This is a genomic window from Sulfuriflexus sp. (assembly GCF_032250955.1).
In the GTDB taxonomy this organism is placed as follows: Bacteria; Pseudomonadota; Gammaproteobacteria; order AKS1; family AKS1; genus Sulfuriflexus.
Window position 1 is genome coordinate 1 of record NZ_JAVVES010000014.1, and the last position, 50,800, is coordinate 50,800.

General features: G+C 54.5%; 58 protein-coding genes and 1 pseudogene. 25 read left to right on the forward strand and 34 right to left on the reverse strand.

Features of this window, described 5'->3' with window-relative positions:
• Nucleotides 1–51 precede the first annotated feature (51 nt).
• The gene (locus RQ738_RS03840) at nucleotides 52–375 is read right to left on the reverse strand and encodes a DUF4131 domain-containing protein (RefSeq protein ID WP_314162135.1); all 324 of its coding nucleotides are present in this window, start codon (nucleotides 373–375) and stop codon (nucleotides 52–54) included.
• Between the two features lie 102 nt (nucleotides 376–477).
• Here RQ738_RS03840 and RQ738_RS03845 point away from each other — a divergent pair, with 102 nt between their 5' ends.
• Nucleotides 478–984, forward strand: a complete 507-nt coding sequence (locus tag RQ738_RS03845) for a DUF2062 domain-containing protein (RefSeq protein WP_314162137.1) — start codon at nucleotides 478–480, stop codon at nucleotides 982–984.
• 2 nt (nucleotides 985–986) lie between these two features.
• Here the strand turns inward: RQ738_RS03845 and lolD are convergent, their stop codons facing one another.
• The gene (gene lolD / locus RQ738_RS03850) at nucleotides 987–1,664 is read right to left on the reverse strand and encodes a lipoprotein-releasing ABC transporter ATP-binding protein LolD (protein ID WP_314162138.1); all 678 of its coding nucleotides are present in this window, start codon (nucleotides 1,662–1,664) and stop codon (nucleotides 987–989) included.
• Complete coding sequence (locus tag RQ738_RS03855; protein ID WP_314162139.1) at nucleotides 1,657–2,907, reverse strand: lipoprotein-releasing ABC transporter permease subunit; 1,251 nt, start codon at nucleotides 2,905–2,907, stop codon at nucleotides 1,657–1,659. The genes lolD and RQ738_RS03855 overlap by 8 nt, the downstream gene beginning before the upstream one ends.
• A 220-nt stretch (nucleotides 2,908–3,127) precedes the next feature.
• Between RQ738_RS03855 and RQ738_RS03860 the strand changes: the two genes are divergently transcribed.
• From RQ738_RS03860 to RQ738_RS03875, 4 genes are all read left to right on the forward strand, one after another.
• Nucleotides 3,128–3,436, forward strand: coding sequence for a hypothetical protein (locus tag RQ738_RS03860; RefSeq protein WP_314162141.1), 309 nt, complete (start codon nucleotides 3,128–3,130; stop codon nucleotides 3,434–3,436).
• Nucleotides 3,437–3,448: 12 nt separating this feature from the next.
• Nucleotides 3,449–4,561: a 3-deoxy-7-phosphoheptulonate synthase gene (locus tag RQ738_RS03865; RefSeq protein ID WP_314162142.1), complete on the forward strand. Its 1,113-nt coding sequence runs from the start codon at nucleotides 3,449–3,451 to the stop codon at nucleotides 4,559–4,561.
• A 264-nt stretch (nucleotides 4,562–4,825) separates the two neighbouring features.
• Nucleotides 4,826–8,299 carry a transcription-repair coupling factor gene (gene mfd, locus RQ738_RS03870; RefSeq protein ID WP_314162143.1) on the forward strand — a complete coding sequence of 1,158 codons (3,474 nt, stop codon included), beginning with the start codon at nucleotides 4,826–4,828 and terminating at the stop codon, nucleotides 8,297–8,299.
• A gap of 7 nt (nucleotides 8,300–8,306) precedes the next feature.
• The gene (locus RQ738_RS03875) at nucleotides 8,307–9,074 is read left to right on the forward strand and encodes a CsiV family protein (protein ID WP_314162144.1); all 768 of its coding nucleotides are present in this window, start codon (nucleotides 8,307–8,309) and stop codon (nucleotides 9,072–9,074) included.
• 21 nt (nucleotides 9,075–9,095) lie between these two features.
• Here RQ738_RS03875 and RQ738_RS03880 read toward each other — a convergent pair whose 3' ends face one another.
• From RQ738_RS03880 to RQ738_RS03905, 6 genes are all read right to left on the reverse strand, one after another.
• Nucleotides 9,096–9,836, reverse strand: a complete 741-nt coding sequence (locus tag RQ738_RS03880) for an S-methyl-5'-thioinosine phosphorylase (protein ID WP_314162145.1) — start codon at nucleotides 9,834–9,836, stop codon at nucleotides 9,096–9,098.
• Nucleotides 9,837–9,841: 5 nt separating this feature from the next.
• Nucleotides 9,842–10,393 (reverse strand): hypoxanthine-guanine phosphoribosyltransferase, encoded by a 552-nt coding sequence (locus RQ738_RS03885; RefSeq protein ID WP_314162223.1) that lies wholly within the window; start codon nucleotides 10,391–10,393, stop codon nucleotides 9,842–9,844.
• A 12-nt stretch (nucleotides 10,394–10,405) separates the two neighbouring features.
• The gene (locus RQ738_RS03890; RefSeq protein WP_314162149.1) at nucleotides 10,406–10,672 is read right to left on the reverse strand and encodes a segregation and condensation protein A; all 267 of its coding nucleotides are present in this window, start codon (nucleotides 10,670–10,672) and stop codon (nucleotides 10,406–10,408) included.
• Between the two features lie 34 nt (nucleotides 10,673–10,706).
• Nucleotides 10,707–11,807, reverse strand: a complete 1,101-nt coding sequence (locus tag RQ738_RS03895; RefSeq protein WP_314162150.1) for a mechanosensitive ion channel family protein — start codon at nucleotides 11,805–11,807, stop codon at nucleotides 10,707–10,709.
• 51 nt (nucleotides 11,808–11,858) lie between these two features.
• Nucleotides 11,859–12,905, reverse strand: a complete 1,047-nt coding sequence (nagZ, locus tag RQ738_RS03900) for a beta-N-acetylhexosaminidase (protein WP_314162152.1) — start codon at nucleotides 12,903–12,905, stop codon at nucleotides 11,859–11,861.
• Nucleotides 12,906–13,020: 115 nt separating this feature from the next.
• Nucleotides 13,021–13,224: a hypothetical protein gene (locus RQ738_RS03905; protein ID WP_314162153.1), complete on the reverse strand. Its 204-nt coding sequence runs from the start codon at nucleotides 13,222–13,224 to the stop codon at nucleotides 13,021–13,023.
• A 266-nt stretch (nucleotides 13,225–13,490) separates the two neighbouring features.
• Between RQ738_RS03905 and RQ738_RS03910 the strand changes: the two genes are divergently transcribed.
• Nucleotides 13,491–13,667, forward strand: coding sequence for a PA3496 family putative envelope integrity protein (locus tag RQ738_RS03910; RefSeq protein WP_314162156.1), 177 nt, complete (start codon nucleotides 13,491–13,493; stop codon nucleotides 13,665–13,667).
• Here RQ738_RS03910 and RQ738_RS03915 read toward each other — a convergent pair.
• The 9 genes from RQ738_RS03915 to RQ738_RS03955 form a co-directional block, all read right to left on the reverse strand.
• Nucleotides 13,664–14,515, reverse strand: coding sequence for a LysR family transcriptional regulator (locus RQ738_RS03915; RefSeq protein WP_314162157.1), 852 nt, complete (start codon nucleotides 14,513–14,515; stop codon nucleotides 13,664–13,666). The genes RQ738_RS03910 and RQ738_RS03915 overlap by 4 nt on opposite strands.
• A gap of 103 nt (nucleotides 14,516–14,618) precedes the next feature.
• Nucleotides 14,619–15,668, reverse strand: a complete 1,050-nt coding sequence (locus tag RQ738_RS03920) for a succinylglutamate desuccinylase/aspartoacylase family protein (protein ID WP_314162158.1) — start codon at nucleotides 15,666–15,668, stop codon at nucleotides 14,619–14,621.
• Nucleotides 15,669–16,574: a 30S ribosomal protein S6--L-glutamate ligase gene (rimK, locus tag RQ738_RS03925; protein ID WP_314162160.1), complete on the reverse strand. Its 906-nt coding sequence runs from the start codon at nucleotides 16,572–16,574 to the stop codon at nucleotides 15,669–15,671.
• A gap of 68 nt (nucleotides 16,575–16,642) precedes the next feature.
• The gene (locus RQ738_RS03930; protein ID WP_314162161.1) at nucleotides 16,643–17,077 is read right to left on the reverse strand and encodes an ATP-dependent zinc protease; all 435 of its coding nucleotides are present in this window, start codon (nucleotides 17,075–17,077) and stop codon (nucleotides 16,643–16,645) included.
• 54 nt (nucleotides 17,078–17,131) lie between these two features.
• Nucleotides 17,132–17,929, reverse strand: a complete 798-nt coding sequence (locus tag RQ738_RS03935; RefSeq protein ID WP_314162163.1) for an ABC transporter permease — start codon at nucleotides 17,927–17,929, stop codon at nucleotides 17,132–17,134.
• Nucleotides 17,926–18,849, reverse strand: coding sequence for a nickel ABC transporter permease (gene nikB / locus RQ738_RS03940; RefSeq protein ID WP_314162165.1), 924 nt, complete (start codon nucleotides 18,847–18,849; stop codon nucleotides 17,926–17,928). The genes RQ738_RS03935 and nikB overlap by 4 nt, the downstream gene beginning before the upstream one ends.
• Nucleotides 18,849–19,346 (reverse strand): L,D-transpeptidase, encoded by a 498-nt coding sequence (locus RQ738_RS03945; protein WP_314162166.1) that lies wholly within the window; start codon nucleotides 19,344–19,346, stop codon nucleotides 18,849–18,851. The genes nikB and RQ738_RS03945 overlap by 1 nt, the downstream gene beginning before the upstream one ends.
• Nucleotides 19,343–20,875 (reverse strand): ABC transporter substrate-binding protein, encoded by a 1,533-nt coding sequence (locus RQ738_RS03950; RefSeq protein WP_314162167.1) that lies wholly within the window; start codon nucleotides 20,873–20,875, stop codon nucleotides 19,343–19,345. The genes RQ738_RS03945 and RQ738_RS03950 overlap by 4 nt, the downstream gene beginning before the upstream one ends.
• Nucleotides 20,820–21,287, reverse strand: coding sequence for a CYTH domain-containing protein (locus RQ738_RS03955; protein ID WP_314162168.1), 468 nt, complete (start codon nucleotides 21,285–21,287; stop codon nucleotides 20,820–20,822). Before RQ738_RS03955 ends, RQ738_RS03950 begins: the two co-directional genes overlap by 56 nt.
• 235 nt (nucleotides 21,288–21,522) lie before the next feature.
• On the opposite strand from RQ738_RS03955, the gene RQ738_RS03960 reads away from it, so the two are divergent.
• Complete coding sequence (locus RQ738_RS03960) at nucleotides 21,523–22,845, forward strand: TRZ/ATZ family hydrolase (RefSeq protein ID WP_314162171.1); 1,323 nt, start codon at nucleotides 21,523–21,525, stop codon at nucleotides 22,843–22,845.
• Here the strand turns inward: RQ738_RS03960 and RQ738_RS03965 are convergent.
• Entirely contained in the window at nucleotides 22,842–23,348 is a 507-nt protein-coding gene (locus RQ738_RS03965; RefSeq protein ID WP_314162173.1) for a DsrE family protein, read from the reverse strand. The two genes, RQ738_RS03960 and RQ738_RS03965, sit on opposite strands and share 4 nt — an antisense overlap.
• 116 nt (nucleotides 23,349–23,464) lie before the next feature.
• Here RQ738_RS03965 and RQ738_RS03970 point away from each other — a divergent pair, with 116 nt between their 5' ends.
• The 5 genes from RQ738_RS03970 (at nucleotide 23,465) to RQ738_RS03990 (ending at nucleotide 27,598) form a co-directional block, all read left to right on the forward strand.
• Nucleotides 23,465–23,743: a cupin domain-containing protein gene (locus RQ738_RS03970; protein ID WP_314162175.1), complete on the forward strand. Its 279-nt coding sequence runs from the start codon at nucleotides 23,465–23,467 to the stop codon at nucleotides 23,741–23,743.
• Between the two features lie 4 nt (nucleotides 23,744–23,747).
• Nucleotides 23,748–24,452 carry a bifunctional 2-polyprenyl-6-hydroxyphenol methylase/3-demethylubiquinol 3-O-methyltransferase UbiG gene (gene ubiG, locus RQ738_RS03975; protein WP_314162177.1) on the forward strand — a complete coding sequence of 235 codons (705 nt, stop codon included), beginning with the start codon at nucleotides 23,748–23,750 and terminating at the stop codon, nucleotides 24,450–24,452.
• A 12-nt stretch (nucleotides 24,453–24,464) separates the two neighbouring features.
• Nucleotides 24,465–25,160, forward strand: a complete 696-nt coding sequence (gene gph, locus RQ738_RS03980; RefSeq protein ID WP_314162179.1) for a phosphoglycolate phosphatase — start codon at nucleotides 24,465–24,467, stop codon at nucleotides 25,158–25,160.
• Nucleotides 25,161–25,232: 72 nt separating this feature from the next.
• Nucleotides 25,233–26,330, forward strand: a complete 1,098-nt coding sequence (locus RQ738_RS03985; RefSeq protein ID WP_314162181.1) for a HAMP domain-containing sensor histidine kinase — start codon at nucleotides 25,233–25,235, stop codon at nucleotides 26,328–26,330.
• A gap of 2 nt (nucleotides 26,331–26,332) precedes the next feature.
• Entirely contained in the window at nucleotides 26,333–27,598 is a 1,266-nt protein-coding gene (locus RQ738_RS03990; RefSeq protein ID WP_314162183.1) for a DNA recombination protein RmuC, read from the forward strand.
• 12 nt (nucleotides 27,599–27,610) lie between these two features.
• Here the strand turns inward: RQ738_RS03990 and RQ738_RS03995 are convergent, their stop codons facing one another.
• Nucleotides 27,611–27,811, reverse strand: a complete 201-nt coding sequence (locus RQ738_RS03995; protein WP_314162185.1) for a hypothetical protein — start codon at nucleotides 27,809–27,811, stop codon at nucleotides 27,611–27,613.
• Nucleotides 27,812–27,832: 21 nt separating this feature from the next.
• Here RQ738_RS03995 and hpnC point away from each other — a divergent pair, with 21 nt between their 5' ends.
• From hpnC to RQ738_RS04025, 6 genes are all read left to right on the forward strand, one after another.
• Nucleotides 27,833–28,732, forward strand: a complete 900-nt coding sequence (gene hpnC / locus RQ738_RS04000; protein WP_314162186.1) for a squalene synthase HpnC — start codon at nucleotides 27,833–27,835, stop codon at nucleotides 28,730–28,732.
• Between the two features lie 26 nt (nucleotides 28,733–28,758).
• Complete coding sequence (hpnD, locus tag RQ738_RS04005) at nucleotides 28,759–29,628, forward strand: presqualene diphosphate synthase HpnD (RefSeq protein WP_314162187.1); 870 nt, start codon at nucleotides 28,759–28,761, stop codon at nucleotides 29,626–29,628.
• 1 nt (nucleotide 29,629) lies between these two features.
• Complete coding sequence (hpnE, locus tag RQ738_RS04010) at nucleotides 29,630–30,958, forward strand: hydroxysqualene dehydroxylase HpnE (protein ID WP_314162189.1); 1,329 nt, start codon at nucleotides 29,630–29,632, stop codon at nucleotides 30,956–30,958.
• Nucleotides 30,955–31,734, forward strand: a complete 780-nt coding sequence (locus RQ738_RS04015) for a YciK family oxidoreductase (protein WP_314162190.1) — start codon at nucleotides 30,955–30,957, stop codon at nucleotides 31,732–31,734. The genes hpnE and RQ738_RS04015 overlap by 4 nt, the downstream gene beginning before the upstream one ends.
• A gap of 187 nt (nucleotides 31,735–31,921) precedes the next feature.
• Complete coding sequence (locus RQ738_RS04020; protein WP_314162192.1) at nucleotides 31,922–32,839, forward strand: GGDEF domain-containing protein; 918 nt, start codon at nucleotides 31,922–31,924, stop codon at nucleotides 32,837–32,839.
• Nucleotides 32,840–32,959: 120 nt separating this feature from the next.
• Nucleotides 32,960–33,424 (forward strand): hypothetical protein, encoded by a 465-nt coding sequence (locus RQ738_RS04025; protein ID WP_314162194.1) that lies wholly within the window; start codon nucleotides 32,960–32,962, stop codon nucleotides 33,422–33,424.
• 7 nt (nucleotides 33,425–33,431) lie between these two features.
• Here RQ738_RS04025 and RQ738_RS04030 read toward each other — a convergent pair whose 3' ends face one another.
• The 7 genes from RQ738_RS04030 to RQ738_RS04060 form a co-directional block, all read right to left on the reverse strand.
• Complete coding sequence (locus tag RQ738_RS04030; protein ID WP_314162196.1) at nucleotides 33,432–34,079, reverse strand: endonuclease; 648 nt, start codon at nucleotides 34,077–34,079, stop codon at nucleotides 33,432–33,434.
• A gap of 8 nt (nucleotides 34,080–34,087) precedes the next feature.
• Complete coding sequence (gene rluB, locus RQ738_RS04035) at nucleotides 34,088–34,900, reverse strand: 23S rRNA pseudouridine(2605) synthase RluB (RefSeq protein WP_314162198.1); 813 nt, start codon at nucleotides 34,898–34,900, stop codon at nucleotides 34,088–34,090.
• Between the two features lie 11 nt (nucleotides 34,901–34,911).
• On the reverse strand, nucleotides 34,912–35,616 hold the full coding sequence (gene scpB, locus RQ738_RS04040) for an SMC-Scp complex subunit ScpB (protein ID WP_314162200.1): 705 nt from the start codon (nucleotides 35,614–35,616) through the stop codon (nucleotides 34,912–34,914).
• A 1-nt stretch (nucleotide 35,617) separates the two neighbouring features.
• Nucleotides 35,618–36,538, reverse strand: coding sequence for a segregation and condensation protein A (locus RQ738_RS04045; protein WP_409929521.1), 921 nt, complete (start codon nucleotides 36,536–36,538; stop codon nucleotides 35,618–35,620).
• A gap of 11 nt (nucleotides 36,539–36,549) precedes the next feature.
• Entirely contained in the window at nucleotides 36,550–37,767 is a 1,218-nt protein-coding gene (locus RQ738_RS04050; protein ID WP_314162201.1) for a tryptophan--tRNA ligase, read from the reverse strand.
• 184 nt (nucleotides 37,768–37,951) lie between these two features.
• Entirely contained in the window at nucleotides 37,952–38,572 is a 621-nt protein-coding gene (locus RQ738_RS04055; protein ID WP_314162202.1) for an L-threonylcarbamoyladenylate synthase, read from the reverse strand.
• Nucleotides 38,569–39,423 carry a PHP domain-containing protein gene (locus RQ738_RS04060; protein WP_314162203.1) on the reverse strand — a complete coding sequence of 285 codons (855 nt, stop codon included), beginning with the start codon at nucleotides 39,421–39,423 and terminating at the stop codon, nucleotides 38,569–38,571. Before RQ738_RS04060 ends, RQ738_RS04055 begins: the two co-directional genes overlap by 4 nt.
• A 136-nt stretch (nucleotides 39,424–39,559) precedes the next feature.
• On the opposite strand from RQ738_RS04060, the gene RQ738_RS04065 reads away from it, so the two are divergent.
• The 5 genes from RQ738_RS04065 to RQ738_RS04085 are packed head-to-tail and all read left to right on the forward strand — an operon-like array spanning nucleotide 39,560 to nucleotide 41,896.
• Nucleotides 39,560–40,129 (forward strand): septation protein A, encoded by a 570-nt coding sequence (locus tag RQ738_RS04065; RefSeq protein ID WP_314162205.1) that lies wholly within the window; start codon nucleotides 39,560–39,562, stop codon nucleotides 40,127–40,129.
• Nucleotides 40,130–40,131: 2 nt separating this feature from the next.
• Nucleotides 40,132–40,431, forward strand: a complete 300-nt coding sequence (locus RQ738_RS04070) for a YciI family protein (RefSeq protein ID WP_314162229.1) — start codon at nucleotides 40,132–40,134, stop codon at nucleotides 40,429–40,431.
• On the forward strand, nucleotides 40,431–40,706 hold the full coding sequence (locus RQ738_RS04075; RefSeq protein ID WP_314162207.1) for a BolA family protein: 276 nt from the start codon (nucleotides 40,431–40,433) through the stop codon (nucleotides 40,704–40,706). Before RQ738_RS04070 ends, RQ738_RS04075 begins: the two co-directional genes overlap by 1 nt.
• Nucleotides 40,707–40,736: 30 nt before the next feature.
• The gene (locus RQ738_RS04080) at nucleotides 40,737–41,660 is read left to right on the forward strand and encodes a peptidylprolyl isomerase (RefSeq protein ID WP_314162209.1); all 924 of its coding nucleotides are present in this window, start codon (nucleotides 40,737–40,739) and stop codon (nucleotides 41,658–41,660) included.
• A 29-nt stretch (nucleotides 41,661–41,689) separates the two neighbouring features.
• Nucleotides 41,690–41,896: a hypothetical protein gene (locus RQ738_RS04085; protein ID WP_314162210.1), complete on the forward strand. Its 207-nt coding sequence runs from the start codon at nucleotides 41,690–41,692 to the stop codon at nucleotides 41,894–41,896.
• A 28-nt stretch (nucleotides 41,897–41,924) separates the two neighbouring features.
• On the opposite strand, the gene RQ738_RS04090 is transcribed toward RQ738_RS04085, so the two are convergent.
• The 3 genes from RQ738_RS04090 to RQ738_RS04100 form a co-directional block, all read right to left on the reverse strand.
• Nucleotides 41,925–43,520 carry an AAA family ATPase gene (locus RQ738_RS04090; protein WP_314162212.1) on the reverse strand — a complete coding sequence of 532 codons (1,596 nt, stop codon included), beginning with the start codon at nucleotides 43,518–43,520 and terminating at the stop codon, nucleotides 41,925–41,927.
• A 207-nt stretch (nucleotides 43,521–43,727) separates the two neighbouring features.
• Nucleotides 43,728–44,471 (reverse strand): slipin family protein, encoded by a 744-nt coding sequence (locus RQ738_RS04095; protein WP_314162232.1) that lies wholly within the window; start codon nucleotides 44,469–44,471, stop codon nucleotides 43,728–43,730.
• Between the two features lie 11 nt (nucleotides 44,472–44,482).
• Nucleotides 44,483–45,868 carry a nodulation protein NfeD gene (locus RQ738_RS04100; protein WP_314162213.1) on the reverse strand — a complete coding sequence of 462 codons (1,386 nt, stop codon included), beginning with the start codon at nucleotides 45,866–45,868 and terminating at the stop codon, nucleotides 44,483–44,485.
• 254 nt (nucleotides 45,869–46,122) lie between these two features.
• Here RQ738_RS04100 and RQ738_RS04105 point away from each other — a divergent pair, with 254 nt between their 5' ends.
• Both RQ738_RS04105 and RQ738_RS04110 read left to right on the forward strand, forming a co-directional pair.
• Entirely contained in the window at nucleotides 46,123–46,434 is a 312-nt protein-coding gene (locus RQ738_RS04105) for a hypothetical protein (RefSeq protein WP_314162215.1), read from the forward strand.
• A 16-nt stretch (nucleotides 46,435–46,450) separates the two neighbouring features.
• Nucleotides 46,451–46,798, forward strand: coding sequence for a hypothetical protein (locus RQ738_RS04110; protein WP_314162217.1), 348 nt, complete (start codon nucleotides 46,451–46,453; stop codon nucleotides 46,796–46,798).
• Nucleotides 46,799–46,945: 147 nt separating this feature from the next.
• Here RQ738_RS04110 and RQ738_RS04115 read toward each other — a convergent pair whose 3' ends face one another.
• From RQ738_RS04115 to RQ738_RS04125, 4 genes and pseudogenes are all read right to left on the reverse strand, one after another.
• Nucleotides 46,946–48,844, reverse strand: a complete 1,899-nt coding sequence (locus RQ738_RS04115; RefSeq protein ID WP_314162219.1) for an ATP-binding protein — start codon at nucleotides 48,842–48,844, stop codon at nucleotides 46,946–46,948.
• 153 nt (nucleotides 48,845–48,997) lie between these two features.
• Nucleotides 48,998–49,348: pseudogene (locus RQ738_RS13720) on the reverse strand (Lon-like protease helical domain-containing protein); the annotation flags it as partial.
• Nucleotides 49,349–49,449: 101 nt separating this feature from the next.
• Complete coding sequence (locus RQ738_RS04120) at nucleotides 49,450–49,908, reverse strand: CBS domain-containing protein (protein ID WP_314162220.1); 459 nt, start codon at nucleotides 49,906–49,908, stop codon at nucleotides 49,450–49,452.
• Nucleotides 49,909–49,968: 60 nt separating this feature from the next.
• Entirely contained in the window at nucleotides 49,969–50,538 is a 570-nt protein-coding gene (locus tag RQ738_RS04125) for an HPF/RaiA family ribosome-associated protein (RefSeq protein WP_314162221.1), read from the reverse strand.
• Nucleotides 50,539–50,800: the final 262 nt, after the last annotated feature.

Sequence of the window (50,800 nt, forward strand, 5' to 3'; positions counted from 1 at the left end):
ACCCTCCAATTTCCAGAAAACTATCTCTATTGCTCCAAATTCGCTATATTTTTACCCACTAATTTTTCCGAAGAGCCCAAAATCAAAACGCTGACTGCGCTCGCGTATCTGCGGCAACGAGGACACGCTGCCTTCGAGCAGCAAGTCACTGCCTTCAAGGCCAGGCGCAAGTCTGTGGTCAAGTAACTGGCCGGCGAACAGGATCGCCCACAGAAAACCTGCGCCGGCGATGAATGGCAGATGCCAGTAAGGTGGGGCGAAATAGGCCAGACCAAGGCAAAATGGCAATAAGGCAAGCCAGCCTGTTGGTGGCAGGCTGGTTAATTGTTGCGCGGCAAGGATGCCGAGCAGAAATGCGATCGTCCCTAAACGCATTGCTATCCTGAGCCAGTGAGGGCAAAATTAAGTAATTCACTTCCTTGTAATGTAAGCTTAACACCCACAGCCCTGATGCCAAAGAAGTTCATTAAGCGTTATATGCCGGATCATAAGGTGGTTCGTGAACATAGACATTTGCGCATCTTTGGCCGCCTGCTGCACGATCCCAACCTTTTTCACCTGAATCGTCGTTCTGTTGCCGGTGGCTTTGCCGTGGGTTTGTTTTTTGCGTGGGTGCCGGTGCCGTTTCAAATGGTGCTCGCGGCAGCACTGGCCATTCCGTTACGGGTTAACTTGCCGATCTCCATGGCGCTGGTCTGGATTTCCAACCCGCTCACCATGCCGCCAATGTTCTACTTCGCCTATGTGCTTGGCACCTGGATCATCGGTGTCCGCGAGAAGACATTCCACTTTGAGCTGACATTTGAATGGCTGGGGAGTGGCCTGCACGTAATCTGGCAGCCCTTCCTGCTGGGCTGTTTCGTCATGGGGGTGGCCAGTTCCTTATTCGGTTACGTGGCTATACGCATGCTCTGGCGGCTGAGCATTGTCAGGCGATTGAAAAGGAAGACCCTGCTGCGACGTTCCAAACCACCGCTACCCTGAGGCTATTCCTGTAACTGGCCGTCGCAGAGCGTCAGCACCCGGTCCATTCTTGCTGCCAGGGACTCATCATGCGTGACCGTCACAAAGCTCGTACCGATTTCCCGGTTCAGCTCCAGCATCAGTTCATGCACCTGTTCGGCATTGCGGGTATCGAGGTTACCGGTCGGTTCATCGGCGAGCACGCAGGCCGGGCGCGTCACCAGGGCACGCGCGACCGCGGCACGCTGACGTTCACCCCCTGACATTTCACCGGGTTTGTGTTGCAGGCGATGTTCGATGCCGACACGCGTCAGCATGACCTGCGCCTGCTGCATGGCCCTGGCGGTCGCCTCCCCCCTGATCAGCAATGGCATGGCGACATTTTCAATGGCCGTGAACTCCGGCAACAGGTGATGAAACTGGTAGACAAACCCCAGACACTGGTTACGTAACCTGCCACGCTGGGCGGCGTTAAGTCTGGCCATATCCTGGCCATTGATGATGACCTCACCGGCGCTCGGCATATCGAGTCCGCCGAGCAAGTGCAGCAGGGTACTCTTGCCGGCACCGGAACGACCGACAATCGCAACGCGCTCGCCATGACCGATATGCAGACTGGCGTCACGCAACACCTCAACATGCAACCGGCCTTCAGTGAAGCTCTTGGTCAGTCCACTGCACTCGATGATGTAATCACTCATAACGCAGTGCCTCCGCAGGCTGCACGCGGGCGGCCCGCCAGGCCGGGTAAATCGTTGCCAGCAAGGTAATCACGAAGGCCGCTGCTGAAATCAGGCTGACATCGCCCCACTGCAGTTCAGAAGGCAGGTCGCTGATAAGATACACATCCGGTGACAGGAACTTGGTGCCAAGCAGGGATTCGATCGCCGGCACAATGGTATCGATATTCTGCGCCACGCTCACCCCGCCAACGATACCGAGCAAGGCACCGAACATACCAATGACGGTGCCCTGGATAATGAAGATCCGCATGATGCGTGCCGGCGAGGCGCCCAGGGTACGCAGGATGGCGATATCACTTTGCTTTTCAGTGACTGTCATCACCATCATGGAGACAATATTAAACGCGGCGATGAGCAGGATGCAGGTCAGGATGATTGACATCATGCGTTTTTCAATCTGTACGGCACGGAAGAAATTGGCATGTACCCTGGTCCAGTCACTGACCCGGTATGCGCCCGGCAGACTGGCTACCAGTTCCTCGCCCACAAAGGGCGCGGCAAAGATATCATCGAGCTTGATGCGCACGCCGGTAACATTATCGCCGAGACGCAGCAGACGCGCGGCATCCTGCATATGGATCACGGCCAGGCCACTGTCATACTGGTTGTGGCCGGTCTCGAAGATGCCGGCCACGGTGAAGCGTTTCAGGCGCGGCAGGATCCCCGCCGGGGTCACCGCTGCCTGTGGCGTCACCATGGTGACCTTGTCACCGGCATAAACGCCGAGGGTACGCGCCAGGTATTTACCGATATACATATTAAAGGAACCCGGCGTCAGTTCGGCGAAGTCGCCGACGATCAGGCCCTTGTGCAGGTCAGAGACCTGTGGTTCCAGCGCCGGGTCGATGCCGCGCACAAAAGCAGCACTGACATACTGGCCATTGGTAAGCATACCCTCGGTACGCACAAAGGGCGCCGTGCCGATGACCTTCGGGTGGTTAGCCGCCGTCGACATGACCGCCCGCCAGTCATCCAGACCGCTACCTTCAGTCGCATTAATGGTGATATGTGAGGCCGCCCCCAGGATGCGTTCCCGCACCTCGGTCTGGAAACCGTTCATTACTGACAGGACCGTGATCATGACCAGCACGCCGAGCGCGATCCCCAGGATCGAAAACAGGGCAATAAAGGAAATAAAATGATTGCGTCGGCGTGCCCGCGTATAGCGCAGGCCAATACAGGCTTCTAGAGGTCTAAACATGGCTCGACATTAAACCACAAGCGACCGGGTCTGTCCCCCATTTAGGTACATAGTTTAGGCATAATGTGGCACAGGTCGCAGACAGACAGCGGCCGGGCCGCTTTGATAGGCAAGTGCACCTGCGGGGTTGCTTTTACCTCGTCGGGGGCGGTGCTATAGTGGCCAGGAGCATATAGCCGGGTCATGTCATCAAGTACAAGTAAGAGACAAGGAGACAGAAATGTTTAACTACAAAAAAAACCTGAGCGTGCCGGTCATGCTATCCGCCCTGTTCGGCTTGCCGGCGCTGGCCACGGCCGATACCCTGAGTATTATTAATCAACCGGACAATACTGTCGAAGGCGTACAGCGCCCGGAGCGCGGGATGACGCAACAACAGGTGGAAAGCTTTTTCGGTAGCCCGCTGGAAAAAATGTCACCTGTCGGCGAGCCGCCTATCACGCGCTGGGTCTATGATAAATATACCGTGTATTTTGAATACGACCGGGTTATCCACTCTGCCGTTCATCACCCGTCCCAAAACCGGTAACCGCATAACGCCATGATTCTGATACTGCATCCCAATACCGACAAGCAGGGCGATGATTATCAGCAGTTGCTGCAACATCTTGAAGCCCTGCCCGATATCCAGGTGCGCGTACACGATGAACAGGGTATCGAGCAAACCCTGACCGAGCTCTACCTGGTGGGCAATACCAAGGCCCTGTCAGTTGCTGACATGAACAGCCTCCCCTGCGTGGAGCGGGTGGTCCGCATCTCGGAAGAATATCGCATTCTTGGTCGCCATGCCGATGAGAAGCGTTCTACCTCCTTTGAATATAACGGCGTGAAATTCGGTCAGGATAACCTGAATGTATTTGCTGGCTTGTGTGCCGTGGATACGCCTGAACATGTGGAGTTGATGCTGCGGGCACTGCAGGAAAACGGCCAGGTGTGCACGCGTATGGGCGCCTACAAACCCCGCACCAACCCCTATTCCTTTCAGGGTCATGGCAAAGCGTGCCTGCCGTGGGTGTTTGAACTCGCCGGCGAATATGGCATTCGCGTCGTCGCCATGGAGGTTACCCATGAAAGCCATGTCGACGAGATTAACGATGCCCTGGAAAAAACCGGCCATCCGACCGGCGTCATGTTGCAGATCGGCACACGTAACACCCAGAATTTCGAACTCCTGAAGATCGTTGGCCGGCAGAAGGTCCATCCCGTGCTGTTAAAACGCGGCTTTGGCATTACCCTCGAGGAGTCGCTGAACGCGGCTGAGTACCTGGCTAGCGAAGGCAACCACAAGGTGATCTTCGGCCTGCGTGGCATGAAGACCAACATGGGAGATCCGCACCGCAACTTTATCGACTTTGCCCATGTGCCGGTGGTAAAACGCCTGACCCGAATGCCTGTCTGTATCGACCCGTCACACTCGGTCGGCTCCCGGGATCGTGCCCCTGATGGCCTGCTTGATGTCATGCACGCGACCGCGCAGGGCGTGGTTGCCGGGGCCAACATGATCCTCGCCGACTTCCATCCCGCCCCGGAAAAGGCCCTGGTCGATGGTCCGCAGGCCCTGCTGATGAGTGAGCTGAAGCTATTCCTTGATGATATAGCGATTGCCCGCGAGGCCTATGAGAAACGTTGCTCACGCGTGGCACAAGAAAACTGATACGGCTGGCAATCATACTCTCCTGCAACAAGCAGCAATCAGTATCCTCCTGCATCTCAGTCGTGACCAGAACACCGGTTTATTGGCAAGTAGTGGTACAATACCTCTTTTGTCAGTCCCCCATTATTGTCGAGGACGCGTACCCGGGTCTGTTTGGCCATGCTTTAACAGACTGAACGCCAGGCTTATTATTAGCGCAACTAATCCGGAATGATTTTCAATTTAATCATAGTTTTATAGTACTTTCCTAGAATTGTTATAAGCATGAAAACCTTCGAATACACGAGTTTGCTCAAGCTCAGCCCGCCCCGTAACGCGCCTGAAAAGCAACATTGGGGCAGACTCTATGGCAGTAGCGCCGGGCTGGCCCTGGCGCTGGCGGCACAACGTCATGCCGGGCCTGTTATCGCCATCGCCATGGATACCCCTGCCGCCACCCGTCTGGAGCAGGCCGTCAAGGTCTTTCTCGACGAGGCCCAGGCTATTCCGGTCATGCATTTCCCGGATTGGGAAACCCTGCCGTATGATGTGTTTTCCCCCCACCAGGACATCATCTCGCAACGGCTGGAGACCCTGAATCGCCTGCCAAATCTTGACCGCGGCATCGTTATCCTGCCGGTTGCCACGCTCATGCACCGTTTGCCGCCGCGCGGTTATGTCGAGCAACATAGCCTCATCTTCGATGTCGGTGACAAGATCGACATCGCGGCCCTGCGCAGTCGTCTTGAACAGTCTGGTTACCTGTGTGTCCCACAAGTCCTCGATCATGGCGACTTTGCCGTGCGTGGCAGCCTCATCGACCTGTTCCCGATGGGCAGCAAGGCCCCCTACCGTATCGATCTGTTTGATGATGAAATCGAGTCTATCCGTCACTTCGACACCGAGACACAACGCTCACTCGACAAGGTAGAAGCTATTCACCTGCTGCCGGCACGCGAGTACCCTCTCGATGAAGAAGGCATCAAACGCTTCCGCCAGGGCTTCCGGCAGCGGTTCGATATCAACCCGAACAGCGTTCCCCTCTACCGCGACATCAGCCAGGGGATTGCCGCAGCAGGTATCGAGTATTACCTGCCATTGTTCTTTGATGAAATGGCCAGCCTGTTCGACTACCTGCCGGAACAAAGCCTGCTCTGTTGTGTTGATGACGTTTCTGCCGCCGCCACACAATTCCGTGACGAAGCCGAGGGCCGTTACGAATCGGCATGCTATGACGTGGAGCGGCCTATCATCGATCCCGAGCAGCTGTTTCTGTCAGCTGAAACACTACTCGAGGATATTGCTCATTTCCCGTCGGCAGGACTGCATCACCTCGAGATCGAACCTGCCGGGCAGCAAATCAATTTCGCGACCTCTGCCAGTGTTTCCCTGACCCTGAATGCCCGTGCCAGTGACCCGGCCGCCGCGCTGCGCAGCTTTATCGAAAAGTTTCATGGCCGCATCCTGTTTGCCGCCGAATCCGCCGGGCGCCGGGAAATGATCCTCGAAACCCTCGGTCATTACGCTATACGCCCCCGGCAGGTCGACAACTGGCAAGCCTTCCTCGATAGCGATGTTCCGCTGGCGATCACGGTCGCCCCGCTTGAACAGGGCCTGCTGCTGGAGTCACCGCAGATCGCCGTGATCTGTGAATCACAGCTGTTCGGCGAACAGGTTCGTCAAACTCGTCGCCGGCGCAAGGCCAAACAGGACAGCGACGCGGTCATCAGGAACCTCACCGAGCTGAACGAAGGTTCGCCGGTCGTGCATGAAGAACACGGTGTGGGTCGTTACCTTGGCCTGCAGACCCTTGACATGGGCGGCATCGAGCAAGAGTTTTTGACCCTCGAGTATGCCGGCCAGGACAAGCTCTATGTGCCGGTATCATCCCTGCACCTGATCAGCCGCTACATGGGCAGTGCGCCGGACCAGGCACCGCTGCATAAACTCGGCACCGAGGTCTGGTCAAAGGCCAAACGTCGCGCCAGTGAACGCGCCCGTGACGTCGCCGCCGAACTGCTCGACATCTATGCGCGCCGCGCCGCGCGCAAGGGCCATACCTACCCGGCGCCGGACGAACAATACACCGCCTTTGCCGCCAGCTTCCCCTTCGAGGAGACCGTTGACCAGGAAAATGCCATTCTTGATGTCATTCATGACATGACCCGCGAACAGCCCATGGACCGACTCGTGTGTGGTGACGTCGGCTTTGGCAAGACCGAAGTGGCGATGCGTGCCGCCTTCCTGGCCACCCAGGGCAACAAACAGGTCGCGGTGCTGGTGCCGACAACGCTATTGGCCCAGCAGCACTATGAAAATTTCCGCGATCGCTTTGCCGACTGGCCCGTCCGCATCGAGGTACTATCGCGTTTCCGTTCCGGTAAACAGTTAGATCAATCCGTAGCCGCGCTCGCCGACGGCCAGGTTGATATCATTATCGGTACGCACAAGCTGTTGCAGAGCGATATCAAGTTCAAAAACCTCGGCCTGGTGATCATCGATGAAGAGCATCGATTCGGTGTCCGCCAGAAAGACAAGTTCAAGGCCCTGCGTGCCGAGGTCGATGTCCTGACGCTGACCGCAACACCGATACCCAGAACGCTGAACATGGCCCTGTCACAAATCCGCGACCTGTCCGTGATCGCCACGCCGCCGACCAATCGCCTCTCGATCAAGACCTTTATTCGCGAATGGGATGACGGCCTGTTGCGGGAGGCCTGCCTGCGCGAGATAAAACGTGGCGGCCAGATATATTTTCTGCACAACGAGGTCAAGAGCATCGACAAGCTCCAGCAACGACTGGCCGAACTTGTACCCGAGGCCTCGGTCCGCGTCGCGCACGGGCAGATGCGCGAACGCGAACTGGAACAGGTCATGCTCGATTTCTATCATCAGCGCTTTAACGTTCTGCTTTGCACCACCATCATCGAAACCGGTATCGACATCCCGAGTGCCAACACGATCATCATTAACCGTGCTGACAAATTCGGCCTGGCCCAGCTTTACCAGTTACGCGGCCGCGTTGGCCGTTCGCATCACCGCGCCTATGCCTATTTAATCCGTCCCGAGCGGCGTGCGATGACCGCCGATGCGATGAAACGCCTCGAGGCACTCGAGTCCATGGAAGAACTCGGTACCGGCTTCATGCTGGCCACGCATGACCTTGAAATCCGTGGTGCCGGCGAACTTCTTGGTGATGAACAAAGTGGCCAGATCCATGAGATCGGTTTTTCCATGTATACCGAGTTGCTGGAACGCGCTGTCGAGGCGCTGCGCTCCGGCAAGCAACCCGAGCTCGACAGGCCGCTGCATGCCGGCACCGAAATCAGCCTGCGCCTGGCGGCGCTGATCCCGGATGAATACCTGCCTGATGTGCATTTGCGTCTGATTATGTATAAACGCATCGCCAACGCCAGCGACAAGGAAGAATTACGCGAGCTACAGGTCGAAATGATTGATCGTTTCGGTTTGCTGCCACAACCCGTGAAAAACCTGTTCCGTGTCACCGAGTTGAAACTGCTGGCCACCCCGCTGGGGATCAAGAAGATTGATGCCGGCCCGAACGGTGCACGTATCATCTTTGAGGATGAACCGAATATCGACCCGATGAAGCTGATTACGTTGATCCAGACCCGGAGCAAGATCTACCGCTTTGATGGCAAACAGACCCTGCGCATGAATCGTGAAAACGGCGATGAAGAGCGTGCCGATATGATCGAGGCGCTTATGGATACCCTCGCCGAGAAGGATGCGGCATAATAGGCCCATGATTACAAAACATCTCAAAACCCTGTTTTTTGCGGCTCTGCTCTGTCTTGCCGGACCTGCTACGGCACAGGAGGCCGGCAGCGAGCAGTCCCGCTGGTACCAGGTGGAATTGATTTTCTTCGAGACACTCGAACCCGCCGCAGCCGGTGAACACTGGCCGCTTCTTACGAGCGAAGCAACGACCGGCGGCCCGGCCATCGAGCTGGCCGCACCATTGCAGCCCGTTGTAGTCCGCGACAATCCCGGCATCAACCCGCGCGCCTTCCAGCTCCTGAACCCGGAAAATTTTGCACTGACCGACATCAGTCGGCAACTACTGGCGAGCAGGCAATATCGCATTCTCAATCATATCGCCTGGCGTCAACCTACTGTTGACAAGTCGCAGGCGCGTGCCGTGCATGTACACGACAAACTTATGCGGGAAAAAGACCGCGTGCCTTCCCCGCTACGGAATGAACCGCTGCTACTGAATAACCTGCCCGATCCACTTGAGCAGGCGGATGGTTCGGTTGAGAAAAAACGTTTTGACGGTACGGTAACCGTCAGCGTCTCGCGTTACCTGCACCTGAAAGCCGACATCACCTATTACAATCCGGACGTTTACCTTGGTGAGCAGATCGCCCGGCAGAATATTGATACGCCAAATATCGAGCACTTCAAACTGGTAGAATCACGTCGTATGCGCAGCAAGGAAGTCCACTATCTCGACCACCCCTACTTCGGCATTATTGCCTTGATCACTCCCTACGAACGTGGAGCAGAGTAACCCCGACTATGGCTGATTTACTCATACTGTTGGCATGGCTTCTTCGAGTAGCCGACCCACCTTGCCCATACCTTTAACCAGGTTCTGCTCGATCTCTTCGAGGGTGATTTTTCCATCGCCGCGGCCCGCGGCCATGTTAGCCACAACGGCACAGGCCGCATAACAAAGCTCGAGTTCGCGGGCCAGTGCGGCTTCAGGCATGCCAGTCATGCCAACGATGTCACAACCATCACGTTCGAGACGATCAATCTCTGCCGCCGTTTCCAGGCGCGGGCCTTGTGTGGCGGCGTAGGTTGCCTTGCCTGCGGCATCGAGGTTGACCCTGGCTGCTGCCTGGATCAATTGCTGACGCAGTTCATCACAATACGGCCAGGTAAAATCGATATGGGTAACGCCGTCACTGCCATCCTCAAAAAACGTATTATAACGAGACCAGGTATAATCAATGATCTGATCCGGAAAGACCAGGCGACCTGGTATCAGGTCTGCCCGGATACCGCCGACTGCGGCGATGGCGATCACCTTCTCAACACCAATACTCTTTAGGGCCCACAGATTAGCGCGATAATTAACCTGATGCGGCGGAATCGTATGCCCGTAGCCGTGGCGGGCCAGAAACACCACTTCGCGATTACACAATATGCCGTGCGTCAGTGGTCCGGAAGGTTCACCATAGGGGGTCTGCACCATCTCCCGGCGGACTATTTCCAGGCTGGCCAGTGACGTCAGACCAGTGCCGCCGATGATTGCGATTTCAGACATAATGCTTAGCTCTCTTTAACGGCGTAAATGCCACTGGCGTTGCGTAAATAGCCCTTGTAGTCCATACCGTAACCGAATATATAACGGTCCTCAACATATAGCCCGGAGAAGTCTACCTTGATATCACAGCGCTTGGCGCATTTCTTTTCCACCAGTACCGCGGTATACACTTCCGCCGCACCGGCCTGTCGGCAGTCCTCGATCAGTGCCTTCAGGGTCAGCCCCTCATCAAAGATATCATCAATAAGCAGCACCTCGCGCCCGGCAACAACCTCGGTCGGCCGTGCAATCCACTGCAGCTCGGCACCCCTGGTTTTGCCGCGGTAGCGCGTGGCGTGAATGTAATCTGTCGTCAACGGGAAATGCAGACGGGTCAGCAGCTTGCCCGTCGTCACCACGCCACCGATCATGGTGCACAGCAAGAGGGGATTTTTATCTGCGAGACGCGCTGTGATCCCCGCCGCCATGCGATCCAGTGCGGCTTCTACCTCGGCTTCGGTATACAACATTTCGGCTTGTGCAAGCACGGCCTGCACATCCACTACTGCTTCCGGCAACACTGATCGTCCTCAGTCTTTTTCAGGGGTCTTGAGCGAGACGACGACGCTGTCTTCGGGTTCATCAATGAACCTGGGACGGTGCTTACCGGCATCACCGGTCAATTCCTGTTCCCTTGCCGTGATCAGGCCCAGGCACTGGCGGATATCTTCTATGGTTCCGTCCGCCAAGGGGTGTTTTTGCCCCGGCTGCGAAGTCGTGTCCTTGATGACATTCAACAAGGTCGTTTTCATGGCGCGCATCACGCGCAGTTCAATATTCTCTTTTTCGTCAGTCATAATGTCTCCAGTCTGAAATGTGGTGAGAGATAGCTCAGGCAGATGACTGCATATTTACCTGCTCGGGAATATGCAACGTCGATGTCGGGAAGGCCATTTCTGCTTCATGAGCGGCTACGATCTCGTTAATCTTTAACAACACGTCCTGTTTGATTTCATGGTATTCAGTCCATACCGTGGTATGGGTAAAGGTATAGACAAAAAAATTGATTGATGAACTCGCGCAGGCGTCGAAGTTTACCATCAAAGTCTGTGATTCATCGATATCCGGATGCTGCAGCAACATCTCCTTGACTGCGACAGTGATGGTTTTCATCTTGTCGATATCGGCATAGCGAATACCAAAGGTCTCGTAAATACGACGGTGTGACATGCGCGAGGGATTCTCCAGCGCGATGGTCATAAAGGTTGAGTTCGGCACGTATAAAGGCCGTTTGTCGAAGGTTTTGATGCGGGTCAGGCGCCAGCCGATCTCTTCTACGGTGCCCTCTATTTCCTTATCCGGCGAACGGATCCAGTCACCCACGGAAAATGGGCGGTCGAGAAAGATCATGAGCCCGCCGAAGAAATTCGCCAGCAGGTCCTTGGCGGCAAAGCCGACGGCGATACCACCTATGCCGCCGAAGGCCAGTACCCCGGAGATGCTGAAGCCCAGGGTCTGCAGGATCACGAGGGTCGCCGTAATGTAGACCGAGATGCGCAGCAGGCGACTGATCGCATCTGTTGTCGTGCGATCGACGATTCGCCCGGTATGCTTGCCGGCCGCATGGATATTCTCTTCCGCCGACTTTATGAAGCGGATCAGAAACCAGCTAATAGCGACGATAACCCCGACATCACGCAAGGGATCGAGCAGATCGAAAATCTCGGCATCGGAGGCGCGTTGTGTGATCTTGCCGGCAACCCATAGACCCGCAATCCAGAACAGCAAACGCAGCGGCTTGCGCAAGGCCATGATAAACGCGTCATCCCAGGGGGTTTTGGTACGCTCAAAACGCTTTTGCATGCGTTGCAAAAGTCGCATCATGACGAAATTGAGCAGAAGTATCGTGAAAATGACGATAAATACCTGGTATACCCAGGCATTTTCTCCCCCTATTTGGGGGATGTATTGTAGAAGACGTTCCGGATCCATGCCCTAACCTCTGGCTGACAAGGTTTAATCAGGCAAATTGTACCATAAGCGTTACATATCCAGCTCGAGGGACTCTTTTAAAGTATAACTTTCCACGGCGCGGGCTGCCGCATGCCATTTAGCCTCGCGGCGTAGCACCTCACCGGCCAGCCCCTTTCTGCCCTGTAACGCCAGTAGCCTCGCATTCGAGGCCGGCTTGACGTCGACTTTCAGTTCATCAAGGACCTGGATGGCCGCCGGCCGGTCATTGCAGATCAGCACCATGTCGCAGCCGGCCTCCAATGAGGCGCGCGCCCGATCCACGACGTTACCGATCAACGCAGCCCCTTTCATTGACAGGTCGTCACTGAAGATCGCGCCCTTGAATTCCAGTTCTCCGCGCAACACATCCTGTAACCAGAAAGGCGAGAATCCGGCGGCCCGTTCATCACAGGCTGGATAAACAATGTGTGCAATCATCACTGCCGGCAGGCCATAGTGGATCATGCGTTCAAACGGCAGCATGTCATCCGCACGGATATCGGCATAACGACGTTTGTCGATACTGATCACCTCATGTGAATCCGCCTCTATCGCCCCGTGTCCCGGAAAATGCTTGCCGACGGCGGCCATACCGGCTTCGTGCATGCCCTGCATGTAGGCATGGGCGAGTTCAGCGACGATTTGCGGATCGCGATGGAAGGCGCGATCACCGATAATCCCGCTGACGCCATAGTCCAGATCCAGTACCGGTGCAAAAGCCAGGTCAGCACCGACACTGCGTAGCTCGGCCGCATTCAGCCAGCCGGTTTCTCTGGCCAGTTCACAGGCATGTCGGGGTGCCCTGTCATAACAGGCACCAAGGTCCGCGACCGGCGGCAAACGACTGAAGCCATCGCGGAAGCGCTGCACTCGCCCACCCTCCTGGTCTACGGCCACCAACAGCGGCGTTTCCCGCAAGGCATGGATTTCTGTAATCAGTTCAGTGACCTGTTCGCACGAGACATAGTTGCGCGCAAACAGGATCACGCCACCGACCAGCGGGTGTTGTAACAGCTCCCGATCCTGTGCCTCCAGCACGGGGCCGGCAATATCTATCATAAGGGGGCCAAGCGACATGTATTCATCTCCATACTTTTTTGCATGAAAACATATATTGGAGGTATTTAACAGGTTCTATACAGGGGGAAACTGACCGCTGCCGCAGGATGCGGCAGCAGCACAGGGGGTATTCTCAGGCGTCGCCATCCTTCTTGGCGGCACTCTCCATGCATTCGGACATAAAGTTTTGCATCTCTTCACCCTGCAAACCATTGTCTTCTACCATTTGTGTGCAAGCCGCCAACTGCTCGGCATTCTTGCTTTCCGCTTGTTCCTCTGCGGCAACCTGTCCTGTCAAGGCCAGCATAGCCGCCAATAAAGCCACTTGTATTTTCATTCTTTAACTCCTCTGCAGACCCCTCTTGGGGCCGGTAAATAGTGACGGCCAGTTGCCGCGCAAATGAACTTAGGGGATCAGGCATACAATGTATAACGAAAAATTTTACTCGTAACCATTATCGTTACCCATATTTCCTGATATGAAAAACTGTCCTTATAGATAGAAAATTTCGATTGTTTTCATTGTTTTTTCGACTTGCGCTTCCGGCCGTATAGACGACAATGCCGGTAGTTTAAATCAGCAATTGAAATGGAGTGCAAGCCATGGCCAAGGTCGATGACTTCGAGGCGGATGACCTGGTAACCGACAGTGACATTGATGACGATATCAATGCAGCGCAGCTAACCGGTAATAGTAGCCTGGAAATACGCAGAAAAATCGAAGACATGCTCGAGGAAAAACGTCTACGCAAAGAGCTCGAGGATTTTTATGACCTCTAGTCGGGTGCGGCAAAAGCGGCTAACAGCTGCATGACCAGTGCCTGTTTTCCCGCGTCCTCGGGGAAACAGGCAAAGGCCGGCCTCTCAATCACCGGTGCATCCGGCACCTGGTACAGGTGCCCTTTCTGAATGTGTTTCTGCACCATCGGTTCGGCCAGGTAGGCCGTGCCACCGCAGGCAAGGATAAATTCGAGCGCCAGACGGCCCAGACCGGTGCGCAATACCGGCGTCGACATTTCGGTAAAGTGTCGCGCATGGCTGCCAGCAAAAGTAGTACCCCAGTCGACCATTACATAATCTTGCCTGACTGCCGAGTTTGCCTCCAGGCCGGCCCGGTTCGATACCATCACCAGCGGAATGGACATGATCTCTATACTGGTTATGCCGCTTATTTGTACCGGCTCGAAGGTGAAAGCGATATCGAGGGTGCCCTCCATCAGGCGCCGGTTCGCGGCTTCGTTGCTGATTGTCTCGGTAGTCAGGGCCAGGGCCGGAAACCCGGCATAAATCTTATGCAGCCAGCGCTGCAGGACAATGTCCCAGAGACTCGGCATACCGGCGATAATAAAGGGGATCTTGTCTTCGTCCTCAATCGCTATCTGCTGGCGCGCCTGGTTCCAGATGGTGAGCATGCTTTCAGCATGACCAATCAGGCGTTGGCCGGCCAGCGTTAGCTGGATATCGTTCCGGGCCCGGGTAAACAGGGCCGCCCCTACAGCTTCTTCGAGTAGCTTGATACGGGAACTGACCGTTGACTGGGTGACAAACAGATTCTCCGATGCCTTGCCGAAATGGCGGGTTCGGTTCACTTCCAGGAAGGTCTTTAATAAGTCAGTATCAATGTTCAAGTTTGCCTGCGCCTGTAGCGGTTGTTCATAAAGGCTGACTATTTACGCCTATCCGGAAATCCTGGCAAGTAAAATTTATCCCTGTTGCAGGAACCGGCAAGGACTAGATAATGGGACTATCCAGATCCGTGCTGTCGATGTGCTCGGTCTGAAAACCATCCTGAAAATCACCGATGTTTTCGGCGACTCTCTCGGCCTTCCTGAAACGCGCGATATGGAACAGGGCATCCCCCTCATTCACCAGCGGCAGGCTGTTCCTGCCAATGACGATGCCTTCAAAGCTGGCATGCACTTCCCATTCATTTTCACCAAACGGATCTGAAATTACTCCCAGAACGGTTTCTTCCGTGACATGTGCGCCCAGCGGAATCACTGCCCGGAACATGCCGCTGACCTGTGCCCTGGCCCAGCTACTGGAGCGCGCAATGACAGACTTGATGGGCGTCTTCTTGGACTTGCTCGGTGGCAACATGGCTAATTCGCGCATCACATTACGGATACCCTTGACCCCTGCACGGATCGAAAACTCGTCAAACCGCAAGGCCTCACCACCTTCGTATAGCAGAATCGGCGTGCCTGAATCGGCGCTGGTCTCGCGCAGGGAGCCATCGCGCAGGTTGGCGTTAAGAATAACCGGCACACCAAAGGCACTGGCCAGGCGGGCGGTTTCCTTATCATCAAGATTGGCCCGAATCTGGGGAAGATTGCTGCGATGAATGGCGGCTGTGTGCAGGTCGATACCATAATTGCACTGGCTGACGATTTGTTCCATGAAAATATGTGCCATGCGTGCGGCCAGCGAACCACTGTTACTGCCGGGGAAACTGCGGTTCAGATCACGGCGATCCGGCAGGTAGCGGGAATGGTGTAACAAGCCATGCACATTCACCACCGGGATGGCAATCAGGATCCCCCTCATGCGCTTCAGGGAAGAGGATTTCAACAACCGGCGAATTATTTCAACACCGTTCAACTCGTCACCATGAATAGCCGCACTGATGAACAGCCTGGGGCCGGGCTTCTTGCCACAGATGACATGTATCGGCATCGCCAATGGCGTATGCGTATACAGGGTTCCCAGTGGCAAATTCATGGTTTGCCGCTGCCCCGGCAGCACGGTTATATCGTTAATGGTAATCCTGTGGTCGCTCATTTATCCCTTGCCGCGCGTCTTGGTCTTGAATGGTTTGCCCTGTTTCTCAATGAACTTGATAATCATCCCCGCAATATCCTTACCCGTGGCCTCTTCGATGCCGCGTAAGCCGGGTGAGGAATTCACTTCCATCACGACGGGGCCATGATTGGAGCGTAATATATCCACACCGGCAACATTCAATCCCATTATCCTGGCCGAACGAACTGCTGCCGAACGTTCCTCCGGGGTTAACTTGATCACTTCGGCAGTGCCGCCACGATGCAGGTTGGAACGAAATTCGCCTTCCTGGGCCTGCCGCTTCATGGCTGCCACGACCTTGTCACCTATAACCAGACAACGGATATCGGCACCACCTGCCTCCTTGATGTATTCCTGCACCATGATGTTGGCCTTCAGTCCCATAAAGGCCTCGATGACACTCTCCGCGGCCTTCTTGGTCTCGGCCAGTACCACACCGATACCCTGCGTGCCCTCAAGCAGCTTTATCACCAGTGGTGCACCACCAACCTGCTTAATCAGGTCCTGGATATTATCCGGTGAATGACAGAAGCCCGTCACCGGCAGGCCGATGCCCTTGCGTGACAACAGCTGCAGGGAACGCAATTTGTCACGGGAACGCGATATCGCCACCGACTCGTTTAGCGGATAGACCCCCATCATTTCAAACTGGCGCAATACCGCCGTACCGTAAAAGGTAATCGATGCGCCGATCCTCGGTATCACCGCATCAACGGGATCCAGCTTTTCCCCTTTGTACTGAACCGAAGGCTTGTTCGAGGTAATATCCATATAACAATGCAGGGTATCAATGACCCTGGCCTCGTGTCCGAGGTTCTCTGCCGCCTCGACCAGTCGAGAGGTCGAATAGAGCTTCTTGTTTCTGGATAGAATTGCAATTTTCATATTTTAAAGCCTTGCCAGATATTTCATGGATGTGTCACGAATTTACGGGGAACAGGGTCAGGTGTTATTTACTTTTTGCCCTCAAGATACGAGGCCGCCGGGTCAACAAGGTAACAATTTATCATCGCGGTACGACCAAGCAACATCCTGAAGCCCATTGTATCACGATTGGTCAGGGTTATTTCCGCCGGCCAGCTTCGCTCACCGAGACAGATCGTGCTTTCTATGACGTAACGGAGTTCATTATGTCCACCTGAATCCGTTACCGCGCGCTCATCTTTTACCCTTGCCGTACAGACCTGTTCGATAGCCATGCTCTTCTGCTTCGGGTGTATTCCGAATTTGACCATCAATACACCTTCCTCATGGTAGGTCTCAACAAAGTAGGCATGCAAGGTAGAGGTCCTGGCCCCGGTATCGACTTTGGCCTTAACCCTGGCCACACCCAGGTCGGGCAACGATACCCACTCACGCCAACCGATTATTTTTTTTGCTGTCGTCATGTCGCACTCACCCGCCGAAATCAAAAAAGCGGTTATTTTTCTCTCATTTGGATTCTAGGCCTTTACATCCAGACGGTCACGCAATTGATCGCCGAGCAGATTGACGGCCAGAACGATACTCATCAGGGCCAGACCCGGGATCACCACCAGGTGCGGGGCAACCAGAAGATAACGGGCACCATCACAAAGCATGCTCCCCCAGGAAGATGCCGGTGGCTGCACACCCAGGCCAAGAAATGACAAACCCGCTTCCGCAACAATTAATCCGGAAACGGCAAAGGTGGCTTCGACGATGAGAGGTGCCGCGATCAGCGGTAAAACATGCTGCCATAGACAACGCCACTGGCTGCTGCCCAGCGCACGCGCCGCCTGGAGATGCTCCCGTTCACGCACGACCAGCACCTGCGCCCGTGCCAGCCGGGCAAAGCCCACCCAGCCAACCACGCTTAGCGCGATGACAACATTCAGAATGCCCGGGCCGAGCAGGCCGGCCAGGGCAAGCGCCAGCAAGATGCCAGGGAAGGCCAGAAAAATATCCGTGATCCGCATCAGCAGCTGGTCAGCATACCCACCCCACCATGCGCTGAGTACCCCCACCACCGTGCCAACAACCAGACTTATTAACATCACTGCAAAGGCGACGGCCAATGACGTTCTTGCCCCGAGTAACAAGCGATCCAGAACCGGGCGGCCAAGGTCATCGTAACCGAGACCATTGGCCAGCGTCGGCGACTGCAGAATGTGCTCGAGCGCGATATGCTCAGGGCTAAGCGGCAGCCATAATGAGGCCACCGCCAGCACGACCCATATAAGCAACAGGCTGCCCGGCAGATATGCCAGGTACTGTTTCAAGTGCTCACCCGGATACGCGGATCGATGAAGCGGTATGTCATATCCGTAAGCAGATTAATCAGCACGTAAACCAGGCTGATGAATAAGACACAACCCTGCAGTAAGGGATAGTCACGGCGCTGAATGGCCTCTATGGTGAGCCGCCCTATGCCCGGCCAGTCAAAAACCGTTTCCGTTATCACCGCCCCCGCCAGCAGGCCGCCGAGTTGCAGGCCAAGCAGCGTGATCAGCGGCAGCATGGCGTTGTTCAGGGCATGGCGGAACAACACACGGAGCGGATGCAAACCGCGGGCACGCGCACTGCGGACAAAGTCCTCCCCCAGCACCTCCAGCAGGCTGCTGCGTAACATCCGTGACAGGATCGCCGCCATCGCCGTGCCCAGTGTCAGCGCCGGCAGGACAATCGACAATCCCTGTTCACGTCCACTGACCGGCAACCAGCCGAGCCAGATAGAAAAAAGCAAGATAAGCAGTGGCCCGAAAACGAAGTTTGGAATAGCGATCCCCAGCAGCGAAAAGCCGCTGCTCAGCCAATCCCAGCCGCTGCCACGCTGCGTGGCGGCAATGAGCCCCAGCGGCAAAGCCAGCATAACGGCAATCAAGAGTGACAGCAGCGCCAGCTCGGCGCTGGCAGGCAAGCGTTCGATAAGCAGCTCACTAACCGGCCGATGCATATATAAGGAATGCCCGAGATCGGCATGCAACAGGCCCCGCATATACTCCCACCATTGTACGGCCATCGGTTTGTCCAGGCCCAGGGCGAGACGCAGGCTTTCCCGATCGGCTGCCTGCGCCTGCTCCCCAAGGATGACCTCGACCGGGTCGCCCGGCACCAGGTGGATGAGCAGAAACACCAACAGGCTCACGCCGAACAGGACAAACAGGGTTCCCAGCAGGCGGTTGAGAATGATACGCGCCATTAGTCTTCGCTGATGAAAACGGGGGTGCCAGGGTCAACCAGGTCGAACAGCGCGATCACGTCGGCATTACGCATCCTGATGCAACCGTGTGAACCGGGGCTCCCCACCGACTCTTCATCCGGGCAACCATGAATATAGATATAGCGGCGCATGGTGTCGACCTTGCCGAGACGGTTGCGACCAGGCTCGGTACCGCTCAGCCAGAGGATGCGGCTCAGGATCCAGTCCCGCTGCGGGTGTTCGGCCCGCAAGGCAGGTGAATAGATTTCACCGCTTGGCCGACGCGCGATGAACACCGTATTGGCCACACAACCCGCGCCAATTTTGGCCCGGATAATGTGGCCCCCACGCGGTGTGCATTCACTGCCAAACTGTTCACCCGGGCCATTCGTGGCTGTGGCAACCTGGCTGGTGAAGACACAATCTTCGCCCTGCCAGAGTTGCAGGCGCTGCCTGGCGATACTGATCTTGATAAGCTTGTCCTGGGAATCGTTCACTGTGTTACTCGCTCGACCATGTTTAAGCCATCATAATTGCCATCTGCGCCCAGTCGGTATCCTGCCACATCTTCACGCGAGGCGAATACCTGATCCTCATACCATAACGGCACATAGGGCAAGTCATCAAGCAACTGCACTTGCAGCGCCTGCCATAGGCTGGTCATGGTCGCTACATCTGTCTCGCCAATCGCTGCCTCGATCAGGCCATCCGCGCGCTGGCTCCGGTAACGACCACGGTTGGCGCCGGCCGGCGGAATGGAGCGGCTATGGAAAATATATTCAAAAATATCCGGTGCCCGCACGCCGACCCAGCTCAGGCTGTACATCTGGAAATTACCGGTCTTGATGTCGGCGAAGAATGTCCCCCAGTCGTAACTGCGAATCTCGACGTCGATGCCGACCTCGGCCAGCTGCTGACGAATAACCGTCGCGATACGCAGACGCAGCGGGTCTGTCGAGGTCTTGTAAATAACCTTGACGGGTTTGTCAGGCGTGTAACCCAGCCCTGCAAGTAAACGCCGTGCCGCGGCCGGATCAAACCCCTGCTCCCGGCCCGCGGCCAGGCCGGCCCAGTGCTCCGGTGTCAGAATCGAGGCCGCCTGGCGCGCTCGCGCAGCGAACAGATGCCGAATAAGCGCCCCGCGATCAATAGCCAGTGCAATGGCCCGCCGCAGTTCAACCCGCCCGGTCACGGCATCGTCAAGATTAAAACCCAGGTAGGTAAAATTGGTGCCGTGCCTTGTCAGCAGACGCAGGTTTTCCTGCCCGGCGAGGTACTTGACCAATTCGGGCGAGAGGTCATTTTGCAACATGTCGATCTCGCCACGTAACAGCTTCAATACCCTCACGGTCGGGTCCGCAATATGCAGAAAACGAAACAATTGGCCGTCACGCCGGCGTTGCAACCAGACGTCATGCAGTGGCCCGGCCTGATGAAGGCGAAACGCCCCGCTGCCAAGCAGTCCGCCCCGTTTATCCTCGGCCACAATGCCAATGGCAAGGCGCGCCGGAAACAGGCTGTCCGGCCGGGCCAGGTGGAAATCCAGGCGGTCCTTATCGAGCACCTCAATACGCGTAATGTGGGCCAGGTTACCCCGGTGCGGCGAGGCGTTGGCAGGATCGAGGATGAAATCATACGTCGCTTTCACATGTCGGGCCTGGAGCCGGCGCCCGTCTGTCAGGCGTCGTTTGCCATCGGCCATGCTGAAGCGATAATGCTGAGGTGTTAACTGCCGCCATGTGGCCAGGCCGGGGACAGGCCGACGGGCCTCGTCAAATTCGACCAGGCCACGGTAGAGTAAATGATTAATCCGTTCCGAGGTCGCGTCCGTTGCCAGGCGCGGATCAAGGCTTAATGGCGCAGCGGTCACGGCAAAGCGAAAGGCCTGCTGCTCTTCGCCTGAAAGCGACCCGCGGTCACAGGCCAGCATACTGGCACAGCAACACACGACCAGGAGTCGTTGCCAGAGATTACCAGTCACAATAGGGATGCGTAACAAGGCTGACATTGTAATAACGCGGATCATGCGAGACATCGTCGCCCAGCCATGCCGGTTTCTCAAAAACGGCATCTTCACTGGGTAATTCGATTTCAGCCACCACCAGCCCGGCATTCTCGCCGGCAAAGACATCCACTTCCCAGTCAGTGCCGGCATGCCTGACGCGGAAACGGGTTTTCTCCACGAGTGGTTTTTCGCACAGGCTGTCGAGCATCTCCTCGGCCTCGGCCAGCGGCACCGGGTATTCAAATTCCAGCCGGCGGATACCGAGTTCGGCACTCTTTATATTAAGGTTGGCCGACTCGCCCTCAACACGCACCCGGATGGAGGCGCGCCGTGGCCCGGCGAAGTAACCCTGGCGCATACGCGTGCCGTTATCCGCTTCGGCTCGCCAGTCATCATTGCGGAGCAAAAATTTGCGTTCAATCTCTATAGCCATGGGGTTTCCCTGCCTGTTTACTGACATGCCGCGGGCATCTTACCTGTCACTTAATGAATATTAGCCGGAATCAGGCTATTTATTATCACTATGACTTTCAATGCAAACGGCTTTTCGGGGATTCTGGCACAGAAACCACCTGTTTGTCAGACACGCCGGCAGTGCCTGATGTAGCCGCCACACAAAATCCCGTTATACTGCGCAGACTGACGAAAAAACGACCTATAAAAACCACATGAATAATATCGACCTTTTACTGCACGCCCGCTGGCTTGTTACCGTTGACGCCGACGACCGTGTCCTCGACAACCATTGCCTGGCCATTCAAGCCGGGGAGATCATCGATATCCTCCCCACCGCCGAGGCAGCCACGCGCTACGTGGCCAGGCAGCAACAATACTTTGAGCAGCATGTGCTGATGCCGGGAATGATAAACACGCATACCCATGCGGCGATGAACCTGATGCGCGGCATTGCCGATGACCTGCCACTCATGGAATGGCTGGAACAGCATATCTGGCCGACCGAGGCCAGGTGGGTGAGTAGTGAGTTTGTGCGCGACGGCACCCGCCTGGCCATTGCCGAAATGCTGCGCGGCGGCACCACCTGTTTTAATGATATGTATTTTTTCCCGGATGAGGTTGCCCGTGTTGCCAGCGAGGCCGGCATCCGCGCGAGCATCGGCTTGATTGTGATCGACTTTCCAACGGTTTGGGCCAACGATGCCGGGGAATACATCAGCAAGGGCCTGCAGGTTCATGACCAGGTCCGTGACAATGCCCTGATTACCACGGCCTTCGCCCCGCATGCCCCCTACACCGTATCGGATGCGCCCTTACAAAAACTCAATATGCTCGCTGAAGAACTCGACATTCCGGTACACATGCACGTACATGAAACCAGTAATGAAGTGAATACCGCCCTCAAAAATAACGGCCAGCGTCCGCTTGACCGCCTGCACGAGCTCGGTCTGCTATCGCCACGCCTGCTGGCCGTGCACATGACCCAGCTCTCGGCCGCGGACATTCAGCTTGTCGCCGCAACGGGGACGCATATCCTGCATTGCCCGGCGTCCAACCTGAAACTGGCCAGCGGGTTTTGTCCTGTTCAGGATCTGCTCGATGCCGGGGTCAATGTTTGCCTGGGAACAGACGGCGCCGCGAGCAATAACGGCCTGGATATGTTCGGGGAAATACGCCTCGCCGCATTGCTTGCCAAGGGGGTGTCCGCTAACCCTTGCAGTGTTGATGCCTTCACCGCGCTGCGCATGGCAACCATTAACGGTGCCCGGGCTCTCGGCATTGACGACATCACCGGCTCACTCGAAACGGGCAAGGCCGCCGATGTCATTGCCATTGATCTGGCGCATATCGAAACGCAACCAACGTTTGAACCTGTCTCGCAAATTGTTTATGCCACCGGCCGCCAGCATGTCAGTGATGTCTGGATTGCCGGCAGGCAACTGCTTCGTGATGGCGTCCTCACCACGATGGATGAAAAGGCCTTGCTGGACACAGCCCGGGCCTGGACTGAACGGATTCTGCAGGAGGCGGACTAGAGCACCACGTAGTCGCGCTGACGCAGTTTTTCCAGCTCTGCCGGTGCATAGGGCACGAGCTCAATAAACCCGGGCACATCATGGTTTTTCAGGCCTCGTTTGCGCATGACGCTCTGGCACATCTTGATTTCGATAACATTGTAGGCATCAAGCTTGGCTGCCAGGTCAACAATTTCCCGGTATTTAGGGTAATTATTGATGGCAAAGATATCGATCTCCGGGCCGTGCAGAACCATGGCAATATTCGCTTGTTCACTGGCCGGTCGCGGGGCCTTGGCCAGCTTTTCGGCACGGCGCAACAAGGCGTGAATTTCTTCCGGTTTGTGCAGGACAATATCGTAGGCAAAACGCTGCTCACCTGATGGTGACCAGGGGGCCTTATCGGGAACCTCGCTCGTCGGGCCAGCATTGTCGTCGGCCACGACTGCCTCAGGCCAAAGGCTGTCGTGGGTCATCCAACCGCTGACGGCGAGGAAAATAAGCAGGTAAGCGCTTTTTCGCATAGGCAGACTATCCCTGATCTTTGCCATGATGACAAGCCGCCGCCATCGGCGGGCCAGATCGTATATAATGGCGACTATCGAGTATTTATCCGAATACAGCAATACGGAGTAACACAGTGACAGCAGAGATCACGATAGAACACAACCCCTCCCCGGCAAAGCTCGAGGTCATCGGCGTCTACGACTGGCCTATCTGGACCAAGGAAATCTCCACCTTTGCCTGGAATTATGATCAGCAGGAAAAATGTTACCTGCTGGCCGGCGATGTCATCGTTACCCCGGATGGTGGTGAGCCGGTCCATCTTCAGGAGGGTGACCTGGTGACCTTCCCCGCCGGCTTGTCCTGCACCTGGGACGTCCGCGAAGAAGTGGAAAAACACTACGATTTTGGTTAATAACATGAATCAAGCCAATGTAGACACGGCCGAAATCGCCAAATTTGAGGAACTCGCGCACCGCTGGTGGGACCCGAACAGCGAATTCAAACCGCTGCACGAGATCAACCCCTTACGCCTCGACTATATCGACACTCATTGTGGCGGCCTGGCGGGCAAGACGGTGCTCGACGTCGGTTGTGGCGGCGGCATTCTCTCCGAAAGCATGGCCTTGCGCGGTGCCACGGTCACGGGTATTGATATGGGTGAGGCGCCACTCTCGGTCGCCAGGCTGCACATGCTCGAATCGGGCGCCTCACTGGACTACCGCCAGCTCACAGCCGAGGCGCTGGCCGCGGAGAAACCCGGCAGTTTTGATGTCGTCACCTGCATGGAAATGCTGGAACATGTTCCTGAGCCGGCTTCGGTCATCCAGGCCTGCGCGACGCTGGTCAAGCCCGATGGCCACGTATTTTTTTCCACCATCAACCGCAACATGAAGGCCTACCTGCTGGCGATTGTCGGCGCTGAATACATTTTGCAGATGTTGCCCAAGGGCACGCATGATTACGCCAAATTTATCCGTCCTTCAGAACTCGAGGCCTGGATACGCTCCGCAGGCCTGGAATTACAGGCCCTCACCGGGATGAGCTACAACCCTTTGAACCGGCAATACAGCCTGGGCAAGGACATCAGCGTTAATTACCTGACGCACTGCACCCCAGCCTGAGTACACAAGGTCATGGCAGTAAGCACACTCCGAACCGTCCTCTTTGATCTGGATGGTACCCTGCTGGATACCGCGCCCGACCTGGCCGCGGCACTAAACCAGCTGCTGGTCGAAAACCAGCGTGACACCCTGCCCTTTGAGACCATTCGGCCATGGGTTTCCCATGGTGGCGCGGCACTGATCCATTACGGCTTTCAGCTCGAAGCGGAACACGCCGCCTTCGCTCCCCTGCGCCAGCGATTGCTCGATATCTACCGGGATAACATCGCCAACCTGACCCGCTTGTTCCCGGGCATGGCCGAGGTCTTGAACACCCTTGAAGAGCGTCAATTAAAATGGGGCGTGGTCACCAACAAGCCCGGCTGGCTTACCGAACCACTCCTCGAGCAACTCGGCCTGCAACCACGCTGTGCCTGTATCGTCAGCGGTGACACTCTCAAGGAGCGTAAGCCTCACCCCGCACCCTTGCTGCATGCCTGTGCCCTGACCGGCAGCCGTGCCGATGAATGTCTGTATATTGGTGACACCCGGCGAGATATCGAGGCGGGTAGAAATGCGCAAATGAAAACCCTCGTCGCCCTGTTTGGATACCTCGGCGTGGATGACAGGCCAGAGGAATGGCTAGCGGACGGCATGCTCGAGCAGCCCGCGGACATCCTCAAGTGGCTGGCGGCAGACGCAGGAAAGCAAGTCGGGGGCCTGAATTGAAATCCGGCATATTTGCCCGCAAAATAACACCTCTACCACCAGTCAGTCCGGCATGACTAGCCAGAGGCACGCATGACAGGCAAGGCAGAAACGATCCCTGCACGCATCGCCGCCCTCAAGGACACTTACGTCCGTCAGCTTCCACAGCAGGCGGATGAACTGGGTAACCTCTGGCAAGCCATCAGGCAACACGGCTGGATCGGGAACGACGCTAACCGCTTCCGGGTTCTGGTACACCGCCTGGCCGGCACTGCGGGCACCTTCGGGCTCTTGTCACTATCGGATTATGCACAGGGTCTGGACAAGCTGCTCGACACCATCGCCTTCACCAGGACGAGGCCCGCTGCTGAAGACGTCAAAAGGATTGGTCAACTGCTCCATACATTGCTAACAGAATTCAATATGATTAATGCTTCGTTCCAGGACTCCGGCGAACGCGATCCCAGACTTGAGACAGCGTCCGCCATAGCCGATCTTATCGCCAACATGAGTCATGAACTCCGTAGTCCGCTCAATTCCATTCTGGGTTTCTCCCAGTTACTGGAAATGGACACGGAAAAAAATCTGACGGCACAGCAAAAAGACAGTCTCAAACCCATTCTCAATGCCGGCTGGCACTTGCTCGACCTGCTCAATGAGGTTATCGATCTGGCAGAGATTGAGGCCGGCAAAGCACCGCTGGCCATGGCCGGTATTGATATCCAGACCGTTATCCGCCAGGCGATCTCACTTACCGGGCAGGCCGCAAGAGACCGGCATATCACTGTTCATAACCAGCTCGACAACAATGCTACAATGGTTCTGGCTGATGCGGGGCGACTGCGCCAGGTACTGGTTAACCTCCTCTCGAACGCCATTAAGTACAGTCTTGAACAGACCGATATTGCTATCAATGGCCACCGGGATCAGGATGCCACTGTGGTGTTATCAATAAACTACACGGGGGCTGGTCTTCCCGAGAAGGATAGTCGGGATTTATTTACAAGCTTTAACCGCCCTCCAGGCAGTGAAGGCCCCGATCTCGGGCTGGTTATTTGCCAGCAACTCATAAAGCGGATGCATGGCGAGATCGGTGCATATAATAGTTCCGACGGCGGCAGTACCTTCTGGCTTAAACTGCTGGCCGCGGCGGACGACACAAACGACAAAGAGCAACCTGTAGCGGATTAAACATGGATATCTCCCAACTTATTATTACCCTGAGCATCGGTGCTGCCACTGCTGTCGCTGGTTACCTTTTCGGGCATATTCGCGCCCACAAGAACATTTCCGAACTGCGTGAAAAAAACACCGAGCTTAAAACCACGCTGGAGATGGAGCGCATCAGCCATACTGAAAAACTCGCGCACATCACCGAGGCGCGCGAACAACTCAGCGAGGCATTTTCATCACTTGCCGGCAAGGCCTTGTCACAAAACAACGACGAGTTCCTGAAACTCGCCCGGGAAAACCTGAAACAGTTCCAGATCAATGCGCACAATGAACTTGAGAAGAAAGAAAAGTCCATCTCCGACCTGGTCAGCCCGATACGTGAGGCGCTGAACAAGACCGAAAAACAAATCCGTGACATGGAGAATGAACGTAAACAGGCCTATGGTTCGCTCAAGCAACACCTGGAAACGATGGCCATCTCGCAAACCCAGTTACAAAAGGAGACGCGCAACCTTGTTACCGCCCTGCGCCGCCCGGAGGTTCGTGGGCAATGGGGTGAAATGACCCTGAAGCGCCTTGCTGAACTGGCCGGCATGGTTGAGCACTGTGACTTCTACGAGCAGGAGCATGTCGATACCGAAGAAGGCAGGCTGCGCCCGGATATGATTATTCGCATGCCGGATCGACGTGAGATCGTCGTTGATGTCAAAACCCCGCTGGATGCCTACCTCAATGCGGTAGAAAGCAATGATGACATCGTCCGCGAAGAACAACTCAAGCACCACACCCGCAAGGTGCGCGAACGCATCCGTGAGCTATCGGCGAAGGCCTACTGGAACCAGTTCGAACGTGCGCCCGATTTTGTTGTGTTATTTATCCCCGGCGATCAATTCCTCAGTGCCGCCCTGGAACGGGACCCGGCCATCCTTGAGGACGCCATGAGCAAGCAGATCATCCTGGCCACGCCGAGCAGCCTGGTTGCGCTGCTCCGCGCCATTGCCTTTGGCTGGCGCCAGGAGGCACTGGCTGAAAATGCGGATCGCATTCGCGACCTTGGCGAGTCCCTGTATGAACGTCTGGCCGGCTTTAGCACCCACCTGTTCAAGCTCGGCAACTCACTCGGCAGCAGTGTTGAAAATTTCAATAAAGTGGTGGGCTCATTTGACAGTCGTATCCTGCCCAGTGCGCGTCGCTTCAAGGAGATGGGGATTAGCGAGAAAAAGGTCATCAAGGAACCTCAGCAGATTGACAAGATAACCCGCCATGTCACCGAACCAACCGAATAGGCAAGCCGCTTGTCAGTGATTCAATTCCTTATCAATGGCCTTGCGAGTGTCATCATAAAGTTCACTGGCCTTGTCGCCGATTTTATCGCCCAGCCCCGGCTCGACAAACGGGTTACTGAAAATATCGACCTCGCGGCCAATATTGACACCAAACCAGAGTCCTAAAGCCATGCCGGCAAGCAGCCCGATAACAATTCCATTGAGAGTTTTCATATAAGAAGTAAGATCCCGATAATGTCAGAAGCCAGCAGCATACCAAGTCCCGAAACCACGTCAAGTCAGCAGGCCTACGCTTATTGTCGTGATCTCGCACGTTCCCACTACGAAAACTTTCCGGTCGCCTCGCGCCTGTTACCCGCACAGCTCCGCGAACCGATCAGCGCCATTTATGCCTTTGCCCGCATCGCCGATGATATTGCCGATGAAGGCATGCTTGATCCGCAACAGCGGCTTGATGGCCTCAAGGAACATGGTCGCCAACTGGAACGGGCACTCGCGGGTAACACAGACGTGGCGCCGGTGTTTATCGCCGCTGCCGACACGATTGTCCGTCACCAGCTCGACAAGCAACTCTTTCATGACCTGCTTACGGCCTTCAGCATGGACATTACCACACGCCGCTACAGCTGCTTTAATGAACTACTCAGCTACTGCCATTACTCTGCCAACCCTGTCGGACGCCTGTTGATCCAGCTGGCCGGCAAGGACAGTCCCGTTAACCAGCAATATAGCGATGCAATCTGTACTGCCCTGCAGCTCATCAATTTCCAGCAGGATATTGAGCAGGACCTGCTGGAAAATGACCGTATCTACCTGGCGCAGGATGAGATGCAGGCAGCAGGCATCAGTGAACAACAACTGCACGAACGCGAGAACAGCCCGGCCCTGCTGGCATTCATGCGCCAGCAGTACCGACGGGCTGATAAGATGCTGCTCTCCGGTTATCCGCTGGTCAATATCCTCGGCGGTAGACTCGGTCTGGAACTCAGGGTAACCGTGCTGGCCGCCCATCGGGTCGCCGCTAAGCTTATGCAGCAAAAAGACATCTATGCCCGGCCCCGCCTCGGCAAGCGCGACTGGTTCCTGCTCGGGCTCCAGGCACTGTTTGCCAGGCAACCGCTTATTGATGCCTGATTGCCAATCCGCTAGAGTCCTTGTCCATGAAGCCCGATGAATACTGCCAGGAACGAGCCGCCGCCAGCGGCTCAAGCTTTTATTACAGTTTCCTGTTCCTGCCAGCAGAGAAACGTCAGGCCATAACCGCACTCTATGCCTTCTGTCGCGAGGTCGATGATTGTGTCGATGAGTGTTCTGACCCGGTCATTGCCAGGCAGAAACTGGACTGGTGGCGTAGCGAAATTGCGCGTGTCTTCCATGATCAGCCCCAACACCCCGTAGGTATCGCCCTGCATACCAGCCTCGGGCATTTCCAGCTGAACGAGGCATACTTTCATGCCATTATTGACGGTATGCTCATGGATATAACGCAACATCACTATGCGACGTTCGAAGATCTGTCCCTGTACTGCTATCGCGCGGCCGGCGTCGTTGGCCTGCTGGCCGCCGAGATCTTCGGCTACCAGAATGCACAGACCCTCGACTATGCACGCCACCTGGGTACAGCCTTCCAGCTAACCAACATCATTCGTGACGTCCGCGAAGATGCCCAACGTGCACGTGTCTACCTGCCGGCGGAAAATCTGCAACAATTTGATCTCAGCCGCGAAGACATTCTGAATGCCAGGCAATCCGTCAATATGTGGAAGATGCTGCAATTTCAGTTACAGCGTGCAGAAGGTTATTACGAACAGGCCTTTGCCTGTTTGCCAGAAGAAGACCGTTATACCCAACGCAGTGGCATTATCATGGCCGCTATCTACCGCCGTTTACTGGAGCAAATCAAGGCCCGGCCGCTGACGGTCTTGCAACAACGCGCCTCACTGAGTCCGCTACGAAAATTCTGGGTCGCCTGGAAGACCGATCGCAACGAGAAACGTCGCCGGCAGCAATTTGTTCGGCATAACCCCTGATATGACAAGCCCGGCATCTGAACCTGTCATTATCATCGGCGGTGGCTGGGCCGGCCTGTCGGCCGCCGTGCGACTTGCCGACAACGGCCAGCAGGTCAACCTCTTTGAATCCGCCAAACAACTCGGGGGGCGCGCCCGTTGCGTGCCGTTCTCGGACCACACTGTCGACAATGGCCAGCACCTGTTACTGGGGGCCTATAGCGAAACCCTCAACACCATGCGCACCTGTAACACCAGGATCGACGAGGTATTACTGCGCCGTCCTCTGCACTGGAAAATGCATAATCGACACGGACTGGATGTAAACCTGCAGACGCCCAGGCTACCGGCCCCCCTTAATTTTCTGTTTGCCATCCTGCGTACGCAGGGTTACACGCTGACAGAACGACTCCAGACCTTGCGCTTCATGTATGCACTGCACCGCCAGGGCTTTGCCATTGATAAGGACATGAGTGTCGCCGTCTTGTTAGCGAAGCAACCGGCACGCGTCATTAGCACGCTGTGGGAGCCCATGTGTCTCGCCGCCATGAATACACCCATTGAGATGGCTTCGGCACGCATCTTTTTGAATGTTATGCGCGATAGTTTCACGCGACGCGCGAGTGATGCCGATACGCTTTATACCATCCGTGACATGGGCCGGCTTTTTGTCAAACCGGCCATCGACTTTATTGAATCCCGGGGTGGACAGGTCCGACTGGCGCAACGCGTCGACAGCCTGAATATCAATAACAACGTAATACGTGCTGTTCAGGTTAATAATAGACACGTTGCCGCCTCCCGGGTGATCCTTGCCGCCTCTCCGACTAACAGTCAACGTCTGCTGGCCGGACACAAAGCGCTCGCATCCATCAGTGAGAATCTGCAACAACTAACATATCAACCGATTTGCACCGTCTACTTGCAATACCCGCCATCGGTCTTGCTGCCCGAACCCATGCTCGGCCTGCACGGCATGACCGGGCAATGGCTCTTCGACCGCCGCTTTAGCGGCCAGGCGGGGATAATGGCTGTTGTGATCAGTGCCGATGGCCCGCATATGCGACTCGATACCGAAACCCTCGCCCAACTGGTCAGCGATGAATTGGCCGAATCCTTCAACTGGCCCGAGCCAGAGAAGCATCTTGTGATACGTGAAAAGCGCGCCACCTTCTGTGCCAGTGTTGATGTTGATACCCTGCGACCGGCTATGACAACACCGGTTGAGGGCCTGTGGCTGGCTGGTGACTATATACGCTCACCCTACCCGGCAACACTCGAAGCGGCCGTGCGCAGTGGGGTACAATGTGCCGACACCATTATTCAACATTCAAAGCGGAAACCAGCATGACCCAGCCAGCCACTCTCCCCGAAAACTACACCGCACGCCCCGATCTGCTCAAGGAGCGGGTAATACTGGTCACCGGTGCCGGAGACGGGATCGGACGTGAGGTCGCGAAGGCCTATGCGGCGCACGGCGCCAGCGTGATCCTGGTTGGCCGCACGACCCACAAACTCGAGGCCGTCTATGATGAGATCGTCGCCGCCGGCAACCCGCAGCCCGCGATCTTCCCGATGCAATTACACGAGGCCGGGGATGAGGAATACGCCGGGCTGGTGGGCGGCGTAGTCAATGAATTTGGTCGTCTCGACGGGCTGGTCAATAATGCCGCCGAACTGGGCAGCCTGACACCCATCGACCACTATACGCTGGATGTCTGGCAGCGCACCCTGCAGGTTAACCTGACGGCCCCGTTTTTACTGACCCGGGCCTGCCTGCCGCTCCTGCACCAGGCCCCGGATGCCGCGATCCTCTTCAGTAGCACGGATCAACACGAAAAAACCGCTGCCTACTGGGGCGCCTACGGCGCATCAAAGCAGGCCCTGGATGCATTTATGCGTATTCTCGCCGATGAACTTGAAGGCAACACCTCGATCCGCGTCAATGCCGTCAATCCCGGTGCCCTGCGTACCCACCTGCGAAGCAAGGCCTATCCCGGTGAAAACCCTAATAGCCTTCCCGAAGCCAGTGCTGCCGTGCCGGCCTACCTCTACCTGATGGGCGAGGACAGTCACGGGCTTCATGGGCAGCTCGTAAATGCACAAAAAACGAACAATTCCACTTAATTATAATTGGTTTATGTCAAAAAACGGCCGGGCGGCAAGACCTTGCCGCGTCATATTTCCGTCAAACTCTCACCTGTAGCGTTTATACCTTTGTAATTTATTGTTTTAAATGCTTTTTTTATTTCATAAAAAATGGCATGATATTCGCAGTGACTTGTTCAGGTTTTATATCAATCGGTAACACAAGATGGCGAGAATTTTACACAGCGAAAGTCTGCAGCCCGCTAACCAGGCAATCGAGACGGCCCTGCCTTCACAGGTAGCCCAGAGACCGAGGCATGAGAGCAGCATTGAATGGGAGTTGAGCCGCAAGTTACAGACTTCTCTCGATATTAAGCAGCTCCTGAACTACTTTTTCGAGGCCATACAGGCCGAGCTGTCCTGTGCGCATTTTTGTTATGAGCACCCGGAATCCGAGATTGAATGCAAACAGGCGAAAGCCGCCCGGCATACCTGTAATTACCAGCTCACCCTCGCTGACGAGTCACTCGGTCGGCTCCAGTTTTCACGTGGCCGCCGCTTTACGTCTGCGGAACTGCATCGCATCGAAGACCTGCTCTGCCTGCTGGTCTATCCTTTACGTAATGCCCTGTTATACAAGTCTGCATTGCAACAGGCCATGCGCGATACGCTGACCGGCACGCTGAATCGGGCGGCATATGACACGATGCTGGCAAAGGAAATCGATATTGCCAGGCGTCATGACACCCCATTGTCATTGCTCGTGCTTGATATCGACCATTTCAAAAAAATCAATGATACCTACGGTCATGCCATGGGCGACAATGCCCTGAAAGCCATGGTCAAGCGCATTAACAGCAAGATTCGCAGTTCTGATATCCTGTTCCGCTATGGCGGTGAGGAATTTACCATCGTTCTCAACAATACCGGCATAGATGGCGCCCGGTTACTGGCCGAACGTATCCGGGAGGCCATCGAAGAAATGGTCTACATCAATAATGATGTAAGCATGCGCTTTACTGTCAGTATCGGGATTTCTACCCTGACCAGGAGTGAATCAGGCGATAGCCTGTTTGATCGTGCTGACAAGGCGCTCTATAAAGCAAAACGCAGTGGTCGAAACCAGGTATTATTCGCCGGATAACCCTGGAAAAACCGGTAGTTATACAGTTTTTTTGCTGTTCTTTGACAAGGTTCGCACTTTTTTTGACCACGGCAACTATACTCTGGTTACGAAAACCCGCATTCCGAACAGGAAAGTATCATGGAACCAGCCTTGCAACGCATCGACAAACTCACCGAACAGCGTTACCCGCTCGTCTATTTCGAGACCCTGCACAGCACGCACGTCACCGAAATGTTCAAGAGCCTGTCACTCGCCACAAGCAAGGCCATTTATCACTGGACAGCAGATAGCGGCCTGTATCGTATGGATGCCAGCCATATCATGATTCCGCGAACACAAAGCCCCCGCCACTTGCTCGAGCTCATTCAGGGCACACCGCACTTTGGCGTTTACCTGTTAAGTGATTTCGGTGAAGTCTTGCAGGAACGCCCCATCATTGACCTGTTGAAGAAGATTATCGCTGCCTATAAGGATCATCCGAAGATGATCATCATGACGGGCAAGGACATACAGATCCCTGCCGAATTGCGCCCCTCGGTGGCACATATCCGCCACACTACACGTAGCGATGCCGAGACAGATACTCCCCGTAAAGCCAGCTAGTTACACCTTAGCCAAGCCCCGATTTTTTACAGGCCTTCGCCAGACAGCAGGTGTCGCAACGCGGCTTTACCCGGCACACATCCTTGGCGTGCAAAACCAGCAATGCATGATATTCATTAAACATTTTTACCGACTCTTTACTGAGGCTCTTCTCAAAAATGCAACGCAGGCTTTCATAATCACTATCGGCACCACTGACACCGAGTCTCGAGAAAATTCGCCGTGTATATGCATCGATCACAAACACCTTGCGTGAAAAGGCATACAGAATAATGTCGTCAGCTGTTTCCGGACCAACACCGTTCACTGTTAATAACCGTTGCCGCAAGGTATCTGTTTTAAGTCGTTTCAATAAATCATAACCACCTTCCTCAACATACCATTGGCAAAAATTGCGCAGGCGTCTGGCCTTGATATTGAAGTAGCCGGAAGGTTTAAGCCAGTTGGCAAGCTGCTCATGCGAACTGGCCAGTATCACTTCCACTGACAGCGCCGAGGCTGATTTAAGGTTTGTGATTGCTTTTTCGACATTAACCCATGAGGTATTCTGGGTCAGGATAGCTCCGACCATCACTTCAAAGCGTGATTCGGCTGGCCACCATTGCTGAGGCCCATAGGCATTGCGCAACTTCTGATAAACGGACTTAATCCGCATAGATCTGTCTACTGTCGTTTAGAACGACGAAAGGGGCGACCATGATGTTTTCGCGCACCAGTACTCCTCTTTTCACCGGTGGCGGGCAGTTCGAGTCCCACACTTGTATAGAGGGTCTGCAACTCGGCCTCTTCAAGGTCACGCCACTTGCCTGGCCGCAGGCTGCGCGGCAGCAACAGCTCACCAAATCGAATCCGCTGCAAGCGGCTAACACGCACACCTTGTGATTCCCAAAGACGCCTGACCTCACGCTTGCGACCTTCCCGCAAGATCACGTGATACCAGTGATTGGCACCGGTGCCACCCGCATCGACAATCTTGTCAAAATGCGCGACGCCATCCTCCAGCTCAACACCTGCCTGCATAGTCCGGAGCATGTCGTCGGTGACTTCACCGAGCACACGTACGGCATACTCGCGCTCAATCTCGGCAGAGGGGTGCATCAGCTTGTTGGCGAGTACACCATCGGTAGTGAATAGCAGCAGACCGCTGGTATTGATATCCAGCCGCCCAACGGCAATCCAGCGAGCCGATTTCAGTTTCGGCAGGTTGTCGAAAATACTGGCGCGCCCTTCGGGATCATGGCGGCTACAAATCTCGCCTTCCGGCTTATGGTAAATCAATACCCGAGGTTTATTCCCGGCAAACTTGAGACTGATGTAACGTCCATCCAGCTTGATGTTGTCACTTTCTGTAACACGATCAGCAAGCATGGCGGGTTTACCATTAATGGTCAGGCGCCCTGCCCCGATCCAGCGTTCCATCTCGCGACGCGAACCATAACCGGCATTGGCCAACAGTTTGTGAAGTTTTTCACTCATAGGTCCGGCCCTTACTGGAGAGGCTGCTCGTCTTCCTGTTCATGAGCTTCCTCAGCCCCTGTATCAGCCTGTGGATCGGCATCGGCATCTGCTTCTGTATCGGCCTCGGCTGCGGCAAGTGGCGCATCCGCTTCACCTGCCATCTCCATACCGGGCAACTGCAGATCCAGTTCTGCATTGATGCTCTCAAAGTCACGCAACTCGGTCAGGCTCGGCAGTTCATCAAGGGACTTCAGATTAAAGTAATCCAGAAACTCTCTGGTCGTCCCGTACATGGCTGGCTTGCCAGGCACGTCACGGTGCCCGATCACCTTGATCCACTCACGCTCGGTCAGGGTCTTGATAATATTGCTGCTGACGGCCACACCACGCACATCTTCTATTTCACCACGGGTAACCGGTTGCCGGTAGGCAACCAGTGCCAGGGTTTCCAGCAAGGCGCGCGTATACCGCTGCGGTCTTTCCTCCCACAGGCGGGATATCCATGGCGCCATATCCTCCCTGACCTGCAAACGGAAACCACTGGCAACCTCGCGTAGTTCGATACCGCGATCCTTACAATCTTCACTGATTGCATCGAGCGCCTCACGGATGTCTTTTTTCTCGGGCTGGAATTCGCCTTCAGCAAAAAGCCCCATGATGCGTTCAATCTTCAATGGCTGACCCGCTGCAAGCAACGCGGCCTCAACAACTTTTTTTATAATATCCGGGTTCATATCAATCCAGGTCTGTTATGTCTTCGGGCAACTCAACCTTATCGGCTGAGGCCGCTTTTACATAGATAGGTCCATAGGGTTCATTCTGGACCATTTCAATCAAGTGCCCCTTGAGCAGTTCAAGAATGGCCAGCAGGGTAACAACCACACCTGAACGACCTTCTTCCAGCGTAAACAACTCACCAAATCCCGTGAACTTGTCTGTGCCAAGACTACTCAGGACATTCGACATCCGCTCGCGCACCGAAAGAGGTTCCATCTGAATGTGATGATGTGAATACATCTCTGCCCGTTTAAGGACTTCCTGAAAGGCGAACAGGACATCCTTCAGGTCGACTTGCGGTGGCAATTTCGTTGTACCGACTTCCGGTGTCGGAATCTCGACGCTGTGAATTTCACGATTCATGCGCGGCATCTCGTTGAGATTCTCGGCAGCCTGCTTATAGCGCTCGTATTCCTGCAGGCGTCGCACCAGTTCGGCACGCGGGTCTTCTTCCTCGCTCTCTTCGCTTTCCCGGCGCGGCAATAACATGCGTGACTTGATTTCCGCCAGCATGGCAGCCATCACCAGGTATTCGGCGGCAAGCTCGAATTGCATTTCCTTCATCAACTCGACGTATTCCATGTACTGGCGTGTAATCTCGGCGATCGGCACATCCAGCACATCAAGATTCTGGCGACGAATCAGGTATAAGAGCAGATCCAGCGGGCCCTCGAAGGCATCAAGAAAGACCTCCAGTGCATCCGGCGGTATATACAGATCCAGCGGTAATTCTGTAATCCTTTCACCCTGGACAATGGCAAATGGCATCTCGGCCTGTTGCGGATGAGTCGTCTCACCATTCGCATCAGGTTGCTGCACCTCTTCCGGTTCTGCATCAGGCTGTTCGGCTGCAACTGCCTGTGTTGTTTTTTTAGTCATGGATTGTCCGCTTAACGGTAAGCCAGGCCCATCGCCTGTCGTACTTCATCAATAGTCTGCCTGGCGACATCGCGCGCCTTTTCCGAGCCTTCGTTAATAATATTACGAACCATGTCAGGATCTTTAATATACTCCTGCGCACGCGCCTGTATCGGGGCAAGTTCTTCATGAATAGCATCGATGATGTGCTGCTTGCAATCCAGGCAACCGATAGCGGCCGAACGGCAGCCCTGTTGCACTTCTTCAAGCACAGCCTCATTGCTGTAGACCTTATGTAACTGCCAGACCGGGCATTTTGCCGGATCACCCGGGTCGTTGCGGCGAACCCGCGCCGGATCAGTCGGCATGGTGCGCAACTTCTGTTCGACGGCGGCCGGCGTTTCACGCAGGTAAATCGTGTTGTTATAGGATTTGGACATCTTCTGTCCATCCAGTCCCGGCATCTTCGAAGTCGGCGTTAGCAGCGCATGCGGCTCGGGCAGAATGATCTTGCCGCTGCCCTCAAGATAACCAAACAGGCGCTCACGGTCGCCAAGGGTAATATTCTGTTGTTCTTCGAGCAGGGCACGCGCGGTTTCGATAGCCTCGTGATCACCCTGTTCCTGGTAACGACGCCGCAGTTCCCGGTACAGCTTGGCGCTCTTCTTGCCCATCTTCTTCGCGGCTGCCTCGGCCTTGTCCACAAAATCCGGTTCGCGACCGTATAAATGGTTAAAGCGACGGGCGACCTCGCGGGTCAGCTCGACATGCGCTACCTGATCTTCACCGACCGGCACCTGACCGGCCTTGTACATGAGGATATCGGCACTCTGGAGCAAGGGATAGCCGAGAAAACCATAAGTGGCGAGGTCTTTTTCCTTGAGCTTTTCCTGCTGGTCCTTGTAACTCGGCACCCGCTCCAGCCAGCCCAGCGGCGTCATCATCGATAGCAACAGGTGCAGTTCGGCATGCTCGGGCACGCGAGACTGGATAAACAGGGTGGCGTTGCCCGGGTTAATGCCACAGGCCAGCCAATCGATGACCATGTCCCAGACACTATTGGCGATAATGCTCGGGTCTTCGTAGTGGGTCGTCAGGGCATGCCAGTCGGCAACAAAAAAGTAGCATTGATATTCATGCTGCAACTTGATCCAGTTCTTGAGAACGCCGTGGTAGTGACCGAGATGGAGTTGTCCTGTGGGCCGCATGCCAGACAGCACGCGGTCATTCTGACCGGGGATAGAACTCAACGAAACCTCCCAAATAGGCCCGTAACTCCGGGCGACACCTGATTCTTGTTCTGACCGCCATTCGCGGACGGCATGATTATACCTGTTTTGTGGGTCATGGTCAGTTCACAAATGACTTGAGAGTGAGCCCGTAACCCGCAATGCAAGATATTTATATTCAATAGGTTATGAATTATTCTTAATGTCAGGTAACAGCATCGGTCGGGCCCAGCCCCTGGCGGCGTATCTGAACATCCCCTTCTGACAAATCCAGTACCGTCGTCGGTTCCACGCTACAAGGCCCACCGTCGATAACCAGGTCAACGTGGTGTTCCAGAATCTCGCGAATGGCACTGGCGTCATTCAGCGGCCGGTCCTCATCGGGCAGGATCAAGGTCGAGCTCATGAGCGGTTCATTGAGATCCGCCAGCAGGGCTTGCACGATAGCGTTATCAGGCACCCGGATGCCAATGCTCTTGCGTTTCGGGTTCCACAGCCGTTTTGGCACTTCGCGAGTCGCCTTGAATATAAAGGTATATGGCCCGGGAGTGAGCGACTTCATGAGCCGGTAGGCCTTGTTATCGACCTTTGCATAGGTGGAGATTTCCGACAAATCGCGACAAAGTAGCGTGAAATCGTGTCTTTTCGACACCTGCCGGATACGCGCCAAACGCTCCAGGGCCGCCTTGTCGTCAATCTGGCAACCGAGGGCATAGCTGGAGTCAGTCGGGTAGACAATCACCCCGCCCTGGCGAATGATCTCAACCGCCTGGTGGATTAAGCGTCGCTGTGGATTGTCCGGGTGAATCTCGAAAAACTGGCTCATTTACCAAGCGACCTCATCCCTGTCTGCCAATACTCGCTTTCCCAGACGGGAAGACAGCCTGCCGGCATCTCCCGCAATCGTCCCAGTTCGATCCACGGATTCTCCGGGCCATGGTAGTCACTCCCCTGCGAAGCCAGCAAGCCCTGGCGCCGGGCATGGGCGGCCATGCTCTGGCAGTCATCCTTGCTGTGGCTGCCGGACACGACTTCCATAGCCATGCCACCGCATTCGCGAAATTCGCCCAACAGCACCCGCAAGCGGGTTGCCGTGATCCGGTAACGCGCCGGGTGTGCGACCACGGCCAGGCCTCCGGCGACCGTGATCCAGCGCACGGCCTCTTCCAATTCCGCCCATTTTCCGGGCACATAACCTGGCTTGCCACGGACCAGGTAGTGCTTGAAGACCGCACGTATTGACTCGGCATAGCCTTTTTCGACCAGAAAACGCGCAAAATGCGTGCGACTCACGAGTTGCCCCTTGGCATAGGCGCGCGCGCCTTCCAGGGCACCCGGAATCCGTTTCTTCTCCAGGCGGTGGGCGATTTCCTCGGCCCGCCACTCGCGAAACTCACAAAGCCTGGCCAAGCCTGCCTGCAAGTCGGCATTAGCGGGATCCAGGCCCAGGCCGACGATATGAATGGTCTGGCCATTCCAGCTTGCCGAGACCTCGATACCGTTGATCAGCTCCAGCTTGCCGGCTGCGGCCTGCCGTGCCTCGGCAAGCCCGGCTGTGGTATCGTGATCGGTCAGCGCAAGCACCTGCACGCCCTGCTCGTGGGCACGCGTGACCAGCTCGGTGGGGGTAAGTGTGCCATCAGAGGCCGTACTGTGTGAATGCAAGTCAAATAACATAGGGCCGTCATTGTATAGGGATTCTGGCAAAACACACCCCCTTATGCGGCGGAATGCCAATTCGCCCGGGACTCGTGCATAATAACCGGGCAAAAACCATCAGGAGCGCCGCCCAGCGGTAGATTAGTACTCAACCATGAAAATGCTGTTCGATTTTTTTCCGATTATTCTGTTCTTCGCCGCCTTCAAGCTGTCCGGCAATGACATGATCGTTGCCACCCAGGTCGGCATCGCCGCCACTTTCCTGCAGGTTGCCATTCACTGGTTACGGCATCGACGTTTTGAAAAGATGCACCTGATCACCCTCGCCCTGATTAGCGTCTTCGGCGGCATCACCATTTACCTCGATAACCCGCTCTATATACAGTGGAAGACGACTATCCTGGAGTGGGTCTTTGCGCTGGCCTTTCTTGGCAGCCACTACATCGGCAAGGACAATTTCGTCAAACGCATGATGGGCAAGGCCTTGACGGCACCGGATAGTGTTTGGGCCAAACTGAACTTTGCCTGGGTCGGGTTCTTTACCCTCATGGGATTTATTAACATTTATGTCATTTATAATTTCAGCCAGGAGGCCTGGGTAAACTTCAAGACCTTTGGCATGCTCGGTCTGACCTTTGTCTTTATCATCGCCCAGGGAGTCATGCTGTCGCGTTATGTCGATAGCAATCAAGTTGATTCCGAGAACAACGACAAGGTCGAATGAATATGTATTACGCGATCATCAGTGAAGACATTGAAAACAGCCTGGACAAGCGTCTCAGTGCACGGCCGGCGCACCTGGCGCGTCTGGAACAATTACGTGATGAAGGTCGCCTGCTGATTGCCGGCCCGCACCCGGCCATTGACAGCGAAGACCCGGGCGCAAACGGTTTTACAGGGAGCCTGGTGATAGCCGAGTTTGCCTCGCTTGAAGCGGCGCAGGCCTGGGCCGATGCCGATCCTTATCTCGAGAGCGGTGTTTATGCCGGGGTAAAAGTAAAACCCTTCAAGAAGGTATTACCATAATGGATAACAGCAAGCGTATAGAACAGATCAAACAACGTCTCACCGATGGACTAAATGCCGAAAACGTCGATGTTGTCGACGAGAGTCACTTGCATGCCGGCCATGCCGGGGCGAAAACCGGTATGGGACATTTTAATGTTACCGTCATCGCGGATGCCTTTGCAGGCAAATCGCTTATCGAACGCCACCGCCAGGTCTATACTGCGCTCGGTGACATGATGCAGACAGACATCCATGCACTTGGCATCAAGGCCTATACACCGGAAGAGTTATAAACACCACCTACCCGAACAACAAGGATTACCATGAACGGAAAACTGATTGCAGCCTGTATAATCCCGCTTATCCTCAGCGCCTGTAGTGGTGAAGGTAAAACACCGGCTACTGACGGGCAGAAAGAAGACTCGCCGAGCGCGATTTCGGCTACTGAAACAGACAGTACAGTCGCGGTCGTTAATGGCAAGCCCATTTCCGAGCGGCTTTTCGAGGCCTACCTGAAACAGCGTGAGGACGCCCTTTCTGCCGGCGCCACACGCCAACGCATCCTTGATGAAATGATTAACTTCGAACTCGTCATCCAGGATGCGCTCGCCAACGACCTGGACAAAAATCCGGATATTGTTACCGAACTGGAATTGCAGCGTCGCAATATCCTGGCCACTGCTGCCTTTCGTGAGCACGTGCGCAAGAATCCGATCACTGAGGAGGATATGCGCAAGGACTACGAATCACGCATGGCCGACCTGACTATGACCGAATTCAGGCTTCGCCATATCCTCACCGAGGACGAGACTGGCGCCCAACAGGTGCTGGCCAGGCTGAATAAGGGAGCTGACTTCGTCGACGTCGCGAAGGAATACTCGACCGGGCCGTCTGCGTCCGAGGGCGGTGACCTGGGCTGGCAAGCGGAACCCGATGTATTGCCGGAATTCCGCGACAAGCTCAACGACCTGAAAAAAGGTGAGTATGCCAGGGAGGCCATCCAGACCCGTTTTGGCTGGCATGTGCTCTACCTCGAAGACCGGCGCGATAACCCGCCGCCGGCCTTTGCCGAAGTCAAGGAGCAGGTAAGGGAAATTTTACAGCGGCGTCAGATAGAGGAATACATCGTTGAACTGCGCCGCGATGCCGAAGTCGAAATCATCAAACCGGCTACCGTCATGCCTACGCCGGCACCCGAGCCACTGCAGCCAGATGGCAAGCCCGACATCATGATGAACAATTATTAATCCACCACCGGGGGCGGAACTGCGGCATCATGACGACAGCAGAACAACGGCAACGTCTGCAGCGTTGGCGGGACGCAGAGAATATCTGCCGGCCCTGCACAAAGCCGGAGAAGGCAGCCGCTACGCTGAATCACGACAACCCTCTCAGTTGCGGCTGCCACTGCGAGAGTGTTGCCAATCTCCTCGCCAGGGTGATACAGCTTGATGTCGAAATCCGTCGGCTACAAGGTCAATAAGTACGCAGCAAAAGACTGAACACACCCATCACCGCTGCTGATGGTGAATCTGCCCGGCGAGTGATTCCAGACTCGGCAATGCCTCAGTGTCAACCACCAGGGTATGAGCCCGTTCCTCATCTCTTAACGGTTGCCAGTGGGCAATCTGGCCTTCAAGCACGGCAAGATCCGCGTCCGAGGCACCTTTCTCCCGGCTAACGATACGTTCCCGCAAGGTCTCTGCCGACGCGGAGAATTCGAGGATAATGTAAGGCACGCATTTCACCGACGCGAGTTGGCGAAATAGCTCACGCTGCTCGTAATTCTGGCAGGTTGCGTCAATGATGACGGTGTGGCCTGCATCAATAATATAGCCGGCAAGCTCCACCAGTTTTCGATAGGTACGCTGGCTTGTAGCGGGGGTATATATCCCCTCTCCAGCCGCTGCATACGCTGCCTGTTCCGCGGAGAGGCCAAAGAGACGCTTCCTTTCCACATCAGAACGTATACGGATCGCCGCCAGCATTTCCAGCAAGCTTTGTGTCAGCGTGGTTTTACCTGTAGCAGACATGCCATAGGTAATGATTAATTGTGGCTCGACAGTTTCAGTGCAAGATTGCGCCAGTCGCAGATATCGCAACAGTGCCTGCTCGGCCTGCTCCTTCGCGGTTGCGGTAATACCGGACTGGCAAGCTCGAATTGTATTGACCTTGGCGCGCACCATTGCACGGTAAACCATATAAAAATCCAGGACACGGCAACCGGCATAATCACCGGTATGCTCGAGATAGCTGTTCAGGAAACGTTGTGCTAATCCGGGTTGCTCGCGTGCCTGAAGGTCCATAACCATAAATGCGACTTCGCTGATCACATCTATCCAGCGCAGATCGGGATTGAATTCAATGCAGTCAAAGGCCAGCGGGGCCTCATCAACCCAGGCCAGGTTGCGCAAATGTAAATCCCCATGACACTCACGGATATATCTGTCCTCTTTCCGTTCCTCGAGCAAGGGCCGTAAAGTGATAAAGCGAATCTTGCTCCACTCTTCCAGCTCGTCGAGTACCGACAGGCACGCCTGGTCGCCTTGCTGTGCGGGGTATTGCTCGCGGATTTGAACAAAGTTTTCTGCCATCGGCTGGTACACCTGTTCAGGTAAACCATAGGCGGCGGATTGATCAGCCACCTCAATACGGTAATGAAAGTCCGCGACCATCACCGCGATTGCATCGAGGTGCAGTCGGCGCAGTTTGCCGGCAGCAAGGAGCCTGTCCAGCTGCGCCTGTTGTGGGAACTGCACCATCTTCACTGCGTATTCGATGGCACCCTCCTGGCGCTCGCAGTCCAGCTTCGGTTGCGCGGCAGAACCGGTAATGGCGACGACGCCGAGGTATATATGTTCAGCCAGTCGGCGATTCAGACGGACCTCTTCATCACAATAAAATCGACGTTTGTCCAGGGTGGAAAAATCCAGGAAACCGAGATTAACCGGCTTTTTTATCTTGTAGGCGTAGGGGCCGGTGAGGATAACCCATGAAATATGGGTCTCGATCAACTCGAACCTGTCAACAGGATGATCATACAGGCCGGGATTCATCATGACGCTAATAAGGGCGGGCTTCTGCTTGCTGATATGGTTCACGTCCATAGCAGACAAGACCGCATTGAGGTTGGGGAGTGGAAAAGGTTATATTCGTATTCGCCCGTCATAACCCTTACTTCGCGCTGTAGACAACCAGCAGGACAATTACCCACTTGAGATGATGGGCGATACTGCGCAGTAAGGCTTTGCTTTCCTCGTCCATGCCATTCATCCTTATTCGCTTGCCTGGTGAAATTGCCCGGCTCGTAGCAGTTATTTACCAATGTCGGTTAATTTTGACAACAGGTCAATGGGGAGTGGAAAAACTATCGTGTTGCTACGCTCACCTGCGATCTCGGTAAGTGTCTGCAGATAACGTAATTGCATGGCCTCGGGTTGACGGGCAAGGGTCTGGGCTGCCTCCAGCAGTTTTTCAGAGGCCTGCATTTCACCTGCCGCGTGGATGATTTTGGCACGACGGACCCGCTCCGCCTCGGCCTGCCTGGCAATGGCACGTATCATGCTTTCGTCGAGATCGACATGCTTGATCTCGACATTGCTCACCTTGATCCCCCAGGCATCAGTTTGCTGATCCAGGCTGTTTTGTATATCGACATTCAATCGTTCCCGTTCTGCCAGCATTTCATCAAGCTCATGTTTGCCCAGCACCGATCGCAACGTAGTCTGGGCAAGCTGGCTGGTAGCAGAATAAAAATCCTCCACCTGGATGATTGCCCTTTCAGGGTCGATAACACGGAAATATACAACTGCATTAACATGGACGGAGACGTTGTCACGTGATATCACGTCCTGGGTAGGCACATCCATTACGATTGTTCGCAAGTCCACCCTGACCATCTGCTGAATGAAGGGGATAATGATAATAAATCCCGGCCCCTTCACCTTCCAGAAACGGCCGAGCATAAAAACCACACCACGCTCATACTCGCGCAGGATCCTGATGGCACTGACCAGAAACATTACTACCAGTGCCAGCACAATATATGTCGCATACATGCTCATTGCTGTTACTCCTCTTTGGTGGTTTTAATCGGTTCGACCTTGAGGATCAGACCTGTCGCCCCGACAACTTTAACGCGCTGTCCCTTGCGTAGTGGTTGATCGCTAACGGCCTGCCATAATTCACTATGTATACTGATCAGGCCCTTGCCCTCGAAGTCATCTGTGACAGTGGCAGTGCCACCAATCATTTCATCAATACCGCTGACAACAGGTTTTTTGCGTGCGCGTAGCGCCATTTCAATCACGAAAATGAAAATCAGTGCGCTGATTGCAGCGAAGGTAATGATCACCGAAATATCAATGCCGAAGCTGGGTACATCCGTATCTATCAGAATGACCGAACCAATGATGAAGGCAATAACACCACCGATCCCGAGCATGCCAAAACTTGGTTCAAAGGCCTCGCCGACCATCAGCGCCACGCCTAGCAGAATGAGCCCCATACCCGCATAATTGACAGGGAGCAGCTGAAAAGCATAGAGCGCGATCAGTAACGAAATTGCCCCAATCGTACCGGGCAGGAGCGCGCCGGGATTCGAGAATTCCAGTATCAGCCCGTAAATACCGATAAGCATGAGGATATACGCGATGGTCGGGTTAGTGATCACGCCGAGAAATTCACTGCGCCAGTCAGGTTCCAATAGTCTGATGCTGAGACCCTTCGTCTGTAGTATGCGCTTCTGTCCCAGTACCATGACCTCCCGGCCATCTATCCCGTTTAACAATTCCTGCACACTGCCAGCGATAATATCGATCACCTTTAGATTCAAGGCATCACTTGCGGGCAGACTCGCACTTTCACGCACAGCCTGCTCCGCCCATTCCTCGTTACGGCCATGGAGTTGGGCCAGGCCCCGGATATAGGCCACCGCATCATTAACAAGCTTGCGTTCCATGGCGTCATCGCTGGCCGCCGGCATGCCCGATGGTTGCTCATCCGTATTATCGTCGCTGTTCTTTTCCCTGCCTGGCGCACCGATGCCGCCTATCTGCACAGGTGTTGCCGCACCCAGGTTGGTGCCGGGGGCCATGGCGGCGATATGACTGGCATAGAGAATATACGTGCCGGCACTGGCTGCACGTGCCCCGCTCGGTGCAACAAAACTTGTCACAGGCACTGGCGAGGCAGTGATATTCTTGACGATATTGCGCATCGCTGTATCCAGCCCGCCAGGGGTATCCATCCTGAGCACCACCAGTTCGGCGCCTGACCCTGCGGCTTTGTGCAATGCCCGTTCGATATAATCATCGGTTGCGGGGCCAATGACGCCTTCGACACTTAACTGTACAACCTGCCTTACAGGATCACTTGAAACCGCCATGTTCATAGGCAGACCGGTTGCCAACAGGAGCACCAACATGAACATAAATCCCTTTATCGGGCCTGTCATATACGTAAGTTCCTTGGTTACTGTTTAAACAAATCTATCCCTCAACATCACAACAGGTATCACAAAAATGACAGGATTACCCGAATCGCACAAGAACAAAAAATGGTAAAAGTACATATGTATAAAACAACATGATTTCGAGACTATATTTTTTAGCCTGAATACACAGCAAGGGATATTACCAACACCCTGCAATCACGGATCCAAAAACCCTTAATCCAGAGTTAAACCAGCAACTATCAGGAGCGTCCGTTATGTACCTCAGAAAACTTTCAGCAGTGATATTTATAGGCACCATTGTCTCTCAATTTGCCGTCTCAGCAGATTACCCACTGCTGTTTGGGGAGATTGACGTCAATGCCGATGGTTACATTGACAAGGAAGAAACCAAGGTCAGAAGAGACCTGGTGAAGAACTTCAAGAAAATTGACAAGAACAAGGACGGCATGCTGAATCTTACCGAATACCAGTTGTACGAGGGTAAGGGAGCGTATGAGCCGCCGGAAGAAACCGAGACACCCGAGCTTGGTGCGGCCCCCTACCCAACACCCAAGGCAAAAGACTGATAACCCTGACAGATATATGCCACAACCTGTTCTGATAGTAGAGTTCATCGCCAGGGATGGCGATGTCGAGCTTATGGAAGAAAGCGTTCCCCTTCACAGCCCTGAGGAGCTCTTTGATTTTCTTTCACCTGGCGGCGGATGTGAATCCATCCCCTCAGAGGTGGATGAGATAAAAATGACATTCCTGCCGCCAGCACACCCGAATATAAACAACCCTGTTGCAGATACCCCGGCCATGCTCCAGCTTGGCATGGTGTTCTTCAGCGGGCCTTTGGCCGAAATATCACAATCCATTATTGAAATCCTGGACAAGGCGGGACGTGGCGAACTGTCGAAATCATTTATCAAGGTTATCGGCATGTAACTGACCTGACAATGCCATGACCAAACTGCCAGGTACGCGTTCGCAAGCAGGCAAAGTCACATCGGCGGCAGCAGACAGATATCGGGTTGCTTATAGCGAAGAATTTACACTTTCATAGATATGCGGATATGATATCGATTGACTCGATCAGGCTCCGGGATGATTTGACTTGACAAACTTTTCCCGGGTTTCCGACATCCTCAACAGCTTATTCTCCACCCGGAAATTGATGCTTCCGTCCGTGTACTTGCCACTGCTGTCCGCTGTGCCTGCCTCGATACCGGTCATTATACCGATTGCCTGATCAATATTGGTTACCGGGTAAATGTGGAATTCCCCGACGCTGACAGCGTCAATGATATCGTGTCGCAACATCAGGTGTTTTACATTTGACTCGGGAATGACGACCCCTTGCATACCGGCCAATCCGCCGGTCTTGCAGATATCAAAGAAACCTTCAATCTTTTCGTTCACCCCACCAATTGCCTGCACTTGCCCCAGCTGATTAACGGAACCGGTCACCGCGAGGTACTGATGCACCGGCGCGTCTGCCAATGATGAAAGCAGTGCGCACAATTCCGCCAGTGAGGCGCTATCGCCATCGATTTTTCCGTAGGATTGCTCAAATGTCAGACTGGCTGATAATGATAAGGGGAATTTCTTTGTAAACCTGGAGGCCAGGAATGCCGATATTATCAACACCCCCTTTGAATGAATGGCGCCACCGAGGTCAACCTCGCGCGATATATCTATAAACTCACCTTCTCCCAGGCGAGTCGTCGCTGTAATACGTACAGGATGAGCGAAGCGAAAACTATTCAGATCGACCACTGCCAGGCCGTTAACCGTGGCTGTCTTGTCACCCTCTGTATCAATAAGAATAGTCTTGCGCTGCATCTCGGAAATCATGGTATCCCTGATTCTGTCAAACCGGTGTATACGTGAATCAATCGCTTGCTGGACTTCGCCTTCTCCAACAACCAATAATCCATGCTTTATCGCCCAGTACTCAGACTCTTGCATGAGATCTACCATACTCAGCATATGCACTGAGAGCTTTTCGGCATCATTTGCCAGTCTGGCGGCATGTTCAATAACTCTTGCAACAGCCCGCGCATCAAAGGCAAGCATCTCGTCCTTTTTAGCCAGGGTGGCGATCATCCTTGCATACAACTGAACATTACTCTCCGTCCTTTCCATATTCTCTTCGAAATCTGCAGCAACCTTGAACAACTCGGAAAATTCCGGGTCATATTCAAGCAGTAGGTAGTAAAACTCCCTCTCACCCAGCAGCACCAGCTTTATATCAAGCGGGATTGGTTCAGGCTCAAGGCTCGCCGTATCAATGACGCCGTATAATGAACCAAGCGATTGTAGTGTTATTTTGTTTGCATTCAGGGCACGCTTAAGGGCATCCCATGAGAACGGCGAGCGCAACAGCTTGATCACGTCCAGAACAAGGTAGCCACCGTTTGCCTTATGCAACGCGCCTGCTTTAATATGCGTAAAATCAGTAATCAGGGCACCCATTCTGGATTCATGCTCTATCCTGCCGATGAGATTTTGATAAACAGGATTGTCTTCGTATATAACCGGCACGCCCTTGCTCTCCCTGTTATCAATCAGCAGGTTCACCTCATATCTTCGCATTGGGTCTTTATCTTCTGCAATCAAGCCAAGCACAGGCACCGTTTCCCTGCGTTCGGTAAAATCACCAATATGCCGTGCAATATCGTTTTTTACATTATTCAGATAGCGGCATACTTCAGGATAATCACTGTACTTATCAAACAGATCGTGAATCAATACATCAACTACAACAATCACAGTACTGTGGTTTAGCGCCTCAATTTCCTCATTCTCCTCTCTTGCCAGTTGTGGCATACGTCGCAATAAGGCGCTGAGCTTTTCTTCATATATTTCGATAGTCTCGTTGATGCGCCGCCTTTTCTCTCCAGACAACTTCGAGAACTCCTCAATATCAATTTGCTTCCCTTCCACAATCGGACCAAGTACAAAACCATGCGCCCCTTTCACCAGTGCCACACCATGTTCAGCGGCTTCATCATCCAGGTTTTTCAAGGCCTCTTCACGCCGGCTTTGATAATTATCCTGAATTTCCTGGAGTTTGGCCCGGTACTCGTCTGACTCAAAGGCAATGGGTATTGATATTTTCGAGTCACTTATCAGCTTTTGTACGTCCTCACGGAGGACATGTCCTTTCCCTGTTGGCAATCGAATAGCCGCCGGCATGTGATGATATTCAAAATTGTTCACATAGCACCAGTCGCAAGGTGCCTTCTGTGTTGACGCTTCAAGGGACAGATGTTGAATAACGATTGATTGTTTGCCGCAGCCTGAAGGACCAAGCACAAACAGATTAAAGCCACGCTTTCTTATTTGCGCACCGAATTCGATAGCGCCGATCGCACGTTCCTGGCCGATAACCTCGTCAAGAACCTGTAGTTCATCTGTTGTTGTGAAGGAAAAAATTCCCGGGTCAGTTCGGGTGCAGAGCAGTTCAGGCTTGAGTTCCTTGTTATTTAACATCGAATTCCCCGAACAACAATATTAAAAGTGCTTGTACTCCCGTTAATACGGATGCCTGTTAGCTCCGCGTTCGAAACAGGCAGCTATTATGCGTGCTTTATTCATGATTCTGCCCGGCGCCGCTTTTCCTCTATCCGCAATTCTTTTGAGATAAGCCCGGCGACAGCACCCAACTCTTCCGAAACAATTTCAACAAGATCATCCACTGTCAATATCCCCACCAAATAACCCTGCCCATTTACGACCGGCAGCCGGCGAACACCTTTTGACTGCATGAGTTTCACTGCATCCATAAGGCTTGCACTCTCATCTACCGTCGCCAGCTCATAGCTCATCACATCACCGACATTTACCGAATCGATATCAACATCCTCGGCAAGTATTTCCAGCACGACATCCCGATCGGTTAAAATCCCCAATGGCCGGGATGCATCGCCCTCCCTGGCAACGATTACAACGTCACCGATGTGATGTGTACGCATAAGCTTGACCGCCTCGCGCACAGATTCGTCCTGTTTGACGACAATCACTTCCCTGTTACAAAATTCACCGACTGACATGTCTTACTCCCTGAAATAATCCGTCAGAAAAGCACCCCGGGTATCACCTCATGCCCGTGTCTACTTTGCGACTTCGTGATGCTTGCCTTCTACATGAACCGCAGTTGCCTGCGGCCCTTCGTCCCCCAGCTCCTCGCTAAAATGCACACTTTCACCTTGTTCAAGGCTGTCGAAGTCGGCATTAAGAACACTATTACGATGAAAATATACTTCGCGCTGTTCGGGTGTCAGGATAAAGCCGTAGCCCTTCTCCGGGTAGATCACTGAAATAATGCCATGTGGCAGGATTTCATGGGCCTTCACCTTGTGGCGCCGTTTCCTTACGTAGTCTTCTAGTTGACGACGCATCGCCGCAAAGGCATCTCTTGTTGCCACGTAAACATCTTCATGCGCATGGTTCTGCCCGGGACTACGGCTGACGACGATTTCATCACCGGGTAGCGTGACATCAACCTTTATCGCATACAGATTGCCCTTGTTGTGATGCTTGTGCGGCGCCTCAACAGTGATACGGCAGCTCACCATATCCCTGGCAAACTGTTCCAGCTCGTCTACCTTTTCCCTGATTTTTGTCTCCAGCGCTTCTGACTTTTCCATGTTTCGAAACGTAATCTGTACAGGAATCTGCATGCCAAGCCCCTATATTTCGCAGAGACAGGTATTGCGTGAAATACTGCGTCTTCACGCGGATCCGCAGCTCTGTGACCAATGAAAGAACCAATTGCTATAAATTGAACTCTACTTGAGGGATGTGTTTAATAACACCTGTGAATACTACGCTACGCCAGACATACACTTTTAGTCACTGCTGTCCTGTTAACATAAGCCTGATAAGCCGTAAGCTTCGGATAAATAAGGTAACCAGGCTGATAGATGCGCATGAACACATGAA

Bases quoted from the DNA above. Each gene is read 5' to 3' on its own strand.
- RQ738_RS04110 (WP_314162217.1), top strand. From the start codon at position 46,451: ATGCCACAACCTGTTCTGATAGTAGAGTTCATCGCCAGGGATGGCGAT.
- RQ738_RS03860 (WP_314162141.1), top strand. From the start codon at position 3,128: ATGTTTAACTACAAAAAAAACCTGAGCGTGCCGGTCATGCTATCCGCC.
- RQ738_RS03905 (WP_314162153.1), bottom strand. From the start codon at position 13,224: ATGAAAATACAAGTGGCTTTATTGGCGGCTATGCTGGCCTTGACAGGA.
- RQ738_RS04030 (WP_314162196.1), bottom strand. From the start codon at position 34,079: ATGCGGATTAAGTCCGTTTATCAGAAGTTGCGCAATGCCTATGGGCCT.
- hpnD (WP_314162187.1), top strand. From the start codon at position 28,759: ATGAAGCCCGATGAATACTGCCAGGAACGAGCCGCCGCCAGCGGCTCA.
- RQ738_RS03995 (WP_314162185.1), bottom strand. From the start codon at position 27,811: ATGAAAACTCTCAATGGAATTGTTATCGGGCTGCTTGCCGGCATGGCT.
- RQ738_RS03895 (WP_314162150.1), bottom strand. From the start codon at position 11,807: ATGGATCCGGAACGTCTTCTACAATACATCCCCCAAATAGGGGGAGAA.
- RQ738_RS03960 (WP_314162171.1), top strand. From the start codon at position 21,523: ATGAATAATATCGACCTTTTACTGCACGCCCGCTGGCTTGTTACCGTT.
- RQ738_RS03985 (WP_314162181.1), top strand. From the start codon at position 25,233: ATGACAGGCAAGGCAGAAACGATCCCTGCACGCATCGCCGCCCTCAAG.
- RQ738_RS04100 (WP_314162213.1), bottom strand. From the start codon at position 45,868: ATGACAGGCCCGATAAAGGGATTTATGTTCATGTTGGTGCTCCTGTTG.
- RQ738_RS04060 (WP_314162203.1), bottom strand. From the start codon at position 39,423: ATGTTATTTGACTTGCATTCACACAGTACGGCCTCTGATGGCACACTT.
- RQ738_RS03920 (WP_314162158.1), bottom strand. From the start codon at position 15,668: ATGAGCGACCACAGGATTACCATTAACGATATAACCGTGCTGCCGGGG.
- RQ738_RS04120 (WP_314162220.1), bottom strand. From the start codon at position 49,908: ATGTCAGTCGGTGAATTTTGTAACAGGGAAGTGATTGTCGTCAAACAG.
- RQ738_RS03955 (WP_314162168.1), bottom strand. From the start codon at position 21,287: ATGGCTATAGAGATTGAACGCAAATTTTTGCTCCGCAATGATGACTGG.
- RQ738_RS04085 (WP_314162210.1), top strand. From the start codon at position 41,690: ATGACGACAGCAGAACAACGGCAACGTCTGCAGCGTTGGCGGGACGCA.
- RQ738_RS03840 (WP_314162135.1), bottom strand. From the start codon at position 375: ATGCGTTTAGGGACGATCGCATTTCTGCTCGGCATCCTTGCCGCGCAA.
- RQ738_RS04045 (WP_409929521.1), bottom strand. From the start codon at position 36,538: ATGACTAAAAAAACAACACAGGCAGTTGCAGCCGAACAGCCTGATGCA.
- rimK (WP_314162160.1), bottom strand. From the start codon at position 16,574: ATGAAAATTGCAATTCTATCCAGAAACAAGAAGCTCTATTCGACCTCT.
- rluB (WP_314162198.1), bottom strand. From the start codon at position 34,900: ATGAGTGAAAAACTTCACAAACTGTTGGCCAATGCCGGTTATGGTTCG.
- RQ738_RS04055 (WP_314162202.1), bottom strand. From the start codon at position 38,572: ATGAGCCAGTTTTTCGAGATTCACCCGGACAATCCACAGCGACGCTTA.
- RQ738_RS03930 (WP_314162161.1), bottom strand. From the start codon at position 17,077: ATGACGACAGCAAAAAAAATAATCGGTTGGCGTGAGTGGGTATCGTTG.
- nikB (WP_314162165.1), bottom strand. From the start codon at position 18,849: ATGGCGCGTATCATTCTCAACCGCCTGCTGGGAACCCTGTTTGTCCTG.
- RQ738_RS04090 (WP_314162212.1), bottom strand. From the start codon at position 43,520: ATGGACGTGAACCATATCAGCAAGCAGAAGCCCGCCCTTATTAGCGTC.
- RQ738_RS03865 (WP_314162142.1), top strand. From the start codon at position 3,449: ATGATTCTGATACTGCATCCCAATACCGACAAGCAGGGCGATGATTAT.
- lolD (WP_314162138.1), bottom strand. From the start codon at position 1,664: ATGAGTGATTACATCATCGAGTGCAGTGGACTGACCAAGAGCTTCACT.
- ubiG (WP_314162177.1), top strand. From the start codon at position 23,748: ATGAATCAAGCCAATGTAGACACGGCCGAAATCGCCAAATTTGAGGAA.
- RQ738_RS03880 (WP_314162145.1), bottom strand. From the start codon at position 9,836: ATGTCTGAAATCGCAATCATCGGCGGCACTGGTCTGACGTCACTGGCC.
- RQ738_RS03965 (WP_314162173.1), bottom strand. From the start codon at position 23,348: ATGCGAAAAAGCGCTTACCTGCTTATTTTCCTCGCCGTCAGCGGTTGG.
- RQ738_RS03910 (WP_314162156.1), top strand. From the start codon at position 13,491: ATGGCCAAGGTCGATGACTTCGAGGCGGATGACCTGGTAACCGACAGT.
- RQ738_RS03990 (WP_314162183.1), top strand. From the start codon at position 26,333: ATGGATATCTCCCAACTTATTATTACCCTGAGCATCGGTGCTGCCACT.
- RQ738_RS04025 (WP_314162194.1), top strand. From the start codon at position 32,960: ATGGAACCAGCCTTGCAACGCATCGACAAACTCACCGAACAGCGTTAC.
- mfd (WP_314162143.1), top strand. From the start codon at position 4,826: ATGAAAACCTTCGAATACACGAGTTTGCTCAAGCTCAGCCCGCCCCGT.
- gph (WP_314162179.1), top strand. From the start codon at position 24,465: ATGGCAGTAAGCACACTCCGAACCGTCCTCTTTGATCTGGATGGTACC.
- RQ738_RS04095 (WP_314162232.1), bottom strand. From the start codon at position 44,471: ATGTATGCGACATATATTGTGCTGGCACTGGTAGTAATGTTTCTGGTC.
- RQ738_RS03845 (WP_314162137.1), top strand. From the start codon at position 478: ATGCCGGATCATAAGGTGGTTCGTGAACATAGACATTTGCGCATCTTT.
- RQ738_RS04125 (WP_314162221.1), bottom strand. From the start codon at position 50,538: ATGCAGATTCCTGTACAGATTACGTTTCGAAACATGGAAAAGTCAGAA.
- RQ738_RS03950 (WP_314162167.1), bottom strand. From the start codon at position 20,875: ATGATCCGCGTTATTACAATGTCAGCCTTGTTACGCATCCCTATTGTG.
- RQ738_RS04075 (WP_314162207.1), top strand. From the start codon at position 40,431: ATGGATAACAGCAAGCGTATAGAACAGATCAAACAACGTCTCACCGAT.
- RQ738_RS04065 (WP_314162205.1), top strand. From the start codon at position 39,560: ATGAAAATGCTGTTCGATTTTTTTCCGATTATTCTGTTCTTCGCCGCC.
- RQ738_RS03855 (WP_314162139.1), bottom strand. From the start codon at position 2,907: ATGTTTAGACCTCTAGAAGCCTGTATTGGCCTGCGCTATACGCGGGCA.
- RQ738_RS04080 (WP_314162209.1), top strand. From the start codon at position 40,737: ATGAACGGAAAACTGATTGCAGCCTGTATAATCCCGCTTATCCTCAGC.
- scpB (WP_314162200.1), bottom strand. From the start codon at position 35,616: ATGAACCCGGATATTATAAAAAAAGTTGTTGAGGCCGCGTTGCTTGCA.
- hpnE (WP_314162189.1), top strand. From the start codon at position 29,630: ATGACAAGCCCGGCATCTGAACCTGTCATTATCATCGGCGGTGGCTGG.
- nagZ (WP_314162152.1), bottom strand. From the start codon at position 12,905: ATGTCGCTTGGCCCCCTTATGATAGATATTGCCGGCCCCGTGCTGGAG.
- RQ738_RS04015 (WP_314162190.1), top strand. From the start codon at position 30,955: ATGACCCAGCCAGCCACTCTCCCCGAAAACTACACCGCACGCCCCGAT.
- RQ738_RS03890 (WP_314162149.1), bottom strand. From the start codon at position 10,672: ATGACTGACGAAAAAGAGAATATTGAACTGCGCGTGATGCGCGCCATG.
- RQ738_RS04020 (WP_314162192.1), top strand. From the start codon at position 31,922: ATGGCGAGAATTTTACACAGCGAAAGTCTGCAGCCCGCTAACCAGGCA.
- RQ738_RS04070 (WP_314162229.1), top strand. From the start codon at position 40,132: ATGTATTACGCGATCATCAGTGAAGACATTGAAAACAGCCTGGACAAG.
- hpnC (WP_314162186.1), top strand. From the start codon at position 27,833: ATGTCAGAAGCCAGCAGCATACCAAGTCCCGAAACCACGTCAAGTCAG.
- RQ738_RS03875 (WP_314162144.1), top strand. From the start codon at position 8,307: ATGATTACAAAACATCTCAAAACCCTGTTTTTTGCGGCTCTGCTCTGT.
- RQ738_RS04105 (WP_314162215.1), top strand. From the start codon at position 46,123: ATGTACCTCAGAAAACTTTCAGCAGTGATATTTATAGGCACCATTGTC.